This is a genomic window from Streptomyces telluris, assembly GCF_024519335.1.
Classification (GTDB): Bacteria; Actinomycetota; Actinomycetes; order Streptomycetales; family Streptomycetaceae; genus Streptomyces; species Streptomyces telluris.
The window spans coordinates 173,015-230,685 of record NZ_JANIID010000004.1; the positions used below are offsets into that span (position 1 = coordinate 173,015).

At 73.2% G+C, this 57,671-nt stretch carries 46 protein-coding genes and 3 pseudogenes (2 of these 49 running past the window's edge); 32 read left to right on the forward strand and 17 right to left on the reverse strand.

All coding sequences use genetic code 11. From position 1 onward, the window contains the following. From NQU55_RS06910 to NQU55_RS06930, 6 genes and pseudogenes are all read right to left on the reverse strand, one after another. Positions 1–471 carry the 5' portion of a 1,2-dihydroxy-3-keto-5-methylthiopentene dioxygenase gene (locus tag NQU55_RS06910; protein WP_168095299.1) on the reverse strand. Its footprint begins 114 nt before the window's first position, so only the first 471 of its 585 coding nucleotides appear in the window; the start codon lies at positions 469–471; its stop codon lies off the left edge, out of view. 93 nt (positions 472–564) lie between these two features. Next, on the reverse strand, positions 565–1,164 hold the full coding sequence (locus NQU55_RS06915; RefSeq protein WP_168095298.1) for a methionine ABC transporter permease: 600 nt from the start codon (positions 1,162–1,164) through the stop codon (positions 565–567). Between the two features lie 187 nt (positions 1,165–1,351). Continuing rightward, positions 1,352–1,597: pseudogene (locus NQU55_RS06920) on the reverse strand (methionine ABC transporter ATP-binding protein); the annotation flags it as partial. A 54-nt stretch (positions 1,598–1,651) separates the two neighbouring features. Further along, positions 1,652–2,192, reverse strand: a pseudogene (locus NQU55_RS37060) (MetQ/NlpA family ABC transporter substrate-binding protein); the annotation flags it as partial. Then, positions 2,149–2,937 carry a 2OG-Fe dioxygenase family protein gene (locus tag NQU55_RS06925; RefSeq protein ID WP_256790039.1) on the reverse strand — a complete coding sequence of 263 codons (789 nt, stop codon included), beginning with the start codon at positions 2,935–2,937 and terminating at the stop codon, positions 2,149–2,151. The pseudogene NQU55_RS37060 and the gene NQU55_RS06925, both read right to left, overlap by 44 nt. Before the next feature lie 167 nt (positions 2,938–3,104). Beyond that, positions 3,105–4,091, reverse strand: a complete 987-nt coding sequence (locus tag NQU55_RS06930) for a beta-ketoacyl-ACP synthase 3 (RefSeq protein WP_240976653.1) — start codon at positions 4,089–4,091, stop codon at positions 3,105–3,107. Positions 4,092–4,409: 318 nt separating this feature from the next. Between NQU55_RS06930 and NQU55_RS06935 the strand changes: the two genes are divergently transcribed. From NQU55_RS06935 to NQU55_RS07000, 14 genes are all read left to right on the forward strand, one after another. After that, the gene (locus NQU55_RS06935; RefSeq protein ID WP_206329691.1) at positions 4,410–5,219 is read left to right on the forward strand and encodes a thioesterase family protein; all 810 of its coding nucleotides are present in this window, start codon (positions 4,410–4,412) and stop codon (positions 5,217–5,219) included. A 103-nt stretch (positions 5,220–5,322) separates the two neighbouring features. Beyond that, positions 5,323–7,104: a fatty acyl-AMP ligase gene (locus NQU55_RS06940; protein WP_256790043.1), complete on the forward strand. Its 1,782-nt coding sequence runs from the start codon at positions 5,323–5,325 to the stop codon at positions 7,102–7,104. A gap of 12 nt (positions 7,105–7,116) precedes the next feature. Beyond that, positions 7,117–8,082: an acyl-CoA desaturase gene (locus NQU55_RS06945; RefSeq protein ID WP_168094482.1), complete on the forward strand. Its 966-nt coding sequence runs from the start codon at positions 7,117–7,119 to the stop codon at positions 8,080–8,082. Between the two features lie 11 nt (positions 8,083–8,093). Next, positions 8,094–9,041 (forward strand): acyl-CoA desaturase, encoded by a 948-nt coding sequence (locus NQU55_RS06950; protein WP_256790044.1) that lies wholly within the window; start codon positions 8,094–8,096, stop codon positions 9,039–9,041. 106 nt (positions 9,042–9,147) lie between these two features. Then, a complete protein-coding gene (locus NQU55_RS06955) occupies positions 9,148–9,447 on the forward strand; it encodes an acyl carrier protein (RefSeq protein WP_168094481.1) in 300 nt (99 codons plus the stop codon). 14 nt (positions 9,448–9,461) lie between these two features. After that, positions 9,462–10,565, forward strand: coding sequence for a fatty acid desaturase (locus NQU55_RS06960; RefSeq protein ID WP_168094480.1), 1,104 nt, complete (start codon positions 9,462–9,464; stop codon positions 10,563–10,565). After that, positions 10,562–11,425: an alpha/beta fold hydrolase gene (locus tag NQU55_RS06965; protein WP_168094479.1), complete on the forward strand. Its 864-nt coding sequence runs from the start codon at positions 10,562–10,564 to the stop codon at positions 11,423–11,425. Before NQU55_RS06960 ends, NQU55_RS06965 begins: the two co-directional genes overlap by 4 nt. Further along, entirely contained in the window at positions 11,422–11,604 is a 183-nt protein-coding gene (locus tag NQU55_RS06970; protein WP_372504645.1) for a rubredoxin, read from the forward strand. The genes NQU55_RS06965 and NQU55_RS06970 overlap by 4 nt, the downstream gene beginning before the upstream one ends. Before the next feature lie 27 nt (positions 11,605–11,631). Beyond that, positions 11,632–12,858: a cytochrome P450 gene (locus NQU55_RS06975; protein ID WP_256790046.1), complete on the forward strand. Its 1,227-nt coding sequence runs from the start codon at positions 11,632–11,634 to the stop codon at positions 12,856–12,858. Positions 12,859–13,348: 490 nt separating this feature from the next. Beyond that, on the forward strand, positions 13,349–13,969 hold the full coding sequence (locus NQU55_RS06980; RefSeq protein WP_168094496.1) for a hypothetical protein: 621 nt from the start codon (positions 13,349–13,351) through the stop codon (positions 13,967–13,969). A gap of 216 nt (positions 13,970–14,185) precedes the next feature. After that, positions 14,186–15,589: an MFS transporter gene (locus tag NQU55_RS06985; protein WP_168094497.1), complete on the forward strand. Its 1,404-nt coding sequence runs from the start codon at positions 14,186–14,188 to the stop codon at positions 15,587–15,589. A gap of 532 nt (positions 15,590–16,121) precedes the next feature. Then, on the forward strand, positions 16,122–17,192 hold the full coding sequence (locus NQU55_RS06990; protein ID WP_206329698.1) for a hypothetical protein: 1,071 nt from the start codon (positions 16,122–16,124) through the stop codon (positions 17,190–17,192). Between the two features lie 448 nt (positions 17,193–17,640). Next, positions 17,641–18,711, forward strand: a complete 1,071-nt coding sequence (locus NQU55_RS06995) for a hypothetical protein (RefSeq protein ID WP_168094498.1) — start codon at positions 17,641–17,643, stop codon at positions 18,709–18,711. Between the two features lie 120 nt (positions 18,712–18,831). Continuing rightward, complete coding sequence (locus tag NQU55_RS07000) at positions 18,832–20,631, forward strand: S9 family peptidase (protein WP_168094499.1); 1,800 nt, start codon at positions 18,832–18,834, stop codon at positions 20,629–20,631. Positions 20,632–20,916: 285 nt separating this feature from the next. Here NQU55_RS07000 and NQU55_RS07005 read toward each other — a convergent pair whose 3' ends face one another. The 3 genes from NQU55_RS07005 to NQU55_RS07015 all read right to left on the reverse strand — a co-directional run bounded on the left by NQU55_RS07005 (position 20,917) and on the right by NQU55_RS07015 (position 22,759). Beyond that, positions 20,917–21,639 (reverse strand): RraA family protein, encoded by a 723-nt coding sequence (locus NQU55_RS07005; RefSeq protein ID WP_168094500.1) that lies wholly within the window; start codon positions 21,637–21,639, stop codon positions 20,917–20,919. 89 nt (positions 21,640–21,728) lie between these two features. Next, entirely contained in the window at positions 21,729–22,040 is a 312-nt protein-coding gene (locus NQU55_RS07010) for an AzlD domain-containing protein (RefSeq protein ID WP_168094501.1), read from the reverse strand. Further along, complete coding sequence (locus NQU55_RS07015; protein ID WP_256790050.1) at positions 22,037–22,759, reverse strand: AzlC family ABC transporter permease; 723 nt, start codon at positions 22,757–22,759, stop codon at positions 22,037–22,039. The genes NQU55_RS07010 and NQU55_RS07015 overlap by 4 nt, the downstream gene beginning before the upstream one ends. 121 nt (positions 22,760–22,880) lie before the next feature. On the opposite strand from NQU55_RS07015, the gene NQU55_RS07020 reads away from it, so the two are divergent. From NQU55_RS07020 to NQU55_RS07050, 7 genes are all read left to right on the forward strand, one after another. Next, positions 22,881–23,411 (forward strand): CGNR zinc finger domain-containing protein, encoded by a 531-nt coding sequence (locus NQU55_RS07020; protein WP_168095649.1) that lies wholly within the window; start codon positions 22,881–22,883, stop codon positions 23,409–23,411. 112 nt (positions 23,412–23,523) lie between these two features. Beyond that, positions 23,524–24,522 carry an ABC-2 membrane transporter-related protein gene (locus tag NQU55_RS07025; protein WP_168095650.1) on the forward strand — a complete coding sequence of 333 codons (999 nt, stop codon included), beginning with the start codon at positions 23,524–23,526 and terminating at the stop codon, positions 24,520–24,522. 48 nt (positions 24,523–24,570) lie between these two features. After that, complete coding sequence (locus NQU55_RS07030; protein WP_168095651.1) at positions 24,571–24,957, forward strand: GntR family transcriptional regulator; 387 nt, start codon at positions 24,571–24,573, stop codon at positions 24,955–24,957. A 76-nt stretch (positions 24,958–25,033) separates the two neighbouring features. Next, the gene (locus NQU55_RS07035) at positions 25,034–26,233 is read left to right on the forward strand and encodes a hypothetical protein (RefSeq protein WP_168095652.1); all 1,200 of its coding nucleotides are present in this window, start codon (positions 25,034–25,036) and stop codon (positions 26,231–26,233) included. A 249-nt stretch (positions 26,234–26,482) separates the two neighbouring features. Beyond that, a complete protein-coding gene (locus NQU55_RS07040) occupies positions 26,483–27,088 on the forward strand; it encodes an RNA polymerase sigma factor (RefSeq protein WP_168095653.1) in 606 nt (201 codons plus the stop codon). 123 nt (positions 27,089–27,211) lie between these two features. Then, a complete protein-coding gene (locus tag NQU55_RS07045) occupies positions 27,212–27,760 on the forward strand; it encodes a cupin domain-containing protein (protein WP_179083461.1) in 549 nt (182 codons plus the stop codon). Continuing rightward, positions 27,757–28,908: a serine hydrolase domain-containing protein gene (locus NQU55_RS07050; protein WP_256790055.1), complete on the forward strand. Its 1,152-nt coding sequence runs from the start codon at positions 27,757–27,759 to the stop codon at positions 28,906–28,908. The genes NQU55_RS07045 and NQU55_RS07050 overlap by 4 nt, the downstream gene beginning before the upstream one ends. A gap of 47 nt (positions 28,909–28,955) precedes the next feature. Here NQU55_RS07050 and NQU55_RS07055 read toward each other — a convergent pair whose 3' ends face one another. Further along, the gene (locus NQU55_RS07055) at positions 28,956–29,765 is read right to left on the reverse strand and encodes an ABC transporter ATP-binding protein (protein ID WP_058042681.1); all 810 of its coding nucleotides are present in this window, start codon (positions 29,763–29,765) and stop codon (positions 28,956–28,958) included. A gap of 176 nt (positions 29,766–29,941) precedes the next feature. Here NQU55_RS07055 and NQU55_RS07060 point away from each other — a divergent pair, with 176 nt between their 5' ends. Next, on the forward strand, positions 29,942–30,943 hold the full coding sequence (locus NQU55_RS07060) for an ABC transporter substrate-binding protein (RefSeq protein ID WP_168090964.1): 1,002 nt from the start codon (positions 29,942–29,944) through the stop codon (positions 30,941–30,943). 86 nt (positions 30,944–31,029) lie between these two features. Here the strand turns inward: NQU55_RS07060 and NQU55_RS07065 are convergent, their stop codons facing one another. Continuing rightward, positions 31,030–32,163 (reverse strand): M20 family metallopeptidase, encoded by a 1,134-nt coding sequence (locus NQU55_RS07065; protein ID WP_168090965.1) that lies wholly within the window; start codon positions 32,161–32,163, stop codon positions 31,030–31,032. A gap of 142 nt (positions 32,164–32,305) precedes the next feature. Between NQU55_RS07065 and NQU55_RS07070 the strand changes: the two genes are divergently transcribed. Genes NQU55_RS07070 through NQU55_RS07080 form a run of 3 tightly spaced genes read left to right on the forward strand, consistent with a single transcriptional unit; the run spans position 32,306 to position 41,149 of the window. After that, positions 32,306–39,508, forward strand: coding sequence for a non-ribosomal peptide synthetase (locus tag NQU55_RS07070; protein WP_168090966.1), 7,203 nt, complete (start codon positions 32,306–32,308; stop codon positions 39,506–39,508). A gap of 4 nt (positions 39,509–39,512) precedes the next feature. Beyond that, entirely contained in the window at positions 39,513–39,725 is a 213-nt protein-coding gene (locus NQU55_RS07075; RefSeq protein WP_168090967.1) for an MbtH family protein, read from the forward strand. Next, positions 39,722–41,149, forward strand: a complete 1,428-nt coding sequence (locus NQU55_RS07080) for a DHA2 family efflux MFS transporter permease subunit (protein ID WP_256790057.1) — start codon at positions 39,722–39,724, stop codon at positions 41,147–41,149. Before NQU55_RS07075 ends, NQU55_RS07080 begins: the two co-directional genes overlap by 4 nt. 96 nt (positions 41,150–41,245) lie before the next feature. Here the strand turns inward: NQU55_RS07080 and fes are convergent, their stop codons facing one another. The 3 genes from fes to NQU55_RS07095 form a co-directional block, all read right to left on the reverse strand. Further along, positions 41,246–42,478: an enterochelin esterase gene (fes, locus tag NQU55_RS07085; RefSeq protein ID WP_168095009.1), complete on the reverse strand. Its 1,233-nt coding sequence runs from the start codon at positions 42,476–42,478 to the stop codon at positions 41,246–41,248. 117 nt (positions 42,479–42,595) lie between these two features. Next, entirely contained in the window at positions 42,596–44,791 is a 2,196-nt protein-coding gene (gene fhuB / locus NQU55_RS07090; RefSeq protein WP_168095010.1) for a Fe(3+)-hydroxamate ABC transporter permease FhuB, read from the reverse strand. A 14-nt stretch (positions 44,792–44,805) separates the two neighbouring features. Then, a complete protein-coding gene (locus NQU55_RS07095; RefSeq protein WP_168095011.1) occupies positions 44,806–45,414 on the reverse strand; it encodes a histidine phosphatase family protein in 609 nt (202 codons plus the stop codon). Positions 45,415–45,698: 284 nt separating this feature from the next. Between NQU55_RS07095 and NQU55_RS07100 the strand changes: the two genes are divergently transcribed. From NQU55_RS07100 to NQU55_RS07130, 7 genes are all read left to right on the forward strand, one after another. Then, entirely contained in the window at positions 45,699–45,923 is a 225-nt protein-coding gene (locus NQU55_RS07100; RefSeq protein ID WP_058042688.1) for a CbtB domain-containing protein, read from the forward strand. Positions 45,924–45,944: 21 nt separating this feature from the next. Next, positions 45,945–46,709 carry a CbtA family protein gene (locus tag NQU55_RS07105; RefSeq protein WP_168095012.1) on the forward strand — a complete coding sequence of 255 codons (765 nt, stop codon included), beginning with the start codon at positions 45,945–45,947 and terminating at the stop codon, positions 46,707–46,709. Positions 46,710–46,948: 239 nt separating this feature from the next. After that, on the forward strand, positions 46,949–47,893 hold the full coding sequence (locus NQU55_RS07110) for a D-alanyl-D-alanine carboxypeptidase family protein (RefSeq protein WP_168095013.1): 945 nt from the start codon (positions 46,949–46,951) through the stop codon (positions 47,891–47,893). A 514-nt stretch (positions 47,894–48,407) separates the two neighbouring features. Beyond that, positions 48,408–50,522 (forward strand): ABC transporter ATP-binding protein, encoded by a 2,115-nt coding sequence (locus NQU55_RS07115; RefSeq protein ID WP_256790062.1) that lies wholly within the window; start codon positions 48,408–48,410, stop codon positions 50,520–50,522. 657 nt (positions 50,523–51,179) lie between these two features. Further along, positions 51,180–51,830: a DUF4360 domain-containing protein gene (locus tag NQU55_RS07120; RefSeq protein ID WP_168095038.1), complete on the forward strand. Its 651-nt coding sequence runs from the start codon at positions 51,180–51,182 to the stop codon at positions 51,828–51,830. A 352-nt stretch (positions 51,831–52,182) separates the two neighbouring features. Further along, complete coding sequence (locus NQU55_RS07125; protein WP_240976787.1) at positions 52,183–52,716, forward strand: ATP-binding protein; 534 nt, start codon at positions 52,183–52,185, stop codon at positions 52,714–52,716. A 223-nt stretch (positions 52,717–52,939) separates the two neighbouring features. Then, a complete protein-coding gene (locus tag NQU55_RS07130) occupies positions 52,940–55,045 on the forward strand; it encodes a SpoIIE family protein phosphatase (RefSeq protein WP_168095039.1) in 2,106 nt (701 codons plus the stop codon). A 56-nt stretch (positions 55,046–55,101) separates the two neighbouring features. Here NQU55_RS07130 and NQU55_RS07135 read toward each other — a convergent pair whose 3' ends face one another. The 3 genes and pseudogenes from NQU55_RS07135 to NQU55_RS07145 all read right to left on the reverse strand — a co-directional run. Beyond that, positions 55,102–55,575 (reverse strand): hypothetical protein, encoded by a 474-nt coding sequence (locus NQU55_RS07135; RefSeq protein WP_256790064.1) that lies wholly within the window; start codon positions 55,573–55,575, stop codon positions 55,102–55,104. A 142-nt stretch (positions 55,576–55,717) separates the two neighbouring features. Next, complete coding sequence (gene rbsK, locus NQU55_RS07140; protein ID WP_256790122.1) at positions 55,718–56,623, reverse strand: ribokinase; 906 nt, start codon at positions 56,621–56,623, stop codon at positions 55,718–55,720. Positions 56,624–56,663: 40 nt separating this feature from the next. Further along, positions 56,664–57,671 (reverse strand): annotated as a pseudogene (locus tag NQU55_RS07145) (ABC transporter permease/substrate-binding protein); it runs 899 nt beyond the window's last position.

Sequence of the window (57,671 nt, forward strand, 5' to 3'; positions counted from 1 at the left end):
GAAGGACGGCACCGTCCCCATGTCGAACCAGTGCCGGGTGCCCCGCGGCACCCCCAGCAGGTCGCCCCGCTCGCAGCGCACCGCGTGCACCAGGCCGTCCACGTGCAGGTAGAACACCCCGGCCCCGGCGACGAAGAAGCGGATCTCGTCGTCATCGTCGTGCGTGTGCTCGGCGAGGAACTTCTCCCGCGCGGCGGCGGCCTTCGCCGGCCGGCCGGGGGAGCCGTCGGGGTGGAGCGCGACCACGTCGACCGCGGCGAAGCCCTCCTCGGCCGTGAGCCGGCCGACCTCGGGGGCGTACGCGGCGAGCACGGCCTCGGCGGACGCGCCGGCCGGCACGCCGCCGCGCACGGGCCACCGCTCGAAGCGCACGCCCGCCGGGGCCAGCGCCGCCGCGATCCGGGCGGTCTCGCCCGTGCGCAGGAGGAGGGTCTGCGGGCCGGACTCCGGCCAGGTGGTCAGCAGCGTCATCGCAACTCCAGGGTCCGGACGGCCGGGAGGAACTGCCCGTCCGGATCGTAGTCCGCCGCGGCGGGGCGCCCAAGGTGGCACGCCCCGCCCGCCTCACCGGCGCAGCACCTTGCGGGCCGGCAGATTGCCGAGCAGCTGGGCCAGTTGCACCAGGACGACGAGGACCGCGACCGCCACCACCATCACCGAGGTGTCGAAGCGCAGATAGCCGTACGTCATGGCGAGGTTGCCCACTCCGCCGCCGCCCACCGTCCCCGCCACGGCCGAGAAGCCGATGAGGGCGACGAGCATGAACGTGAAGCCCAGGATCAGCGGCCTCAGGGCCTCCGGCACGAGCACGGTGAGGATGATCCGCACGGGGCTCGCGCCCATGGCCCGCGCCGCCTCGACGACGCCGGGTTCGACGGAGAGCAGGTTGCTCTCGACGATCCGGGCGACCCCGAACGTGGCCACCACCACCATGGGGAAGACCGCCGCGTCCGTGCCGATCATCGTGCCCACGACGCTGCGCGTCACGGGGGAGAGGGCCACGATGGCGATGATGAACGGCACCGGCCGCACCACGTTGATCAGTGCGTTGAGGACGGCGAAGACGGCGCGGTTCTGCAGGACGCCGCCCTTGCGCGTCGCGTACAGGGCCAGCCCGACGACCATGCCGAGCACGGCGGAGAGCGCCAGGGTGACGAGCACCATGTAGACGGTCTGGCCGGTGGCGTCGACGACCTTGCCCCCGGGACAGCTCGTGGCCGCCGGCCGCGTCGCCGGTCCCGGGGACGGTGACCAGCCGCCCGCCGTGTCGGGCGCGCAGCCGTTCCAGCGTGGGCCCGTCGGGGCGGTCGTGCAGGGCGGAGCGGACGAACGCCTCGGTGGTGGGGTGCCGCGGCCGTGAGAAGACCTCGTAGACGCCGCCGCTCTCGACGACCTTGCCGCCGGCCATGACGGCGACCCGGTCGCACAGGGAGCGGACCACGTCCATCTCGTGGGTGATCAGCACGATGGTGACGCTCAGTTCGCGGTTGACCCGATCCAGGAGGGCCAGCACCTCCTGAGTGGTCTGCGGGTCCAGCGCGGAAGTGGCCTCGTCGCACAGCAGCACGCCGGGCGCGGTGGCCAGGGCCCGCGCGATGACGTTGACGTACGGCCGGGCGGCCGCGCTCTCGGGGGCGTCGTGGAAGACCGCCTGACTCACCTTGTAGCCCGCCTGCTCGGCGACCCCGGCGTTGATGACGGCGGCGGCGGTGTCCTTGAGGCTGCGCGGGGTCTGCTGGGCGTCGACCGGAGTGATCTTCAGGTGGCGCGGGTTGGCGGTGACGTCCTCGGTTGGAGGGGTCGTTGGGGATGGCAATACGTGCGCCGTCGGGTATTTCCTCCGTCTTCTTGTGCTCGAGCGAGTACAGGCCCATGGGTGCCACGGAGGTGGAGGTGACCGGCACGATGTCGGTGCGGTTCTGCGCGTTGAACCGACTGAGGAACGCCAGATGCCGGAAGGCGTTGAGCTCGATGCCGCCGTCGGCGAGGGCCTTGTTGGGCAGCTGGTAGTCGTCGAAGGGGACGATCTTGACGTCGATGCCCTCCTTCTTCGGCGGCGAGGACGTCCCATTCCGGATCGGCTCCGCTGACCCCGATCCGCACCTGATCGCCGGCGGCCGCGTCGGACAGGTCGCAGGCGGACAGGACTCACCCGGGCAACGAGCCCGCCCCGTCTCCGGGGGCGTCGTCACCGCCTCCGGGGAAGAAGTCCACCAGCAGCATGTCCCGCACTCCGCGGGACGCGCCCGGCGCGGGCCGGACGGGCGAGACGCCGTGCAGCAGCCGCCGGTCGTCGAGCACGATCGTCTCCAGCGGGGCGGTGAGCAGGGCCCGGTGGACCGGGCGGCCGCGCAGGTCGTACAGGGCGGACTCCGCGCCGCTCACGTCCTCGCGCCGGATCAGCACCTGGGCCACGTAGCAGTGCCCGTCCTGGTGGACGCCCTCCGGGGCGGGGTGGCCCTCGGTGCGGGTCGTGGCCGTGACGCGTATCTGGTGGACCCCGCAGGTGTCCATGCCGGCGCGCGGGCCGGGCAGATGGCGGCGCAGGGTGTGGACGACCGTCCGCAGCACCTCGCCGCCGGCGACGGCGGCGGAGAGCGGGGCGAACAGGCGCTGCACCCCGCCGTGGACCTTGTTGACGGACTTGTCCTGGAAGAACGCGGTGTGCGGCAGCCGCTCCAGCCGGCCGGGCCGGATCCGGAAGAGCCCGTAGCGGCGGAAGCGGTACGGGACGTCGGTGCCGAGGTGGGTGTCGGGCGGCAGGTCGTCCCACGATCCCGTGAACTCCTCGACGGCGCCCGCCCCGGCCCCGCCCAGGGCGGCCGCGAGCACCTCCGGGCCGAAGTGCACGAAGGGCGGGCCTCCGGGTGCCGCCGGAGCGCCGGCTGGCGTGCGGGTCAGGCGGGGGGCCGGTGCGCCCGGCGGGCTGGAGGTCATGGCGGTGTCCTGCCTTCGTACGGGAAGCGCTTGGTCTCGACAGTAGGCCGATTGCCGGTTCCGCTGGCCGGAATGCATCGTTCGGCCGCGCGACCGGAAGTGTGTTCCCGTAGGCAGGTGTTGGTGTCGCCGGTGCCGGCGCCTTGCGGAAGCAGCCGGTCCGGTACTCAGGGCAGGCGGACCACCTGGGCGCCCCATGTGAGGCCCGCGCCGAAGCCCAGGAGCAGGGCGAGCCCGCCGCTGCCCACGGACCCCAGCTCCTTCAGGCGTGCCAGGGCGAGCGGGACCGAGGCGGCGGAGGTGTTGCCGCTGTGCACCACGTCGCGGGCCACGGTGACGTGCCCGGGCAGGTCCAGCCGCTGGGTGACGGTCTCGATCATGCGCAGGTTCGCCTGGTGCGGTACGAAGGCGTCGAGGTCGCCGGCGCCGATCCCGGCCGCTTCGAGGGCCGCCCGGGCGACCGCCGGCATCTCCTCGATGGCCCAGCGGAAGACCTCGGGGCCCGCCATCTTCATGGTGGGCCACTCCCTTCCCGGGTCGTCCCGGAACGCGTCCCAGGCGGCGTCGTGCGCGATGAGCCCCGCACGGCTGCCGTCCGAGCCCCAGACGACAGGGCCGATCCCCTCCTCGTCCTGCGGTCCGACCACCACCGCCCCCGCCCCGTCCGCGAAGAGGATCGCCGCCGACGGGTCGTCCGGTGCGACGATGTCCGTCATCCGGTCGGAGCCGATGACCGCCACGTACTGCGCCGACCCGTCGCGGACCATGGCCGAGGCGAGCGCCAGGGCGTAACAGAATCCCGCGCAGGCGGCGTTGAGATCAAAAGCGGCGGCGCGGATTCCGAGCCGGTCGGCGATCTCCGCGGAACCGCCCGGGCTCTGCTGCAGATACGACATGGAGGCCAGGATGACCGCGCCCAGCTTTCCGGGCGCGATTCCCGCGTCGGCCGCGGCCTTCCGCGCGGCTTCCACCGCCATATCGGTCACCGATTCGCCCGGGCCGGCATATCGGCGCTCGACGATGCCGGTACGGCGCTCTATCCACTCGGCGGTCCGGCCGGTGCGGGCCGCGACTTCCGCATTGCCCACGACCCGGTGCGGGCGGTACGCGCCGATGCCCAGAATTCCTACGCCGTTCACCGCAGTTCGCTGCATCAATGCGCGCATACAGGCCCCCCCAAGCCACCTCTGATGTGTCGGCGGCGAGACTATCCCCGGGTGGGTTGGAGGACGCAACCCACTGCAGCGCAGAGTGTGCGTGTTGAACGTCACGCCGGTCCGAGGATTCACTTCGGTCGTGATGCGGGTCACAAAATTTATTGCTTGCTTGGTGACGCACCGCCCTTCTACGGTCACTCGTGTGATCCAACTCGGAACAGCGAATGGCTTGTTGCCAAGGACCGAGCACCACCACAGAATTCCGCCCCTCTCCCGCATCGCCGCCGCCCGGCCGGCGGCCGGAACGGAGGGGCCATGACCAGTACCGCTTCACCGCTTTCCCCGGTGGCGCTCCTCGACCGGTCCTCCGGCGAAGGGATCGCCGCCGGAAGTCATCTGCACGGCTTCGGCGGCTTTCACGGCGGCCTGACGCTCGCGCTGCTGGCTTCGGCGATGCAGGATGCCGCAGGGGAGGTGGCACCCGGCCTCCGGCTGCAGAGCGCAACGGCGCGTTTCCTGCGGCCGATCGGCGACGACTTCCGCCTGGAGACTTCGTTGCTGCGCGCCGGGCGCACACTCACCACGCTCGGTGGCCGTGCGGTCACCGAAAAGGGTGTTCACGTAGAAGGATCGGCCGTCTTCGGGCATCCGCAGCCGGCCGACTGGCAGTCGTTCGCTCCGGCAATTCCGGATGCGCCGCCTCCGGAAGAGTGCGACGTGTTCGTCATCCCGCCCGAGTTCGTCGCCATTTCCACCTACCTGGAGATCCGCCCGGTCGGGCCCAACCGTCCCTATGCGGGCGGTGCCGAGCCCGAACTCATCGCGTGGATCAGGATCCTGGAGGACGAGCGTCCGCCGGACGCATTGCGTTTTGTGTTCCTGATGGATTCACTGGCTCCGTCGTACGCGGCGGTGCTCTCGACGCTAGCGTTGGTGCCCACGGTCGAACTCACGGTCCGGCCGGGCGCGCATCTCGCGCAGGCGTCGTCGCCGTGGATCCTGCTGCGTGCACGGACCCGCTCCGCGACCGCCGAGGGCTGGGTCGACGAGGAAATCGATGCCTGGGGCAGGGACGGGGCCCACCTGGGTTCCGCGCAACAGCTCCGCATCGTCCGTACCGGCTGACGAGGGCGACAGCCGAGGGTACGGCGCACACCATTTTCCGCGGGCCGCGCACCGGTGACACCGGTGCGGCCCGCGCACAGAACTGAAACTTCACGGGGGCGTTGTGGACCACATAGCGGGGCGGGCCCGTACCTCATCGGACGGGCTGCCCGGCATCCTCCAGCAGCGGGCCGCCGGGCCCCGGCGCACGGCCTTTCGCTTTCTCGCCGACGGCACCAGCGACGAGGCCGTCGACTGGACCTACCACGACGTGTACGAACACGCCGGCCGCATCGCCGCGGACCTGCTGGAGCGCGAACTCACCGGGCGCCGCGTGGTGCTGGCACTGGATCCCGGACTGCACTACATCGCCGCGCTCTTCGGGATATTCCGGGCCGGCGCCACCGCGGTGCCATCCTTCCCGCCCACCGGGAAACGCGCAGTGGCCCGCTTCGCCTCGATCGTCGTGGACAGCACGCCCGATGTGATCATTGCGGACCGCCGGCTGGAGGGCCGCACGGCCCAATTCGCCGCGGAACTCCCCGATACGGTGCGACCGCCGGAATGGCTGTTCGTCGACGACGCGTACTTCGACGGGCCGGCACCGGCGACCGCCGTGCCCGACGCCGTTTCCGATCCGGCGCTGCTGCAGTACACCTCGGGCTCCACCGGCGACCCCAAGGGAATCGTGCTCACCCACGAGAACCTGGTCAGCAACTGCCGCGCCCTGGAACACAACATGGGATACGAAGCCGACCGCGTCGGCTGCACCTGGCTGCCGCCCTACCACGACATGGGCCTGATGGGCACGATCATGCTCGCGGTGCACGGCGGCTGGCCCCTGGTGCTCATGTCGCCGGCGCACTTCGTCCAGCAGCCGTACCGCTGGCTGAAGGCGATCACCGACCACAAGGTCACCATTTCCGTCGGGCCCAACTTCGCTTTCGACATGTGCACTTCGAGTATCACCGATGACGAGCTGGAAACCCTCGACCTCGGCACACTGCGCCAGGTCTTCTGCGGATCAGAGCCCGTATCCAGGGTAACCCTCGACAAGTTCCGCGAGCGATTCGGGCCCCGGGGCTACGACGAGACGTCCCTCATTCCCTGCTACGGCCTGGCCGAGGCGACGCTCTACGTGTCGGGAAAGCCCACCGGAACCCCCTTGCGGACCGAACGGCTCGACAAGGAAGCCCTCGAGAACGGCGTCGTGCGCCGGGCCGGGGGAGAGGGGAAGGACGCGGAGCCCGGCCGGGTCGCGCACGTCGTCAGCTGCGGCACCGTCGCCGACGGGCACGAGGTGACCGTGGTGGACCCCGACACCCTGCTGCCGGTCCCGGCCGGCCGGGTGGGGGAGATCTGGGTGAACGGCCCCAACGTGGCCCACGGTTACCTCGGCCGCCCCGAGCTCACCGCCGCGACCTTCGCGGCGCGCACGGCGGACGGCGGCGAGGGGACCCACCTGCGCACCGGCGACCTCGGATTCCTCCTCGACGGGGAGCTGTTCATCACCGGACGCCTCAAGGACCTCGTCGTCATCGCCGGCCGCAACCTCTACCCGCAGGACATCGAGCTCAGCGTCCGCCAGGCGCACGAGAAGGTGCGCGGCTGCGCGGCCTTCTCCGTCCCCGGCGAGCAGGGCGAGGAACTGGTGGTCGCCGCCGAGTACCGCGGCACCGCACGCCAGCTGGCCGCGGAGGGGGCGGCCGTGCTGGACGCGGTGATCGCGGCGGTGACGGCCGACCACGGAGTCCGGCCCGCCGCCGTCCACTTCGGACCGGTCGGCGCGATCCCCATGACCACCAGCGGCAAGGTCCGCCGCGACGCGACCCGGAAGGCCTACGTCCGGGGGACGCTGAAGAAGCTGGCCCTGGCCGCCGACGACATGCCGCAGGCCGTGCGGTGACGGGAGCCCACCATGACGATTTCGCCTGAGTCACCCGGGGCCGCCGCGGCCGGTGCCCCGCGCGCGTCCCGCCCGGGCGCGGCCCCGCAGGCCGCGGGCGGCGACACCGACGCCTCGGCCCGCCGGCTGGCCTACCTCACGGTCGGCGTGCCCACCCTGGGCTTCGCCGGCGCGGTGGTCTTCGCCTGGAACTACGGATTCACCGGGGTCGACCTCGGCCTGCTCATCGGGATGTACCTGCTGACCTCCCTGGGCGTGGAGGGCGGCTTCCACCGCTTCTTCTCGCACCTGTCCTTCGCGGCCAAGCCGGGGGTGACCGCCTTCTGGGGCATCGCCGGCAGCATGGCCGCCCAGGGCCCGGTCGTCTTCTGGGTGGCGACCCACCGCCAGCACCACGCGTTCACCGACCGCGACGGCGACCCGCACTCGCCCCGTCCGCTGCAGGACGGGCGCAGGTTCCCCCGGCTGCGCGGCCTGTGGCACGGCCACGTCGGCTGGCTGTTCACCGTCCGCCGGCAGAACTGGAGCAAGTACGTCCCCGACCTGATGAAGAACCGGCTCGTGATGAAGATCAACGAGTACTACTTCGTCTGGGTCCTGGCCGGACTCGCCCTGCCCGCGCTGCTGGGCTGGGCGCTCACCGGCGGCAGCCTCCGCGGTGCGGTCGGCGGGCTGCTCTGGGGCGGTCTCGCCCGCATCTTTCTCCTCGACCACGTGACCTGGAGCGTCAACTCGATCGGGCACACGCTGGGCAGCCGCCCCCACCGCACCCGGGACAACAGCCGCAACGTCGCGACGCTCGCGCCCTTCTCGGTCGGTGGCTCCTGGCACAACAACCACCACGCCCAGCCCGCCCTGGCCCACAACCGGCACACCTTCTGGCAGATCGACATCGCCGGCGGGTTCATCCGGCTGCTGGACGTCCTGGGCCTGGTCACCAACGTCCGCTACCCCAAACGCGCACGGTCAGAGAGATAAGGAGCGGCCCCGTGTCTTCCGCAACCGCCGACCCGCTCGCGTCGGCGATCGTCAAGCTCGACCCCGCAAGCCGCCGCATCAAGCGGTTCTCCGCGCTCACCACGATGACGCTGCCGCTGATCGGCACCGCCGTCGCCGCCTGGTTCCTGTGGACCGGCAACTACACCACCACCGACCTGGTCATGTTCGTCGTCATGTACTTCGTGCACATGGGCGGCATCACCATCGGCTTCCACCGCTACCTCTCGCACAAGGCGTTCAAGACCTCGCCCGCGTTCGAAGCGGTCATGATGATCACCGGGTCCATGGGGGCCCAGGGCCCGCTGATGTTCTGGGTCACCACGCACCGCCGCCACCACCGCTTCAGCGACCGCGAGGGCGACCCCCACTCGCCCAACCTGCACGGCTGGAGCCTCAAGGCGCGGCTGCGCGGACTCTGGTACGCGCACATGCCGTGGATGCTCAGCGACGAGACCTCCAAGTGGAGCGTCTTCGCCCCCGACGTCCTGCGCGACCGCCGGCTGATGTGGTACCACCGCACCTACCCGGCCTGGGTCCTCACCGGCCTGCTGATCCCGGCGGTCGTCGGCTTCGCCGTGGAGCAGACGCCGATGTCGCTGCTGACCGGCCTGGTCTTCGGCGGCTTCGCGCGCATCTTCGTGGCCAACCAGGCCGCCTGGTGCGTGGGCTCGATCTGCCACGCCATCGGCAGCCGCCCCTTCGACAACAAGGACCGCAGCGCCAACAACTGGCCCGTCGCCGCCTTCACCTTCGGCGAGGGACTGCAGAACAACCACCATGCCTTCCCCGGGTCCTACCGCCACGGCGTGACCTGGTGGGAGCCGGACCTGAGCGGCTGGATCCTCTTCGGCCTCGGCAAGGTCCGCGTCGTCTGGGACCTGAGGGAACCGGACAAGGCCACCATCGAGCGCAAGCGCGCCATGAAACAGGCCGCGTAGCCGTCCGCGCCCCCGCGGCAGTGCTTCACCCGCGGTCCACCCGCGGATCCGTCCCCGGATCCACCCGCAGTGCCTTTCACCCTCGCACCAGCAGGAGCGTAACCACATGTTCGGACGCAAGAAGGACGCCCAGCAGATCTCGGGCCCGCTCACGGAGGAGTCCCTGCGCCAGTGGCTCATCGAGCACCTGGCCAAGCGGATCGAGGCGGCGCCCTCCGACATCGACACCCAGAAGTCCTTCGAGGCCTACGGACTCGACTCGCGGGTCGCCGTCCAGGTCTCCGGCGCCCTGGAGAAGGTCGTCGAGCGCCGGCTCTCGCCCGGCCTGCTCTACGAGCACCAGACCATCGACGACCTGAGCAGCTATCTGGCCCAGGAACTCAGGCTGTCCCGCCGGACCGGCTGAAGGGAACCACGACGATGGGGGCATACAACTTTCCGTCCGCTCCGGACAAGGCGTTCGAGGACTTCAAGCGCAAGTCGGAGCAGATCGAGGGCGAACGGCTCGCGGGGGCCATCCCGAGGGAGTACTTCGAACCACAGGTGGGCCGCGGCCTGCTCGGCTTCGCCGTCAGCTGGGTGCTGTACATCGGTGCGCTCGTCGGCATCGCGTTCTCGCCCCACTGGCTGCTCTGGATCCCGCTGTGGATCGTCGCCGGCCTGGGCGGCTGGGGCCTGCACTGCATCGCGCACGACTGCGGGCACGGCTCCTTCTCCCGCTCGCGCAAGTTCAACTTCGCGATCGGGCACGTCTCGCTGCTGCCGCTGATCTACCCGTTCCACGCCTGGCGGCACGTGCACAACCTGCACCACAGCCACACCAACAACCTGGAGCTGGACACCGACTGGCGCCCGGTCCCGGCGGCGCTCTACGACCGGATGCCCTGGCACGAGAAGGTCATCTACCACGGGACGCGCACCTGGGCGTTCTGGGGCGGCACCATCAACTACTGGCGCGAGTCCGGCTTCCGGCCGAGCTACTTCCCCAAGCGGGAGGCGCGCCGTGACGTCCGCCGGTCGATGGTCTTCGTCCTGGCCGTCATGGTCGCCTACTTCGTCCCGCTGATCTGGTTCACGGGCTTCACGGGCTTCCTCGTCTACTTCGTCGCCCCGTGGCTCGCGACCCACGCCTGGTTCAGCGCGACGACGCTGATGCACCACAGCTCCAGCGACATCCCGTACCTGACCAACGAGCACTGGACGCGCAACGCCAGCCGCCTGCTGGTCACCACCGACTTCGTGTACCCGAAGTGGCTGCTGTTCCTCACGCACAACATCTCCATCCACACGGCCCACCACGTCGCCCCGGTCGTCCCCTTCTACAACCTGCAGAAGGCGCAGCGGGCCCTGAAGGACGCCTACCCAGGCATGGTCCGCGAGGAGCGCGTGAAGCTCCGCCAGCTGAGCACCATCATCCGGCGGCTGCACTTCTACGACACCGAGTCGGGCTTCTACACCGACTTCAACCGGACCACGATCGCCCCGGCGGACGCCAAGCCGGTGACGGTGAAGTCGCCGTCATGACGCCCCTCGTCCTCAGAAGACTCGCCCACGCGGCCGCCGGCGTCCTCGCGCCCGGACCCGGCGGCCGCTGGGCCACCGACGTCTTCAGCCGGACCCGGGCCATCGGCACCCGGCCCGACAACGTCCTGCCGCTCGGCGCCCGCGGATTCGACATCCTCGGCAACCCCGACGTGCACGGCGGATACCTGTGGGGCGACGACGACCGTCCCACCGCGCTCCTCGTGCACGGCTGGGGGGCCGACAGCAGCAGCATGTACTCGCTGATCGGCCCGCTGCGGGAACTCGGCTACCGGGTGGCCGCGTTCGACGCGCCGGCCCACGGGGTCAACCGCGGCACGCAGGCCACCATGACGCAGTACACGGCGGCCGTCCGCGCCGCCCTGGACTCGCTCGGCGGGGCGAAGGTCGTCGTCGCCCACTCCCTGGGCTCCATCGCCGCCGTCGGCGCGGTGGCCCTGGAGGATCGGCCGGACGTCGACTGCATCGCCCTGGTCGCCCCGACCTGCACGCTGACCTCGGTGCTGGAGCGGTGGTCCAGGAGCGAGCTGATGCTCTCGCGCGCCGTCGTCGACCGCATCTACCGCGAACTGCACCGCCGCAACGGGGTGCCCGTCAGCCACTGGGACGTCGTCGGCCTCGGCCGTGAGCTCGACGTCCCGGTGCTGGCCCTGCACGACCCCGGGGACCCCGTGGTGCCGTACTGCGAAGCCGAGGCCATCGCCGCCGGCCTGCGCGACGTACGGCTCCAGCAGGCCCCGGGCCGTGGCCACATGGGGATCCTGATGTCCCCCGAAGCGAAAAGCGCCATCTCCGTGTTCGTCGCCGAACACGGAACGAGAACTGGAGAGACCATCCCGTGAGCGAAGACGTCGGGAAAAGGGCATGGATGTGCCTCGTCTGCGGCTGGGTCTACTACGAATCCCTGGGACTGCCCGAGGAGGGGATCGCGCCCGGCACGCCGTGGGAGGAGATCCCGGACGACTGGGAGTGCCCGGACTGCGGGACCACCAAGGCCGATTTCGTCATGGCACCGCTGTAGAACCGCTGTAGATCTAGGAGAAGTGACATGAGCACACCGGTGATGGACCCGGGCCGGGCGATGATGACGCTGCTGAGCCCGGCCGGGAAGCGGGACCCGTACCCGCTCTACGAGGCGCTGCGCTCCTACGGGCCGCTGCTGCCGCTCGGCCCCGGCCAGCTGGTGGTCACCGGGCACGCCGAGTGCGCCCGGGCACTGCGCGAGCCCGGGCTCCTGTCGACCGACGGGGCCGTGCAGGACACGATGATGCCCGGCTGGCGGGAGCACTCCTCCTGGGTGTGGCTCACCAAGAACATGCTCTTCAGCAACAACCCCGACCACGACCGCTACCGGCGGTTCTTCAGCGTCGGCTTCACGCCGCGCCGCATCGCCGCGCTGCAGCCGGCGGTGGAGCGGCTGATCGGCGGGCTGGTGGACCGCCTGGGCACGCTCGGCGAAGGAGGCGCCCCGGTCGACTTCATGGCCGAGTTCGCCTTCCGCGTGCCGATGGCGATCATGGGCGAGCTGCTGGGCATACCCGAGGAGGAGCAGGCGGGGTTCCGGGGCCACATCGGCGCCATCACCACCGCCCTGGAGCCCATCCAGGACCTCGCCCAGCTCCGGCCCGGCGACGCCGCCATGGAGGAACTGGCCGTCTACTTCGGCGACCTGGTCGCCAAGCGGCGGGCACAGCCCGGCGACGACCTCGTCAGCGAGATGGTCCGCCAGCTCGACACGACGGGCGGCATCAGCGAGGAGGAGCTCGTCGCCAACTTCATGCTGCTGCTGGTCGCCGGCACCGAAGCGCCGATGGACCTCATCGGCAACGCGCTGCGCCTCGCCGTGGAGCACCCGGAGTACGCCGACGCCCTGCGTAAGGACGACTCCCTCGCACCGGGCTACGTGGAGGAGGTGCTGCGCTTCGACCCCGCGGCGCAGGCCCTCAACCGCATGGCCGTCAAGGACATCGACTTCTTCGGGGTCCCGCTGACCGCGGGCACGAAGGTCACGCTCCTGATCGCCGCGGGCAACCGCGATCCGCGGCAGTACGCCGACCCCGGCACGTTCAACCCGTACCGCAAGGGCAACCACGCCCTGACCCTCAGCGGCGGCGCGCACTTCTGCCTCGGCGCGGGCCTCGCCCGCATGCAGGCGGAGATCGCCCTCCCGGCGGTCCTGCGCCGCTTCCCGGCGATCGCTCTGGCGAGCGAGCCGACGTTCCGCGACCAGCTGGTCCAGCGGGGCTTCGCGACGCTTCCGGTGACGCTGGGCTGAACGCCGCGACGCCGGGCCGGCGGTGCCGTACTCACCTCAGGTGGGCCCGGCACCGCCGGTTGCGTTTGCCGGTGGCCGAGCACCGCGGCGGCGGCTTCACGGGTGCGGGGCACCAGAATTCGGTGGGGTCCGTACCGGCTTTCGTGCCCCGCACACTCCCTCCGCCGCCGCGGTGTGCAACCACGACGGCGGATTCCGGCGGTGCCGTGCCCGCCTCAGGCGGGACCGGCACCGCCGGTTGCGTCGTTGGTGGTTGAGCGCCGCGGCGGCGGGATCGAAGGTGCGGAACACCAGGGCTCGGTACGGGCTCGGTGCCGACCCTCGTGCCCTGGCACATTCCGTCCGCCGCAGCGGTGTGCAACCGCGACGGTGGAGCTCGGCGGTGCCGGGCGGGCGCCTCGGGTGGGCCGGCGGTGCCGGGCGGGTACCGGTCGTACCGGGGGCGGACCCTGCCGTCAGCCGGATGCGGGGCGCGGCGGATGATGGCTCGGTGAAGCAACAACCCGCGCGCTGCAACCTCTGGTCGCCCCCCACGTTCGTCACGGCGACCGGGGCACTCGTGGCGGAGGCGGCCCTCGCGATCGGCGTGTTCGTCCTCTGGTCGGTGGTGCAACCGGATGCCGCCCCGAGCCCCGGCGGTGCCGGTGATCCCTCCGAGGACGACAGCGGTGCCCTGGGCCTGATCGTCATCCCGTTCGTCCTGGCCGTCTGGACCCTCGTGGCGGCCGTCCTCGCCGCCGCGCTGGTCGTCCCCGCCGCCGGGCTCGCCCGGTGGGCGGGAAGCCGGACGGGCCGTGCCGGCGACCGCTGGTGGGTGCCCGTCACCGCGGCGTGCGTCGCCGCACCCGCGGTCCTGGTCGCGGTCCTCGTGTCGGGTCACGCCGGCGTCCTCGCCGAGCACCCGGTGACGTGCCTGTGGTGGTGGGCGGGGGTGACCGCCGCCGTCGTCCCCGCGGGTCTCCTCACCCTGGTCGCGGACGACCGCGCCGCTTCGGGACGCCCGCGCTGGCGGCTGCCGCTGTGGCTGCTGGGCGGCGGCTGCGGGGCACCGCTCGCCGCTCTCGTGCTCGTGACCGTGGTGGGGCTGCTCGTCTACGCCGTCACCGGCTGACGCCGCCCCGCCCCGCCCCGAACCCGTCCCGCACGCCCCGCCTCCACCCGCCACCCGGATCCGACACCCCATCAGTACGGCTGCACCAGGCCATTTCAGGCCGGTGCGGCCGTACTGCCGTATGGGCGCCGTGACGCCTACATCACACCGACACGCCCCGGGGGACGCTGTATGCTCACGTGAGTTGGAAAAGCCAACTCACTAGCGAGGAGAGCGATGACTCAGACTGCCGCCGGACAGGCGGGCAGCGTGACGAAGCCCGCCTTCGGCCCGGTGTTCGCCGTCGTTGTAGCCGGGGTTGCGATGTCCAACCTCGACATGTTCATCGTCAACGTCGCCCTGCCCGACATCGGCGCCCAGTTCTCCGGGTCCTCGCTGGCATCGCTGTCGTGGATCCTCAACGCCTACGCGGTGATCTTCGCCGCGCTGCTCGTCCCCGCCGGCAGCCTCGCCGACCGCACCAGCCCCCGGAACGCCTACCTGCTCGGCATCGCGGTCTTCACCGTCGCCTCCGCGCTGTGCGCCGTCGCGCCGGGCGTCTGGCTGCTGGTCGCGGCCCGCGTGGTGCAGGCCGTCGGCGCGGCCATGCTCATCCCCTCCTCGCTGGGCCTGCTGCTGGCCGCCGCGCCGCCGGAGAAGAGGATCCCCGCGGTCCGCGCCTGGACGGCCATCAGCGGCCTGGCCGCCGCCCTCGGCCCCGTCATCGGCGGCCTGCTCACCCAGCTCGACTGGCGCTGGGTCTTCCTCGTCAACCTGCCGATCGGCGTCTTCGCCCTCCTCCTCGGCGCCAAGGTCCTGCCGCGCATCGCGGCCCGCCCGGCCGCGGCCCGGCTGGACCTGCTCGGCGCGGCCCTGCTCACCCTGGGCATCGCGGTCCTGGCCCTGGGCCTGGTCAAGAGCGAGGACTGGGGCTGGACTTCGGGCAAGGTGCTCGGCTCGCTCCTGGTCGCCGTCCTCCTGCTGGCCGCCTTCGTCTACAGCTCCTCGCGCCACGCCTCGCCCATCCTCCCGCTGGGCCTGCTGAGGATCCCCGCCGTCGGGCCCTCGACCTTCGCGAACCTCCTGTTCGCCGTGTCGTTCGGCGCGATGCTGCTCTCGGCGGTGCTGTGGTGCCAGCAGGTGTGGCACTGGTCGCCGCTGAAGACCGGCCTCGCCATCGCGCCCGGACCGGTCCTCGTCCCCGCCTTCGCGATGGGCGTGGGCCCCGTCATCAAGAAGTTCGGCTCCGCGGCGGTCTCCGCGGTCGGCTGCGTGCTCTTCGGCGCCGGCATCGGCTGGTGGATCTACCGGCTCGACACCGCGCACGAGTACGCCGCGGGCCTGCTCCCGGGCATGCTGCTCACGGGCGTCGGCGTGGGCATGGTCGTCCCGACCCTCGTGGGCGCCGCCGTCTCCGCGCTGCCGCCGCAGAGCTTCTCCACGGGTTCGGCCGTCGTCACCATGGCCCGTCAGGTCGGCTCCGTGCTGGGCGTGGCCCTGCTGGTGGCCTTCATCGGCGCGCCCTCCGGCGCGGACGACGCCGTCACGGCCTTCGACCACGGATGGGCCTTCATCCTGGCCGCCACGGCCGCCGCGGCCCTCGCGTGCCTGTTCATCCCCCGCCCCAAGCCAGCCGCGTAATGCCCTGACGCTCACAGGACAGCGCGGCACACGAGCCGGGCGGTCCGCGCAGACACCCCCGACTGCGCGTGACCGCCCGGCATTTTTCTTCCCGAAATCCCCGATTCTGCGTCAGGAGTGATTCACATCACAGTGGGGCGGAGCGAGAAGTTCCGGCCTGTGACCGCCGGTTCTGCGGTCCGGGCCCCATGGATCATGGCCGGAACCGCGCGGCGGCAGGATTCCGGTTTGCCTCCGGGGCCGGAAGCCCCCTCCGGTTCCGGGCGGGTGAGGCGGTGTTGAGGTGAGGGGTGAAGCGGGCATACGGTCTGTTTCCCTGTGGTGAGGGCACCACCGGCCCCGGCTCGCATAGATTTATCTGCCGCGAGACGCCCATAGATCCGGGCAAGGGTGGCCAGCCGCCCAAAACGGTCAGTCTCCGAGCTCAAACCGGCATATGTTCCGGCCATTGCCCCCCGGCATATTGCGCGGGGTTCGCCGGGTGCTGTTTTCTTGCGTCCAGATAATCAGCCACCTGGGGGTATCGCCGATTATGGCAATCAAGATCAACCCGGCGCGATTCAGTCAGTTCGGCCCGGCCGAGGGAAGCATCTTCTGCCTGATCACCAATCAGGAGATGGTGCAGGAATTCGAGATCGTCAGGGATGCCCCCTACGCGGAGTACCGGACGATCATTTTGAAGCCGGGCGACGACTTCGAGAAGATGCTCGCCGATGAAACGGTTCCGCAGAATTCCCATTCGCTGGTCATCTCGCCCTACCGGTTCTTCGAGTCCCCTTCCGAGGAGGCGCTCGGCCCGCGCCGCAAGCTGATGGGCATGGCGTGCAACTCGACGCCCACGGACCTGAGCATCATCCGCCACTTCATCGGGGTCATCGAGCGCACCTCGGCCCAGGAGCAGGCGGAGTTCAGCGACCGCTTCTTCGAACTCGCCGAAACCACCGACCACTTGGTGTACGTCGACGAACGGCATGGCACCCGCGCCGTCCTGGACCACCTCGCCGACGACCTGGTCTGGAATCAGCAGGCCGGCCCCCTTGAATGGGGCGAGCAGCAGATCGTACCCTCGGGTGAGATCAGCGTCCTGCCGATGCAGATCGTCGAGTTCGACGAATCGCTGCACCTCCCGCTCGAAGGCAGCATCGCGTTCCGCGGCTTCCCCATCCTGCACAACGGAACGCCCTCCTTCCTCCGCAAGGACCAGGCCCGCCTGCAGGGCAAGCTGGCCGGGCTGGAGCACGAGGCGGTCGTGGCCGACGTGCACAAGGGAGCGATCACCTCGCTCCGGCCGTTCCGGCCCGCCGGCGCCCCGGTCGCCGAGGTCTTCGAGGCGATGTTCGAGATCGACTCCCGCTACACCCTGGTCTGGGAGATCGGTCACGCCCTCAACACCAGCCTGGACATCGTCCGGGGCAACCACGCGATGAACGAGGTCTACGGCGGCGACCGGGGCTGCCTGCACTGGGGGCTGGGGCTCACCCCCTTCACCCAGTACCACCTCGACATCATCTCGCCCGACACCACCGTCTACACCGAGAGCGGTGAAGTGGTGCTCGGCAACAAAGGCGGCGCCCCGAGCGTCCGCATCGCACCGGCCGCCTGATCGGCCGGCCGCGGACGCGGCGGGAGCGCGAAATCCTCAAGGACGGGAGGTGATTCCCCATGAAGAAGACCATCAAGGTTCGCAAGAACAGCAACTACCTCGGGACCCTGCTGGGCTAATCGCCCGGTGACCCGGCCGGATCCGAGCCAATGGAGGGTGGTGAGTTCCCGTGAAGAAGACCATCAAGGTCCGTAAGAACAGCAACTACCTGGGGACCCTGCTGGGCTGATTGCCCCGCAGCCCATCCGAAAACAATGGCCATTGGCGGGAGGTGAGTTCCCATGAAGAAGACCATCAAGGTTCGCAAGAACAGCAACTACCTCGGGACCCTGCTGGGCTGAACCCGGGTGACGGGCTGAATTGAACAGCCCTGGCGCGAGGCGGGTCGAGGTGCTGACTCGACCCGCCTCGCCGACACGCAACACGCATATCTGGGAGTGGTGTCGCGATGATTATTGTCCGCCCCGAGGCCTACCGCCAGTATCCGGTCGGCCGTACACACTTCGTACTGGTCCTGGAAAAGGCGCTCGCCGACTTCTTCCGTCTCGAGGGCGGCAGCCGTTACGAGCAGTGCGCCACCGTGACCGCCGGCCCCGGCCGCACCCTGGGCGACATCCTGCGCACCGAGGTGCCGGACAACAGCGACGTCCTCGTGATCGCCACCGCCGACGCCCTGCTGACCGCTCCGTCCGCCGACATCGGCCCCGGCCGCACGGTCGCCGTCGTCCGCGCCGGGCAGGGCCCGCTCGCCCTCGACCAGGCCGGCACCGTGCTGACGGCCCTGGAGAAGGCCGACCCCGACGAGGTCCAGGCCCGCGCCGACAAGCTCACCGGCGCCCTCGCCGGCTCCGGCGGCCTGCAGATCGAGGAAGCGCTGACCGGCTCCGTCGCCCGGCTCACCTACGACCGGCCGACCTGGTCGCGGACCGACGGCGGCCTCTTCCAGCCCGGCGCCGTCCGCACCGCACCCACCGGCCGGCTGCGGCTCGCCGCCGACCTCACCGGCACCGCGCTCTCCGGCCAGCTCACCGTCAAGGGCTGGCCCGTCGTCCGGGCCCGCAGCGCGAGCGCCGACCGCCGCCACGAGATCTACGAGCAGCTGACCGGCCTCTCGCACTACCCGCTCGTGCTGACCGTGGAGAACGGCGCGGTCACCGACCTCAAGGCCGCCGCCACGGGTTCCGGCACGGCCGCGGCCGAGCTCGAGCGCCTCTTCGCCGAGCACCCCGACCACGCGCTGGTCTCCGGGGTCGAGTTCGGCCTGAGCACCGGGACGCAGCCGCTGCCCTTCAACACCGAGGCCAACTCCGCGGCCACCGGCAAGGCCACGGTCTCCGCCCACGTCGTCCTGGGCGCCCTGCCGCAGACCCCGTACCAGCTGACGCTGTCCTGCTCCACCAGCACGGTCACGGCCCTCGGCGGCACCGAAGCGCTCGCCGGAGCCGGCACGGAGACCGGCGAGGCACGGCCGAGGCGCCGGATGAACCGGGTCACCTCGGCGAGCTGCGGCTGCCACTGACGCACACGTCCCGCCAGGCGCCCTGCCGCCGGCCCCGCCCGCCGGCCGCCCCGGCCCACCGCCGGCGGCCGGCCGCGACGGGGGCGCACACCTCAGGGAGCCACGGGAGGAACCCCCTCGATGACCACGACCGCCCCCCGCCGGCACCTCGCCGACGGGCCCGTGTGGGAACGGCGCTTCCGCGCCCCCCGCCACACCCTGCCGGCCTGGGCCAAGAGCGCGCCCGACCGCTGCGTGTTCGTCAGCGACCTCTCGGGCATCGCCCAGGTCTACGCCTGGGACCGCGCGGCCGGCACCCTCCGCCGCGTCACCGACCGCCTGTCCGGCACCCAGCAGTGCGCCGTCGAGGCATCCGGGGAGGCCGTGTGGTGGTTCGACGACGGCGCGGGCGACGAGTACGGCCGGTGGATGCGCCAGCCCTTCACCGGCGGGCCCGACACCCCGGCCGTCCCGTCCGCCGGGCTGTACTGGCCCTCGGGCCTGGCCGTCGGCCTCGACGGGCACTCCCTGCTCGGCTGCTCCACCGAGGACGGCACGGAGGTCCACCTCGTCCTGCCGGGCGGCGCCGCCCGGCGGCTCTACCGGCACGACGAACCGGCCTACGCCGTCGACCTCTCCCGCTCGCTGGACCTGGCCGTCATCGCGCACAGCGAGCGCGGCGACCTGTGGGACCTGGGCGTGCGCGTCCTCGCCACGGACGACGGCGCGACCGTGGCGGACCTCGCCGACGAGGAGGGCGGCGGCCTGGAGGCCGTGGGCTTCTCGCCCGTACGGGGCGACGCGCGCCTGCTGCTGCAGCACCAGCGCGACGACCGCTGGGAACCGGTCCTCTTCGACCCGCGCACCGGCGAGCGCACCGAGCTGCGCCTCGGCCTGCCCGGCGACGTGTCGGTGCAGTGGTTCCAGGACGCCCGCTCGCTGCTGGTCGTCCACGACCACGAGGCCCGCTCCACGCTCCACCGCTACGACCTCGGCAGCGGGCGCCTGGAGCGCATCGGCACCCCGCCCGGGGTCATCGCCCACGCCCGGACCCGGCCCGGCGGCGACGCCTGGCTGCTGTGGTCGAGCTCCGCGCGGCCCCCGGAGTTCCGCGGCCTGCGGGAGGACCCGCGGCTGCCCCTCCCGGACGCCCCGCCGCCCCCGGCGGCCGAGGCCCGGGACCTGTGGGTGGACGGCCCCGGCGGCCGGGTCCACGCCCTGCTGAACACGCCCGCGGGGCCCGGTCCGCACCCCGCGGTCTTCCTGCTGCACGGCGGCCCCGACGAGCAGGACGAGGACGCCTTCGACCCCGCCGTCGCGGCCTGGACCGACCACGGGTTCGCCGTCGTGCGCGTCAACTACCGCGGCTCGACCGGCTACGGGCGCGAGTGGACCGAGGCGCTGCGGCGCCGCGTGGGCCTCACCGAGCTGGAGGACGTGGCCGCGGTCCGGCGGTGGACGGTCGACCACGGCGTCGCCGACCCGGACCGGCTCGTCGTGGCGGGCTGGTCGTGGGGCGGCTACCTCACGCTGCTCGCGCTCGGCACACAGCCGGGGGAGTGGGCGCTGGGTCTCGCCGGCGCGCCGGTCGCCGACTGCGCCGCGGCCCACCACGGCGCGATGGAGGAGATCAAGGCGCTCGACCGCAGCCTCTTCGGCGGCTCGCCCGACGAGGTGCCCGAGCGCTACCGGGAGTCCTCGCCGCTGACGTACGTCGACGCCGTCCGCGCGCCGGTGCTCATCATGGCCGGCGCCAACGACGCCCGCTGCCCCGTGGCGCAGGTCCGCGACTACGCGGAGCGGCTCGCGCGCCGCGGCGTCGCCCACGGCCTGCACGTCCACGACGGGGGCCACAGCGTGACGGACGTGGACGAGCGGGTGGCGATGTTCCGGCGGCAGCTGGAGTTCGCGCGGGCCCATCTTCCGCGGGCCGCCTCCTGAGCCGTCCTGCGGGCCGCCCCCGGCCGGGCCGGGGGCGCGGCGCAGCGGGCCCGGGTCCGGTCCCCGGCGGCGGGGGTCCACCGGGAACCGGGCCGGAGCCCGCTGTGCCTGTACCGACGTAGCCGCCATGAGGAGAAGAGGACCTCCTGTGAACCGATCTGCCGACGGACCGGCCGTGCTCACGTTCTCGCTCTGTCTCCGGGACGGGATTCCGGATCCCCACCCCTGGTCCCGCCGCCATCTGCTGCTGCGGCGGGACGTTCCCTCGTACGTCCCCTGCTCCTCCTACTCCAGCGCTCCGTCGACCTGGGCCAGATGGGAGCGGAACGCATAGCCCGGGTCGGTGCGCCGGCGCTCCAGGAAGCGGTCCCAGCCCAGCTGCTCGCGCAGGCTGACGCCCTCCAGGGCCCGTTCGGCCTGGGCGCGCTCGGCCCGGACGATCCGCTCGGCGACGGCGGCCACCTCGGCGTGGGCCGCCGCCGGGACGATCAGCACGCCGTCGGCGTCGGCCGTCACGCTGTCGCCGTCCCGGCCCGTGAACGGGGGGAGGGCGGGCGCCGGGGTCCGGCCGGGGCCGAGCCGCGGCGAGGCGGGGCAGGGGCCGAGGCTGAACACCGGCAGGCCGATGGCGGCGAGTTCGTCGCTGTCGCGGTGGCAGCCCCACACGACGATGCCCGCGAGGCCGGCCTGCCGGGCCTCGATCGCGACGAGGTCGCCCACGCAGGCCTCGTCCGTGCGGCCGGAGTTGTCGACGAGCAGGATGTCGCCCGGGGCCGCCGCGTCGATCCCGGTGAAGATCGAGACCACGCCCTCGGTGTGCTGCACGCGGCGCAGGGGGCCGGCGCAGCGCATGCCCGCGGCCACCGGTGCCAGCGGCAGGGGCGGCAGTGCGACGGCGGCGCCCAGGCGGATGCCCGCGTCCCACAGGGCCGTGGTGGGCGGGGTGCCGGCCGCCCGGGCCGGGGCTGCCGCGGCTGCCGTGAGGGGCGGGGCGTCCGTGTTCTCCATGGGTGCCTCCTTCCGGTCGGGGAGCGGGGGTCGGGGCGGGCGGCCGGGGGAGCCGCCGGGCCGGGTGCGGGCGCCGCCCGCGGGCCCGGTCAGCCGGTCACCAGCCGGGTCAGGGCCGTGGCCGCGGCCCCGAGCACCACGACGAGCAGGGTGGGCCACTTGCGCCAGACGCCGAAGGCCCCGACGACGAGCCCGACGGCGCGGGCGTCGATGACGAGCGACTTGCCCTGGCCGAACATCTGGGTGGCGATCAGCGCCGCCAGCAGGGTGGGGGCCATGAGCGTGACCACGCGCTGCATGGCCGCGGGCAGCTCCTCGCCGCCGAGCAGTACGGGGCCGGTCGCCTTGAGCGCCATGGAGACGGCGCCGACCAGGAGCACGGCGAGCCACAGTCCGGTCATTTCCTCAGTCCCAACAGGCAGGCGGCGGTGGCGGCGATGAGGGGCACGCCCGGCGAGGCGAAGGGCACCAGGGCCAGGGCGATGGCGACCCCGAGGGCCGAGGCCGCGAGCGCCTTGCGGCTGGTGATCTGGCCCTTGAGGAGGGCGATGAACAGCACGGGCGAGACGACGTCGAGCCCGAAGCGCTCGGGATCGCCGAGGTAGTGGGCGCCCAGCAGGCCGACCGCTGTGCCGCCGACCCAGGCGGCGTAGACCAGCACGCCCGCGCCGAGCAGCCGGCCGCGCGAATAGCGGCCGTTGCCCACGTGTCCGACGGCCCAGGACTCGTCCACCACCAGCTGGGCGGACAGGAAGCGCTTGAGGACGCCGCCGGTCATGGCCGGGGCCACGCTGATCCCGATGGGCAGGTAGCGGGAGTTGAGCAGGACGGCCGCGACGATCGCGGCGGCGACCCCGCCGCCGGTGCCGAGCACCGAGGCGGCGGCGAACTGCGCGGAGCCGGCGAAGGTGGTCAGCGACATCACCACCGGGGCGAGGACTCCCATGCCCGCCGCGCGGGCCACGACGCCGAAGGAGACCGCGAATCCGAAGACGGCCACGGCCAGGGGCACGGCGGCCCGCAGACCGTAGAGTGCCTCCTCCCGGAATCCGGGGGCGGGGGCGGGCGTTTCCTGCGGTGGCGCCGACTCCTCGGCGGGTAATGCCTCTTGCGAGTCCATCGACGTCCTCCGCGGACATGCGGGCAACAGGAAACAGTGCCGCCGCAGGTGATGCGGTGGCGACTACGAGCAGCAATAGTACGGAGTCATGGTGAGGTTTACTAGTTACTCAGACGGTTCGGTGACCCTGGCTGAGGACCTGGTCAATACCTACAACATCGTGCGTAATGTGGAGAAGATGCCCGATGTTGCGGCATTGTCCGCCCTGCTCGACGCCCACGGCATCCGGCCGCCCGCGGCCCCGACCGAGGCGGACCTAGCCGCCGTGCGGGAGCTCCGGCCCGTGCTGCGCGAGGTCTTCGCCGCCCCCGACGCGGCCACGGCCGTCGGCCTGCTCAACGCCGTGCTCGCCGGCCACGGCGCCGTGCCGCACTACACCGACCACGACGGGTCGTGGCACCTGCACGTCGCCGCCCCCGGCGCCCCCGTCGCCGACCAGTACGCGGTCAACGCCGCCATGGGGCTGCTCACCGTGGTCACCACGAGCGGCACGGAACGGCTCCACGTGTGCGTCGGGAACCGCTGCGCCGAGGTCTTCGTGGACACCTCCCGCAATCTGTCGCGGCGCTTCTGCTCCCCGCAGATCTGCGGCAACCGCGCGACCGCGGCCGCCCATCGGGCCCGCCGGAAGGCCGCGGGTGCGGCCACCTGATCCAGGAATTGCGCCTTTTATCCCTTTCTGTACCGGATGTTGACACCGTAGGGGTGTTCTATATGCTCATTCCACTAGCTGACTAGTTAATTAGGAACGAGGGGGTGGCGGCATGAGCACGGCGTCACAGGTGCCCGCCGGGGTGAAGGGCGGCGACGGCGGAGAGGGCAAGGAGCCGCCGCGCATCCTGCGCGGACTGCCGTGGCTGGTCTGGCGCCAGCACCGGGTGGCCTTCGTGACCTGCCTGCTGCTGACCGCGGCCGGCTGCGTGCACATGCTCTGGCAGCGCCACACGATGACCGGCTTCCTCGACCGCGCCCGGGCGACCGCCACGGTGGAGCTGACCGAAGTCTTCGACCAGAAGTACGGCGATCCCTTCCAGAACGCCACGTGGCTGATGTCGATGGTGCCCGTGGTCGCGGGCGTCTTCCTCGGCGCCCCGCTGATCGCCGGGGACCGCGAGCGCGGCACCGTGCAGCTCGTGACCACCCAGTCGGTGACCCGCGGCCGCTGGCTCGCCGTCAAGCTCGGCATGGCGGTACTGATCACCGCCGTGTGCTCCGCGGCGCTCTCGGCCGCCTTCACCTCCTGGTGGGAACCCGCGCACGACCTCGTCAACGCCGGTGACTGGCTCGGGGACAACGTCTTCGACAACACCGGCCCCGTGCCCGTGGCGCTGGCCCTGCTCCATCTCGCCGTGGGCGCCGCGGTCGGGCTGTTCGTCCGCCGCACCCTGCTCGCCATGGGGCTCACCCTCGGCTTCTCCTTCGCCTGGGGCATCCTCATGTACGGCCCCTTCAGGCTGGGCTTCGCGCAGCCGCGCGTGCTCGTCAACCCGGTCGAGGAGGGACAGCCCCAGCTGCCCGGGGGCGCCGTGCGCCACGACAACTGGACCGTCGACGCACAGGGCGGCCTCCACGGCTTCGGCACGTGCTTCAACGAGCGCACCCCCGCGGACTGCAGGGCCAAGGGCATCGTCGCCGAGCGCCTGGAATACTTCGGGTACGACCAGATGCCCGGCATGCAGTGGACCTACGCGGCGCTCGTGCTGGCCGCGGCCGTCGCCCTTCTCGCCCTCACCCTGTGGTGGGGCAGGCGGCGCCCGCTGTGAGCCGCGCCGGGTCGCAGCACGCAGGGACGGGATGAGGGGGGCCGCACCATGGTCGAGTTCAGAATCGACCGGCAGAGCGGGATGGCCGCCTATCTGCAGATCGTCCAGCAGGTCCAGGAGGCGCTGCGCCTCGGCATCCTCACCGTGGGGGACCAGCTGCCCACCGCGGCCCGCGTCGCCGCCGTCACCAAGCTGAACCCGAACACGACGCTCAAGGCCTACCGCGAGCTGGAGCACCTCGGGCTCGTGGAGGCCCGGCCGGGGGTCGGCACCTTCGTGAGCGCCTCCCCGGAACGGCCCCGCTCCCTCGCCGACTCACCGCTGCGCGGCGAGCTGGCGGACTGGATGAGCCGGGCCCGCCGGGAGGGCCTCGACTGGACGGACATCTCGGCGCTCATCACGGCCGCCCGAGCGGAGCACTACCCGGCCGTCTGACGGACCCGGCCCCCCCCGCACCAGTCCCACCGCGTACCCACGCCCGTACGCCTCCGACGAAATGGCATGACCGCTCATGACGGCTCTCGTACCCGACTCCTCCACCGCCGGTCCCGGCGCGATACCGGCCCCGCCGGAGCCGTCGGCACGGCAGCGAGGGAAACGTATCTTCCGGTTCCTGCTGCCCGCGTGCGCCGTCTACGCGGTCACCACCGTGCTCCACCTGCTGATCCTGTCCGCCATGAGCGACGCGGACGGCCCCGGACTGCGCGAGCGCCTGCTGGCCTGGGACGGCAACCTCTACGTGGGCATCGCCCAGGACGGCTACGCCCAGAGGTACTCCTACACCGACGACGGCAGCCTCACGGGCAACAACCTCGCGTTCTTCCCGCTGTTCCCGATGCTGATCCGCGCCGTCCACACCGTCACACGGCTCGACTGGGGCACCTCCGGCATCGTCACCGCCCACCTCGCGCTGCTCGCCGCACTGATCGTCGTGCACCGCCTGCTGACCCGGCTCCACGACGGGCGCACCGCCCTCTTCGCGATCGTGCTGCTCGCCGGGGCGCAGCCGATGGCGCTGTCCTTCCTCATGTCCTACAGCGAGTCGCTCTTCCTCGCCCTGGCCGCCGGCACGCTCCTGGCCGCGCACCGCAAGGCCTGGCTCACCGCCGGGACGCTGGCGCTGCTCACCGGCCTGACCCGGCCCGCCGCCGCGGCCGTCGCCGCGGCGCTCGCCGTCGCCGTCCTCCTGCACCTGCTGCGCGAACGCCGCGTCACCCCGCGGCCCTTGGCCGCCGTCGTCCTCGGCTGCCTCGGCACGCCGCTCTACCTGTGGTGGGTGGGGCGGCGCATCGGTGACCCGGACGCCTGGTTCCGCATCCAGGAGGCCGGCTGGGGCACCCACTGGGACAACGGGGCGGCCTTCCTCGACTTCCTCGGCGAGACGCTGCGCCGGGGCGAGGGCTGGGTCTCGGTGAGCACCGCCGTGATCCTGCTCGCCCTCACCTGCGCCACCGTGCTCACCTGGCACCGCGGCACCTGGCCGCCGCTGCTCGTCTACGGCACGGGCATCGTGGTCCTCACCCTGGCCCAGAGCAACTACTCGCACTCCAAGCTGCGGCTGCTCATACCCGCGGTCCTCTTCCTCGTCCCCGTGGCGCGTGCTTTGGCGGCTGCCCGCACCCGTACGGCGGTGACCGTGCTGTGCGCGGCCACGCTCTTCGGCTGCTGGTACGGCGCCTTCATGCTCACGGTGTGGAAGTACGCGATATGAGGGCGAGGGGCGCGCGGTTCACGGCTTGCGGGCGACCGCGGCGCGGCAGACGGCTTCCGCGGCCGTGGGCCGGCCCGTCCGCCCGCCGGGGAACCAGTCGTGGATGCGGGCCGAGTGGGGCCACCGGCCGGTAACCGCTCCGCTGCGGAGAGCCAGATTTTTTACGGGGTTGTGGCACGGCGGGGTCTGTTTTTCCGGTTCATTGGAAGAACGCAGAAGACGCAGGAGAACACGCGACGAGAGGCGCCCATGAGAGACAGCGGTCGGACGCCCGGGCCCGCCGGGACCACCCGCCCCTCCGAGCGCCGGATGGAGATCGCCTTCACGGCCTTCCGCGAACTGCACGAGCACAGGTGGGGCGCGTATGCCTACGTCCACACCGGCGACGCCGAAGCCGCCGCGCACATCACGGAGGCCGCCTTCGACCGGCTGTGCGCGCAGTGGCCGTACGCGCTGCGCCAGCCCTCCGCCGACTCCTACGCCTGGTCGCTGCTCAAGGAGCACGTGGCCGGCTGGCTGGCCCGGCACCGGCGCGGCACGGCGCTGCCGACGGCCGCCCTCCACTGCGCGGCGCACGCCCCGGAGCCCGAGCGCGGCCGGCGGTTCCGGATCCTGGAGAGCCGGACGGCGCTGTACGCGGCCATCGCCCGGCTGCCCGAGCGGCAGTGCGACGCGCTCGTGCTGAACCTGGTCATCGGCTACACCGTGGCCCAGGTCGCGGACCTGCTCGGCGTCGAGCGGGCGGCCGCGCGCTCGCTCATCGGCCACGCCAAGCGCAAGGTCGTCGCGGCGGTGTCGGCGGTGTCCGCGCTGGAAGTCCCTTCGGAGGCCGGGCATTCCGGCGGGGGGAAGTAGTGCTGCCCCCTGACCCGTACGAGTGAGAGCACGGATGCCGTCCGGTGCGAACGGGAATTCTCCGGAGTGCCGGACGACGTGGTTCCGCCACGACGTCGAACGCCGCCGGGAAGGACCGCCGCCATGACCCTGATTTCCGCCCAGGACGGTCTGGTCGTGCCGCCCGGCGGGGGGCGCACCCTCGTCACCCCCGCCCAGCAGGTGACCTTCAAGGTCACCGGGGAGCACTCGCGCGCGGCCTCCAGCTTCGAGGTCGTCGTCCCGCCCGGCTTCGACGTCGGCGCGCACCTGCACACCCGCAGCGAGGAGCTCTTCTACGTGCTGGAGGGCGAGCTGGACGTCCTCGCCTTCGAGCCGCTCGTGCGCACGCGGGACCACTGGCGGGAGTGGCGCTCGGCCGCCGGGCAGCGGTACGCCCGCGCCACGCCGGGCACGGTGATCCTGGTGCCGCCGGGCTGCCCGCACGCCTTCGCCAACCCCACGTCGGAGCCGGTGCGGATGTTCTTCCAGGCCTCGCCGCCGCCCGACCACGAGCGCTATTTCGAGGAGCTCTTCGAGATCCTCGAGGCGGGGCCGCCGGTCGACCAGGAGGCGATCGCCGCCCTGCGCGTGCGCTACGACATCGAGCAGCTCACGCCGCTGCGCACCGCGGGCCCCGCGGCGGGCTCGTGACGGACCTTCACGACGTCCTCGAACCGCACGTCCGCAGCGGTGCGGTGCCGGGGGCGGTGGCTCTGGTGGCCCGTGGGGGCCGGGTGGAGGCGGAGGCCCTCGGCTCGCTCGACGCCGACGGCACCGCCCCGATGACGAGGGACTCCGTCTTCCGTATCGCCTCGCTCACCAAGCCCGTCACCGCCGCGGCCGCCATGATGCTGGCCGAGGACGGCCGGATGGCCCTGGACGACCCGATCGGGCGGTGGCTGCCGGAGCTGGCGTCCCCGGTGGTGGTCCGCACGCCGGAGTCGGCCGTCGGCGACGTGGTCCCGGCCGCCCGGCCGGTCACCGTGGCGGATCTGCTCACCTTCCGTGCCGGCTACGGCTTCCCCGCCGACTTCTCGCTGCCGGCGGTCGCGGCGCTGTTCGAGGAGGTGCAGGGACACATCCTCGAACCCCGGGACAACCTCCCGCCGGACGAGTGGCTGGCGGCCCTGGCCCGGATCCCGATGCTGCACCAGCCGGGCGAGGCCTGGCTCTACCAGACCTGCTCGGACGTCCTGGGCGTGCTGATCGCCAGGGTCGCGGACCGTCCCCTGCCCGACTTCCTCGCCGAGCGGCTGTTCGAGCCGCTGGGCATGGCCGACACCGGCTTCGCGGTCCCGGCCGCCGCGCTCGGCCGGTTCACCAGCCTGTACCGGCCCGTTCCCGGCGGCGGCCTGGAGCTGGCCGATCCGCCCGACGGGCAGTGGAGCAGCACGCCTGCGTTCCCGGCCGGGGGCGGCGGGCTCGTCTCGACCGCCGACGACCTGCACGCCTTCGCCCGCATGCTCCTCGCCGGGGGCACGACGGACGGCGGGCGGCCGCTGCTGTCGCCCGCGGCGGTGCGGCAGATGACCACCGACCACCTGACGAGGGCACAGCGCGAGGGCGCCGGGCTGTTCCTGGAGGGCCAGGGGTGGGGTTACGGCGGCGCGGTCGACGTCGCGGCCGCCGACCCGTGGAACGTCCCGGGCCGCTACGGCTGGATCGGCGGCACCGGGACGGCAGCGCACCTCGTCCCCTCGACCGGCCTGGTGACCGTCCTGCTCACACAGGTGCAGATGACCGTGCCGGCTCCGCCCGGGGTGATGCGGGACTTCTGGCGGTACGCGGCCGGTTTCTGACCCGGCTTCCGCCGTGGCTTCGGCTGAGGGCTCTCTTACGGGTCCGTCTACGAGGCGGCTGCGACCGCGGCCGCGGCGACCGGCGCGCGCCGGGCCGGGACGACCACGGGGGAGCCGTCGGCGGGGGCCTCCAGGATGTCGGCCTCGATGCCGTACAGCTCGCGCACCAGGGCGGTGTCGACGACGTCGCGCGGTGCGCCGTGGGCGACGACGCGGCCGTCCTTCATGGCGACGACGGTGTCGGCGTAGCGGGCGGCGCTCGCGAGGTCGTGCAGGACCATGACGACCGTGCGGCCGGCGAGGGCCACCTCGCGGACGAGGTCGAGCACCTCGACGGCGTGGCCGATGTCCAGGGCGCTGGTCGGCTCGTCGAGGAGGACGATGGGCGTCTCCTGGGCGAGGACCATCGCGAGCCAGCAGCGCTGGCGCTGGCCGCCGGAGAGCTGATCGAGCCGGCGGCCGGCGAGCGCGGCGACGCCCGTGGCCCGCAGCGCCTCCTCGACGGCCCGCTCGTCGTCGCGCGACCACTGGCGGAACAGGCCCTGGTGCGGGTGGCGTCCGTAGCGCACGAGCCCGGCGACGGTGACCGCCTCGGGGGCCAGCGGCGACTGGGGGAGCAGGGCGATGCGGTGCGCGGCCTGACGCTGCTTCAGCTGCCAGATGTCGGCGTCGCCCGCGTACACCCGGCCGGACTCGGGCTGGTGGAGCCGGGCGACGGAGCGCAGCAGGGTGGACTTGCCGCAGCCGTTGGGACCGACGATCGCGACGACCCGGCCGGAGGGGATGGTGAGGTCGACTCCCGCCACGGCGCGGTGGCCGGGGTATCCGGCGATGAGCTGTTCGACGCGGAGCTCCACAGGCGGGCCTTTCCAGAAGATCGCCGGCTGATATGGACCCTCCCATGGGGAGAGCTTTAAGGTAAGGCTAACCTAATGTCGATTGCGGGCCGGTGCGAGGGGTTCCTCGTGCTGCCTGCCGTCCTTTTGCCATTCCTTTCCGTCCCCCGTCTTCACCCCACGCCCGGAGCCTTCTGATGACCACACCCACCCGCCTCCTCCCGTTCGCCCCGCGCCGTGCGGTGCAGGTGCTCGCCGCTGTGGGGACGGCCGCGCTGCTGGTCACCGGCTGTGGCTCGGACTCCGACAAGGGCTCGGACAAGAAGTCCGACAGCGCGGCCGAGTCGGGCGGCGGCACCCGCACCGTCAAGGACGCGACCGGCACCGCGGTGAAGGTCCCGGCCAACCCCAAGCGCATCGTGACGCTCACCCAGGAGGACCTGGACGCGGTGCTGGCGCTGGGCGTCAAGCCGGTCGGCATCACCAACGGCCAGGGCCTGAGCAAGCCGCCGGCCTACCTGGCCGACAAGGTCAAGGACATCAACGTCGTCGGCAACCTGCTGCAGCCGGTGATGGACAAGGTCGTCGCCGCCAAGCCCGACCTCATCCTGGCCGGTGACATGCAGGACGAGCAGATGCTCAAGCAGCTGCGCGAGATCACCCCCGCCACGCTGGTCACCATGGCCCCCACCGATGACTGGAAGCTCTCCTTCCGTGGCATCGGCAACGCCCTGAACAAGATGAACGAGACCAACAAGGTCATCGGCGACTACGAGGCCAAGGCCAAGAAGGCCGGCGAGGGCCTGGGCGACAACAAGGGCGCCGAGGTCAGCATCGTCCGCTGGAACCCGGACGGCCCCAGCTGGATGGAGAAGAAGCAGTTCGCCAGCGGCGTCGCCCTGGACATGGGCCTCAAGCGCCCCAAGGCGCAGGACAAGGACGGCAACGCCCACACCCCGGCGCTCAGCCTGGAGAAGATCAACGAGATCGACGGCGACTGGCTGTTCCTGTCGACCCTCACCTCCGACGGTGAGAAGGCGCTGAAGGACGTCCAGGAGAAGCCGGCGTACAAGGACCTCGGCGCGGTCAAGAAGAACCACGCCGTGACGGTGAACGGTTCGGTGTGGTCGACGCGCGGCGGCCCGATCGCCAGCACGGTCGTCGTGGACGACATCGTGAAGGCCCTGTCGGCGAAGTAGCCGCCTCGCCCCCGATCGCCGGACAGGCAGGCAACGGAGCCGTCCGGCGATCGGGGGGCCGGGTCCGGGGCGGAGCCCCGAAACGGTCAGGCGCGGCGCGCCGCCGCGAAGTCGGCCGCCGTCCAGGCCATCCCGACCGCCCCGTCGAGCAGCGCCTGCTCGCCGCGGGGCGACACGGCCGCGTCGGCGAACTCCGCCTCGTGCGGGCCGCAGGCCCCGCCGCTGATGTCGAGCACCGGGTGGATCGACGGCACGACGTGCGAGACGTTCCCCATGTCCGTGCAGGCGAAGGCGTCCCGCTGCAGCGGCTCGGGCCGGCCCAGCGCACGGGCGTTGTCCCGCCAGAGCGCGACGAGCCCCGCGTCGGTGCGGAAGTCCAGGTAGTCGGGCTCGGGGCGGGTCAGTTCGACCTCGCAGCCGGTGGCCAGGGCGCCCGCGCGGAAGCACGCCTCGACGCGCTCGCGCAGCTCCCGGAGGTCCTCGGCCGCGGAGGCCCGGATCTCGTACTCGGCCGTGGCGCGGTCGGGGATCAGGTTGGGCGCCGTGCCGGCGCCCGTGGTCACCCCGTGCACCTTCCACTGCGGCGGCAGTTGCTGGCGCAGCAGCCCGAGGGCGACCTGGGCGACGGTCAGCGCGTCGGCGGCGTTGCGGCCCTCGTGCGCGTTGAGGCTCGGGTGGGCGGCCTTGCCGGTGTAGGCGACGGAGAGCGTGCCGAGCGCGAACGAGCGGAACTCGGCGACCTCGAACGGGCACGGGTGCACCATCATCGCGGCGTCGACCCCGTCGAAGGCGCCCGCGTCGAGCATGAGCGCCTTGCCCGCGCCGCGCTCCTCCGCGGGCGTGCCCAGCACCCGTACCGTCAGCCCCAGTTCGTCCGCGTGGGGCGCGAGGGCGAGGGCCGCGCCGAGGCCGGCCGCGGCTATCAGGTTGTGGCCGCAGGCGTGCCCGAGGCCGGGCAGGGCGTCGTACTCGCAGACGAGGGCCACCGTGACCGGTCCCGAACCCGTCGTCGCGGAGAAGGCGGTGTCGAGGCCGTACGCGGGCGCCGTCACGTCGAAGCCGTGCCCGCGCAGGAATTCGGCGCACCAGCCGGCGGCACGGTGCTCGGCGAAGGCCGTCTCGGGGTGCGCGTGGATGCGCCTGCTGAGCGACAGGAGGTCGTCGCGGTGGGCGAGTACGCGCTCGCGCAGGGCTGTTCTGAGGCCGTCGGCCGCGGTCATGATCGGTGCTCCTGTTCGTTCCCCACCCTGTGGTGGGAGACTCTCACGGTGAGGCAAAAAATAGCTTAGGCTTACCTAAGCTGACATACCGGGGGGTACCGGTGTGGCCAGATCGCTGTCATACAACGGGAGTCCCCACACCATGCGTCACCACGAGGCCGAGACTTCTCCTGCCGCGCTGCCGCTGCTCGCGGCCCAGGCCGGAATCCTGTACGCGCAGGAACTCGCCCCTGACAACCCCGTCTACAACACGGGTGACTGCGTGGAGATCCGGGGCCCCCTGGACGAGGAGCTCTTCGCCCGGGCCCTGCGGCGCACCGCAGGCGAGGCGGAGACCCTCGCCCTGCTCGCCGTGCCGGCCGACCCCGCCGACGAGAACGCCGCCCCCGCCCAGCGCCTGGCCGGCGGACAGGAGCCCGCGCTCCACCGCATCGACCTGCGCACCGCCGGGGACCCCTGGGCCGAGGCCGAGGCATGGATGCGCGCCGACCTCGACCGCCCGGTCGACCTCACCCGCGGCCCCCTGGTCACCCAGGCGCTCTTCCGCATCGACGACGAACTGCACTGGTGGTACCAGCGCGTTCACCACTTCGCCGTCGACGCCTACGCCCTGACCCTCATCGGCCGCCGCGTCGCCGAGGTCTACACCGCGCTCGCCGCCGGCGAGGAGCCCGCCGCCGCGGACTTCGCGCCCCTGCGCGAACTCACCGACGAGGAAGCCGCCTACCGCGCGAGCGCCCAGCACGCCACCGACCGCGACCACTGGCTCGCCCACCTCGGCGACCGGCCCGAGCCCGCCTCCCTCTCCGCCCGCCCCTTCGCGCCCGCCACGACGGTCCTGCGCCGCACCGCCGTCCTCCCCGCAGGCACCCGCGCCCGCCTGGAGAAGGCGGCGGCCGCCGTCAAGGGCAGCACCTGGGCCGAGCTCGTCATGGCCGCCACCGCCGGCTACGTGCACCGCATATCCGGCGCCCAGGACGTCCTCCTGGGGCTGCCGCTGAAGAACCGGCGCAGCCGCGCCGCCCTGCGCACCCCCGCCATGACCGTCAACGTCATGCCGCTGCGCCTCGCCGTCCGCCCCTGGGACACCGGCGCCGAACTGGTGCGCCGCGTCGTCCTCGCCGTGCGCGCCGCCGGCCGGCACCAGCGCTACCGCCTGGAGGACCTGCGCCGCGACCTCGGCCTCACCGGCAGCGACCGGCCGCTCTTCGGCCCCATGGTCAACATCAAGCCCTTCGAGGACGGCGCCCTGGACTTCGCGGGCGCGCCCGGCACCGTCCGCAACCTCGCCGCGGGTCCCGTCGACGACCTCGCCGTCACCGTCACCCCCGGCCCCGGCGGCTCCCTCCTCCTCGGCCTCGACGCCAACCCCGGCCGCTACACCGACGCGGAACTCGCCGCCCACGAGGGGGCCTTCCTGCGCTACCTCGACGCGCTGACCGGCCTCCTCCTGGAGGACCCGGACCGGCCCGTCGGCACCCTCGACCTGCTCGACGCGGACGGAATCCGCCGCGCCACCGCCGGCCGCACCGAGCCGCCCGCCGAGCACACCCTGCCCGAGCTCTTCAGCGCGCAGGCCGCCCGCACCCCCGGCGCCACGGCCGTCCGCAGCGGCGGCGAGACCCTCACCTTCGCCGAACTCGAGGCCGCCGCCAACCGCCTGGCCCACGAGCTGACCGCCGCGGGCGTCACGGCGGAGATCCCCGTCGCCCTGGCCCTGCCCCGCAGCGCGTCGACCGTCGTCGCCCTGCTCGCCGTTCTCAAGGCGGGCGGCGTCTGCCAGCCCCTCGACCTCGGGCACCCCGCCCAGCGCATCACCGCCGTCCTCGACGACGCCCGGCCCGGCTGCCTCGTCGGCACCGCCGACGCCGTGCGCGGACTGCCCCCGCACGCCGTCCCCACCCTGCTCCTGGACGACCCGGAGACCCGCGCCCGCATCGACGCCCGCCCGGCGACCGCACCCGCCGCGCCCACGCTCCGTCAGGCCGCGTACATCATCCACACCTCCGGCTCCACCGGCCGCCCCAAGGGCGTCGTCGTCACCCACGCCTCGCTGGCCAACCTGCACGCCGGGCACGGCAGCGACCACATCGCCCCCGCCGTGGCCCGCACCGGCCGCGACCGCCTGCGCATCGGCCACAGCGCCTCCTTCGCCTTCGACGCCTCCTGGGACCCGCTGATCTGGCTCGTCCACGGCCACGAGCTGCACCTGCTGGACGACGCCGGCTACCGCGACCCCGCCGCCCTCGCCGGCTACGTCCACGACGAGCGCCTGGACTACCTCGACGTCACCCCCTCCTACGCCGAAGCCCTCCTCGCCGAAGGACTCCTGGACGAGGGCCGGCACCACCCGGCCGTCGTCGTGGTGGGCGGCGAGACCGTGCCCGACCCGCTCTGGCGGCGCCTGGCTGCCACCGAGGGCCTGGGCCCCGTCAACCTCTACGGCCCCACCGAGACCACCGTCGACGCCTACTACTGGCTGGCCGGCGAGGACGGCACCCCCCAGGGCAGACCCGTCCGCGGCTCCCGCGCCTACGTCCTCGACTCCTCCCTGCGCCCCGCGCCCGACGGCGTCACCGGCGAGCTCTACATCGCCGGGGCCTGCCTGGCCCGCGGCTACCTCGGCCGCCCCGACCTGACCGCCGAACGCTTCACCGCCGACCCCTTCGGCGCCCTCCACGGCGAGCCCGGCGCCGCCATGTACCGCACCGGCGACCTGGTGCGCCGCCGCCCCGACGGCACCCTCGAATTCCTCGGCCGCGCCGACGACCAGGTCAAGATCCGCGGCTTCCGCATCGAACTCGGCGAGATCCAGGCCGCGCTGGCCGCCCACCCCGCGGTCTCCCAGGCCGCCGTGATCGCCCGCGACACCGCCCACGGCAAGCGCCTGCTCGGCTACGCCGTCCCCGCCGGGGGCACGGCCGCGGAGTTCGACACCGAGGCCCTTCGCACCCACCTCGCCGGGCAGCTGCCCGCCCACATGGTGCCCACCGCGATCCTCGCCCTGGACGCCCTGCCCCGCACCGCCAACGACAAGCTCGACCACCGCGCCCTGCCCGACCCCGAGCCCACCGCCGGCCCGGCCGCCCGCGAGCCCCGCACCCCGCAGGAAGCCGCGCTCTGCGCCCTCTTCCAGGACGTCCTCGGCCTGGACGCCCCGCCGTCCCCCGACGCCGACTTCTTCGCCCTGGGCGGTCACTCCCTGCTGGCCGGCCGTATCGCCGCCCGGATCCGCGAGAGCGCGGGCGAGGGCTTCGGCCTCGCCGACGTCTTCCGCAACCCCACCCCCGCCGCCCTCGCCGCCCTCCTGGACACCGCCCCCGGCGCGCCGGCCGGTGAGCGCCCCGCCCTCGTGGCCGTGCCGCGCACGGAGCGGATGCCGCTCTCCCCGGCCCAGAAGCGGCTGTGGTTCATGCACCGGCTCGAAGGCCCCAGCCCCACGTACAACATCCCCCTGCTCCTCACCCTCACCGGCCCGCTCGACCAGGACGCACTGCGCCTGGCCCTGCGCGACCTCACCGAGCGTCACGAAACACTCCGGACCGTATACCCGGCCACTGACAACGAGCCCTACCAGCGGATCCTGACGGCCGACGAGGCGTACCCCGAGCTCCACACCGCCCCGCTGACGGCCGACGTCACCGCCGCCGTCCGGCACTGCTTCGACCTGGCCGCCGAACCCCCGCTGCGCGTCACCCTGTTCACGGGAGGGGGGACGGAGCACACCCTGCTCCTCCTCCTGCACCACATCGCCGGCGACGGCGCCTCCACCACGCCCCTCGCCCGCGACCTCGCCGCCGCCTACACGGCCCGCGCCGCGGGCCGGGCCCCCGAACTCGCGCCGCTGCCCGTCCAGTACGCCGACCACACCGCCTGGCAGCAGCGGCTCCTCGGCACCGCCGACGCCCCCACCGCGCTCGCCGACCGCCAGATGGAGCACTGGAAGCAGGCCCTCGCCGGCCTGCCCGACCAGCTCGAACTCCCCACCGACCGGCCGCGCCCGGCCGTCGCCTCCTACGCCGGCGACACCGTGCCCTTCCACCTCGGCGCGGACGCGCACGCCGCCGTCGAGGCGCTCGCCCGCACCACCGGCACCAGCGTCTTCATGGTCGTCCAGGCCGCCCTCGCGACCCTGCTGACCCGCTACGGCTGCGGCACCGACATCCCGCTCGGCACCCCCGTGGCCGGCCGCGACGACGACGCGACCGCGGGCCTCGTCGGCTTCTTCGTCAACACCCTCGTCCTGCGCGCGGACACCTCCGGCGACCCCGCCTTCCGCACGCTGCTGGAGCGCGTGCGCACCGCCACGCTCGGCGCCTACGAGCACGGCGACCTGCCCTTCGACCGGCTCGTCGAGGAGCTCAACCCGCCGCGCTCGCTGGCCCGGCACCCGCTGTTCCAGGTGATGCTCGCCTGGCAGTCCCTGCCCGACGCGGCGTTCGCCATGGGCCCGGGCCTGACCGCCGCGATGACGGCCACGCCGTCCGGCACCGCCAAGTTCGACCTCACCCTGAACGCGGGGGAGCAGCCCGGCGGCGGCATCGCCGGCTTCCTGGAGTTCCGCACCGACCTCTTCGACCGCGCCACCGCCGAGCGCCTGTCGGCCCACCTGACGCGCCTGCTGACCGCTGCCGCCGCCGACCCCGACACCCCCGTCGGCCTGCTGCCGATGCTCGGCGACGACGAGCGCCACCGCCTGCTCGTCGAGTGGAACACCGGCACCCCGGCCCCCGCGCCCTCGAAGCAGACCCTCGTGGAGCTCTACGAGGACGCCGCCCGCCGCCACCCCGGCCGCACCGCCGTCACGTGCGACGGCGCGTCGCTGGACTACGCCGGGCTGTCGGCCCGGGCCAACCGCCTCGCGCGGCTGCTCGCCGCGCGCGGCATCGGCCCCGGCTCCATCGTCGCGCTCGCCCTGCCGCGCTCCCTGGAGCTGGTCACCGGCCTGCTGGCCGTCGCCAAGGCCGGCGCCGCCTACCTCCCGATGGACCCCGACTACCCGGCCGACCGCCTGGCGTACATGCTCCAGGACGCCGCGCCCGCCGCCGTCGTCACCGACACCGCCACGGCGGCCCGCATCCCCGCGCACGACCTGCCCGTCGTCCTCGTCGACGGGGCCGAGGCCGAGGCGTACGGGGCCGCGGACCTCGCCCCGGAGGAGCGCGTCCGGCCCGTGCGCCCGGACGACGTCGCCTACGTCATCTACACCTCCGGCTCCACCGGCCGCCCCAAGGGCGTCCCCGTCACCCACCACAACGTCGTCCGGCTGTTCACCGCCACCGACCAGTGGTTCGGCTTCGACCACACCGACGTCTGGACGCTCTTCCACTCCTACGCCTTCGACTTCTCCGTGTGGGAGATGTGGGGCGCCCTGCTGCACGGCGGCCGCCTCGTCGTCGTGCCCCACCTCGTCAGCCGCGACCCGGCCGCCTTCCTGCGCCTGCTCGCCGCGGAGAGCGTCACCGTCCTCAACCAGACGCCGTCGGCCTTCTACCAGCTGATGGCGGCCGACAAGGAGAACCCCGGCAGCGACCTGGCCCTGCGCTACGTCGTCTTCGGCGGCGAGGCCCTCGAACTGGCCCGCCTCGCCGACTGGTACGAGCGCCACGCCGAGGACGCGCCCACGCTCGTCAACATGTACGGCATCACCGAGACGACCGTGCACGTCTCGTACATCGCCCTGGACCGGGTCAAGGCCGCGGCGGGCGCCTCCAGCACCATCGGCGTCAACATCCCCGACCTGCGCGTCTACGTCCTCGACCCGTACCTGCAGCCCGTGCCGCCCGGCGTCACCGGCGAGATGTACGTCGCCGGCGAGGGTCTGGCCCGCGGCTACCTCGGCCGGCACGCCCTCACGGCGGAACGTTTCGTCGCCGACCCCTACGCCGCCCTCTTCGGCGAGAGCGGCACCCGCATGTACCGCTCCGGCGACCTCGCCCGCCGCCGCCCCGACGGCAACCTCGACTACTTCGGCCGCGCCGACCACCAGGTCAAGATCCGCGGCTTCCGCATCGAGCTCGGCGAGATCGAGGGCGTCCTCGCCGACCACCCCGACGTCGCCGACGCCGCCGTCGTCGTCCGCGAGGACACCCCCGGCGACAAGCGCCTCGTCGCTTACGCCGTCCCGGCCCGCGACGTCACCCCCGCCGCGCTGCGCGAGCACGCCGCCGGCGAACTGCCCGTCCACATGGTGCCCTCGGCCGTCGTCCTCCTCGACCGGCTGCCGCTGACCGCCAACGGCAAGCTCGACCGCAAGGCCCTCCCGGCCCCCGACCTCGCCTCCGCCGTCACCGAGGGCCGCGCCCCCCGCGGGCCCCGCGAGGAACAGCTCTGCGCGATCTTCGCCGACGTCCTGGGCCTGCCCCGGGTCGGCGTCGACGACAACTTCTTCGACCTCGGCGGCCACTCGCTGCTCGCCGTGCGCCTCGCCGGACGCGTCAAGGACGCCCTCGGCGCCGACGTCGGCATCGGCACCATCTTCCAGGCGCCGACCGTCGCGGCCCTGGACGCCGCGCTCGACGCCTCGGAGCGGACCGACGCGCTGGACGTCCTGCTGCCGCTGCGCCCGGCCGCGCCCGGCGACAAGGCCCCGCTGTACTGCGTCCACCCCGCCGGCGGCCTCAGCTGGTGCTACGCGGGCCTGATCCGCCACCTGCCCGCCGACGTGCCGATCTACGGCATGCAGGCCCAGGGCGTCGGCCCGGCCACCGCCGCGCAGCCGCTGCCGCGGACCCTGGAGGAGCTCGCCGCGCACTACGTCGACCGGCTCCGCGAGGTGCAGCCCGAGGGCCCGTACCGCCTCCTGGGCTGGTCCACCGGCGGCATCATCGCCCAGGCCATGGCCACCCGTCTGCAGGACCTGGGCCAGGAGGTCGAGCTGCTGGCCATCCTCGACGCCTACCCCGCCGAGGGCTTCCGCGAGCTGCCCGTGCCCGACCAGGCCGAGGCGCTCGAAGCGCTCCTGGCCATGGGCGGCTACGGCCCGGACAGCCTGGAGGGCAAGCCCTTCGAACTCGCCCACGTCACCGACGTGCTGCGCCGCGAGGGCTCCCCGCTGGCCAGCCTCGACGACGCCACCATCGAGGCCCTCAACCGCACCTACCTCAACACCAACCACCTGGTGCGCGCCTTCGACCACCGGGTGTACGAGGGCGACGTGCTCTTCTTCCGGGCCACCGTCGACACCATCGACGACGAGCTCACCCCCGACACCTGGACCCCGTACGTGACCGGGCGCATCGACAACACGGACGTCGCCTGCTCGCACAAGGACATGACCCTGCCCGAACCGATCGCGCACATCGCGAGCGTGATCGCCGACCGTCTGCAGAACCTGGAGAACTGACCCCATGAGCGACGCACCCGCCAACCCCTTCGACGGCGACGGCCCCTGCGGGGACTTCTGCGTACTCGTCAACGCCGAGGGCCGGCACAGCCTCTGGCCGGGTTTCGCCGCCGTGCCGGACGGCTGGACCCTCGTCCACGGTCCCTGCGAGCGGCAGCAGGCCGTGGACTGGATCACCGAGAACTGGACCGACCTGGCCCCGGCGGCCCAGGGGTGAAGGGCATCAACCCGCGCGTCGCCGTCGTGATCGTGTACACGGCGGCGATGTGCATGAACGGCCTCGACTCCACCATCGTCAACCCGGCGCTGCTGACCATCGCCCGGGACTTCGGCGAACCCGTCTCCGCCGCCAACACCGTCGAGGTCGCCTTCCTGGTGGCGCTCGCCGTCGCCCTGCCGGTCGCCGGCTGGCTCGGCGACCGCTTCGGCACCAAGAAGGTCTTCCTCGGCTCGCTGGCCGTCTTCACGGCGGCCTCGGCGGTCTGCGGCCTGGCCCAGGACCTGCCGACCCTGGTCCTCGCCCGCGTCGTGCAGGGCATCGCGGGCGGCCTGCTGACCCCGGTCGGCATGACGCTGCTCTTCCGCGCCTTCCCGCCGCACGAGCGGATGAAGCTGTCGAAGGTCCTCATCGTGCCGACCGCCCTGATGCCGGCCCTCGGGCCGCCGCTGGGCGGCTTCCTGACCGAGCACTTCTCCTGGCACTGGCTGTTCTTCGTCAACGTGCCGATCGGCGCGGCGGCGGTGCTGCTGGGCATGGTGGGGCTGCGCGAGGAGAAGGAGGAGGCGGAGGACGGCGCCGCCCCCTTCGACGTCCCCGGCTTCCTGCTGGCCACCCCCGCGCTCGGCCTGCTCACGTACGCGCTGGGCTTCGGCCCCGCGCACGGCTGGACCTCGCCGTCCGTCGCCGTGGCCGGCCCGCTCGGGCTCGTCCTGCTCGTGGCCGGGTGCGTCCACCTGCTCCGTGCGAAGTCCCCGCTGCTGGAGCTGCGGCTGCTCGCCGACAAGGTGTTCGCCTCGGCCACGGTGCTCGCCCTGGTCACCTCGGCCGGGCTGATGGGCGTCCTCTTCGCCTTCCCGCTGCTCTACCAGGCGGCGCTCGGGGCCTCGGCCCTGGACGCGGGCCTGAGCGTCTTCCCCGAGGCGCTCGGCCTGATGCTGGCCTCGCAGGTCGCCGACCGGCTGATGCCGAAGCTGGGCCCGCGGCTGCTCGCCGTGCCCGCCCTGGTCCTGGCCACCGGGGTGTTCGCCGCGCTGGCCGTGCCGGGCGTCGCGGAGAACGCCTGGGCGGTGCGGGCGCTGATGTTCTGTGTCGGCCTCGTGCTCGGCACGGCCGTGCTGACCGTCCAGATCGCCGGGTTCGCGGACGTCCCGCCCCCGGCCATGGGCCAGGCGATGGGCCTGTTCACCATCGTGCGCACGCTGGGCGGCGCGCTCGGCATCGCCGCGACGGCCGCGGTGATGGCGGCCTCCGGCGGCTCGCACGGGCAGGACACGGACCCCGGCCCGTACCGGGCGGCGATCCTGGTGACCGCGGGCCTGGTCGCCCTCGGCGCGCTCGTCGCGCTGCGGATGCCCAAGGACGCCCCCGCGCCGCCGCCGTTCGACGACGAGCCGCACGAGGAGCAGGCCGTGGCGGCCTGACGCACCACCCGGATACGGCCGCGGGCCGGGACCGGCGTACGAGAGTACGCCGGTCCCGGCCCGCAGTGCGTCGTGTGCGCGCCGGTTGTCCGGCCGTCAGCCCCGGTCGCCCAGCAGGGCGGCCAGCCCTCCGGCGAGCCCCCCGCGCCAGCAGGCGTAGTCGTGGCCCCCGTTGAACTCGCCGTAGGCGACGTCGTAGCCCCGGGCCTCCAGCACGTTGCGCAGGTGGCGGTTCTGGGGGAGGAGCATCCACTCCTGCAGGCCCACCTCCACGCGGAGGCGGACGGGCAGCTTCTCGCTGACCGCGAACTGCCGGGTCAGCCACTCGCTGCCGCCGTCGAACTCCGTCCCGTCCGGCCACCAGAAGGACCCGGACTGGGAGAGGGCGTTGCCGAACCGCTCCGGCCGCCGGAACGCCGCGAACGCGGCCGTCAGCCCGCCCGCGCTCTGCCCCGCCACGACCGTGCGCGCCGGGTCGTCCGTGGCGCCGTGGGTCCGCGCGGCCCACGGCAGCAGGACGTCCGCCAGCCAGTCGACGAACCCCTCGCTGCAGCTGAGGTCCTCCATGCGGCGGGCGCGGCCCATGGTGTCCACCATCAGCGTGACCGCAGGCGGCATGCGCCCGTCCGCGTACAGGTTGTCCAAGGTGGTGCCGAAGTCCAGGACCGGCCCCCACATCTCGCCGTCCAGCAGCACGACGACGGGGTACGGGCCGCCGTCCGCCCGGTGCCCGGCGGGCAGGTGGACGTGCACGCGCCGCCCGTCGACCACGGCGTCGGCCCGCGCGCCGCGCGCCGTCCCCGGCCGGGGGGCGGCCCACTCCTGGGCCGGGGCGTCCGGGAGCGCCATCACCGACGACGGGTTCCGCCCGTCGCGCGAGGGCAGCTCCGGGAGCGCGCTGAGCGGGTCGGGCACGGCCGAGTCCAGGACGTGCAGCCAGGCGTTGCGGTCCGCGCGCAGCGTCTCCTCGCGCGGGCCGTGCGCCACGAAGAACTGGTACGAGGCCCGGTGGTCGGCCCGCAGCCGGTGGCTGATGGCCCAGACGTCCGTGCCCTCGACCTTGTCCATGAGGTGCGGCGCGAGGTCGCCCGCGTGCCGGTCCTTGTCGGTGACGGTGTGCAGGAGGGCGAGCACGTCGGAGGCGGGCCGGCCGGGCTCGTCACGCCGGAGGAAGGTGACGAGCCGCCAGGCGGGGTCGCCTTCGGGGTCGGGCTCGACGAGGGGCGTGCCCCGGGTGGCGGCGTGCCGCCAGAAGGTGCCGAGGGCGTCGGGTATGCCGTGGCGCACGGCGGCGGCGAGCTCGCGGAGGAGGGGACTCTGCAATGGCATGGGGCTCCCTGTTTCAGCCCGGCCGGCGATTGAGGCCGAGCGCGTTCAGCGCGATAGGGGGTCCGGGGGCGAAGCCCCCGGTTCGGGTAGGGGCGGGTAGGGGAAAGCCCCCCGGTACTACACCCGCGTCGCGGCCGACCGCCCCAGCAGCACCCACAGCAGGAACGGTCCGCCGAGAACGGTGCTGACGATCCCGACGGGAATCTCCGCCCCGTCGAGCGCGACCCGCCCCACGGTGTCCGCCAGGACGACGAGCGTGGCCCCGACCAGCATGGAGCCCACGACAGGCACCCGCAGCGGCCCGGCCAGCCGCCCCGCGATCACGGGCGAGGCGAGGGCGATGAAGCCGACCGGCCCGCAGATGCCCACCGCCAGGCCGGCGAGGCCGACCGCCAGCAGCATGCACACCAGCCGCACCCGGCCCGGCGCGACGCCGAGCGAGGCGGCGGTGGAGTCGTCGAACCGCAGCACGTTGAGGTGGCGGGCGACGACCAGGGCGATCGGCACGAGGACGGCCAGGCCGATGAGGACGGGCACGGCCACGGAGTAGCTGCGGCCGTTGAGGCTGCCGGACGTCCACACGTACAGCGAGCTGGCCGAGTTCAGGGAGCGCCGGGAGAGGACGACCTGGGTGATCGCCGAGGCGAGCGCGGACATGGCGAGGCCCACGACGAGGACGCGGTACCCGCGCTGGCCCAGGCCGCCGGAGACGGCGGTCACGACGAGCACGGCGGCGAGCGCGCCGAGCGGGCCCGCCCACCACGCGCCGAACGTGCCGCTGAGGGTGGCGGAGAGCAGGACGGCGGCGGTGGCGCCGTCGTTGACGCCGAGCAGCTCGGGCGTGGCGAGCCGGTTGCGGGCGAGGGTCTGCGTGAGGCAGCCGGCGAGGCCGAGGGCCGCGCCCGCGGCGAGCCCGGCCACGATCCGGCCGAGCCGGAACTTCTGCACGAGCAGGACGTCGAACCGGTCGCCCGATCCGAAGACGGCGTTGAACGTACGGCTCAGGCTCATCTCGCTCTGCCCGGCGTACGCGGAGAGGACGACCGCGCCGACGAGCAGGGCGGCGAGGGCGAAGGCGGCGACGGCGGCCCGGCGCGGCACGAGCAGCGACAGGGAGCCGCTGCGGACGACGAGGGTTTCGGCGCCGGCGTCCTCTCCCTTGCGGGGACGGGGCAGCCTGGCCGCGACGCCGCGCCCGCCCTTCGGGCTCTCCTCCGCTGCGGGGTCGGTCATGCCCATCGAGGCCATCCGCCGGGAGCGGACGATGGCGATGAGCACGGGGGCGCCGAAGAGGGCGATGATGACGGAGACGGGTGCCTCGAACGGCCGGGAGACCACGCGGGCGAGGACGTCGGAGCCGGTGAGCACGCCCGCGCCGATGAGGCCGGCGAGCACGATCTGGGCGGTCAGGCGCGGTCCCGTGACGGCCCGTGCGAGGAACCCGGCGAGCAGGCCGAGGAAGGAGATGGGCCCGACGAGGGCCACGGACGCGGCGGTGAGCAGGGTGACGGCCACGGCCACGACGACGCGGATGACGCCGGGCCGGTGGCCCAGCCCCTTGGCGAGGTCGTCGCCGAGCGCGAGTGCGGACAGCGGGCGGGCGATCAGCAGCGCGACGACGAATCCGGCGGCGAGGACGGGCACCAGGCTGCCGAGCTTCGTGAAGCCCTCGACGCCCGCGAGCGAGCCCAGGACCCAGAAGCGGAAGCGGTCGTAGGTCTCGGCGGAGTTGACGATGAGCACGCTGGTGATGCCGCCGAAGGTGGCTCCGAGCGCGGAGCCGGCGAGCACCAGCCGCATCGGGGAACCGCCGCCGCGGCGGCTCGCGATGAGCAGCACCAGCGCGCTGGCCAGGACGGCGCCGCCGAAGGCCCACAGGAGGTAGCCGTAGCCGCTGCTCACGCCGAGGAAGGCGATGCCGACGACGACGCCGAGCGAGGCACCGGCGTTCACGCCCAGCAGGCCGGTCTCGGCCAGGGGGTTGCGGGTGACGGCCTGCAGCAGGCAGCCCGCGGTGCCGAGCGCGGCGCCGACGGCCAGTGCGGTCAGCGTCCGGGGCAGCCGCAGGTCGCCGACGACCAGCGAGAGCCGGGAGCTGTCGCGGGCCCCGTTCCGCCCGAGGACGTAGTCCAGTACGTCCCCGGCCCCGACCTCGCCCGCCCCGACGCACAGGGAGAGGGCGGACAGCAGGAGGACCCCGGCCACGAGGAGGGCCGAGGCGGTCAGGACGGCCCGGTTGCCGTGCACACGCCCCGCCGGGGCCTGTTGGCCGGCGGGCTGCACCTCCGGGGGGCCCACTTGCGACACAGTCATAAGGTAAGGCTAGCCTAAGGAGTTTGTGTTTCCGCAGGCGAGGCGGTGTCCGTCGTCCCCTGCGGCAGCGGAACGCCGCAGCGCAGGTTCCACCGGCCCCCGCGCCCCGACAGTTCCGTCACCGACAGGGGCAGCACGTCGAGGCGCCAGAACGTCTGCGGCGGCAGGGCCAGGGCGTGGACCAGCGCCGCGCGGACCACCGCCGGAGCGGCGACGGCCAGCACCCTGCCGTCCGCCAGGCCGTCGAGCCACGCGCCGACCCGGGTGACGAGGTCCCGCACCGACTCGCCGCCGTGCGGCGCCGCGTCCGGGTCCGTCAGCCAGGCGGCCAGCGCCTGCGGTTCGTCCGCGCCGACCTCGGCGAGCGGGCGGCCGCGCCAGCGGCCCGGGTCGAGGTCGCGCAGCGCCGGCTCGGTGCGGGCCGCTGCCAGACCGAGCGCCGCCGCGCTCCCGGCGCAGCGGGCCGACGGCGCGGTCAGCACCTGCCCGGCGGCCGGCAGCGAACCGGCCGCCGCCCTCGTACGGCGCAGACCCGCCGCGCCCAGCGGTCCGTCGTCGCCGAACCGGGCCTCGTGGGAAGGGGTGTCGGCGGCGGGTGAGATCAGCATCACACGGACGGTCACGGTGGTCCTCGTCCCCCTCTGTCAACGGGTGGCGTCTGCCGCGAATCAGCAGATCACGGGCGTCGCCGGAGGCGCGCGCCGGGGTGAGCATCCGCACGCCGTAGCGCAGGTCACCCGCGCGCGGTACGGTCGCGTGGCAATGACGACGGTGTGACGGAAGCCCGGTGAGATCCCGGCACGGTCGCGCCACTGTGTACCCGGCGGAGCCCCGCAGGGAAGTCAGACCCCGCACTGTCGTCCTAGGCCCCAATGATCGGGACGCGTGTTCCCCAGGAGGTTCTGCCATGGCACAGTCCGCCGCCCCCGCCGCCGGTTCGTCCGCGATACCCGCGGTCGCCCCCATCTCGCTCAAGCAGATCGCCCCGTGGGCGCTCTTCGTCGGCATCCTCATGCTGGTCCTGCTCTACTTCGTCGGCGCCGAGCAGGGCGCCACCTCCCTCATCGCCGGCGAGAACGTCCACGAGTGGGTCCACGACGGGCGCCACCTGCTCGGCTTCCCCTGCCACTGACGAGCCACCAGGGGAACCACCGTGAACTCGATCTCCGTCAGAGCCCTGCTCGTCCGCGGCATGCTCGCGGGCCTCGCGGCCGGCGTCCTGGCCCTCGCCGTCGCCTACTTCCTCGGCGAGCCCCACGTGGACTCCGCCATCGCCTTCGAGGAGGCCCACAGCCCCCACGACCACGGCGAGGGCGGTGAGGACCCGGTCAGCCGCACCATGCAGTCCACGGCCGGGCTGGCCACCGGCATCCTCGTCTACGGCGTCGCGATCGGCGGCATCGCCGCGCTGGTCTTCTGCGTCGCCCTGGGCCGCATCGGCCGCTTCGGCCCGCGGGCCACGGCCGCCCTGGTCTCGCTCGGCGCGCTCCTGGCCGTCTACGTGGTGCCGTTCCTGAAATACCCGGCCAACCCGCCCTCCGTCGGCGACCCCGACTCCCTCGACAAGCGCACCGCGCTGTTCTTCCTGATGATCGCGCTCAGCATTCTGCTGGCGGTCGGTGCGGTCATCCTCGGCAAGCGCCTCGCGCCCCGGCTGGGCAACTGGAACGCGACGGTCGCGGCGGGGGCGGCCTTCGTGGTCGCCGTCGGCCTGGCCTACGCCTTCCTGCCCTCGGTCAACGAACTGCCCGACGACTTCCCGGCGGGCCTGCTGTGGAAGTTCCGCCTCTCGGCCCTGGCCGTGCAGCTCCTGCTGTGGACCGGCTTCGGCCTCGTCTTCGGTCACCTGGCCGAACGGCTCCTGGCCCCGCGGGCCGGGGCGCCGGACAAGGCGCGGACGGCGGCGCAGGCGGGCTGATCCCCCGCCGGCGCCCCCGCCGCATCCTCGCGAGAAGAGCCCGCCCGGGCCACCGGGCGGGCTCTTCGCCTGTTCCCTCCGGAGCCGTTCCCCCCCGAACCCTCCCCGTGCCGTCCCGCACGTCCCGTCAGCCTCTTAAGTCCCGCTCACCCGTTAGTGGTTCGGATTTCTTTCCGCACACGGGCTGGTGCGACGATGCCGCTCGCCCCGACCACCGACAGCCTGGGAATGGAGCCTTGATGCAGCGACGTGGGGGAGAGCAGGACCACCGCCGGGGAACGTGGGGAGCGCCACTGGCGGCGACGGTGACGGCGACGGCCGCGGCCCTCGCCGCCGCCCTCCCGGCACCGGCCGCGCACGCCGCGCACGGCCCGTCGGTCGACGCGAAGGGCGCCTACCTGATGGACACCGCCTCCGCGCGCCCGCTGTGGGCCAAGGGCGCGACCGTCAAGCGGCCCATGGCCAGCACCACCAAGATCATGACCGCGGTGGTGGTCCTGGACACCCCGGGGGTGAACCTGGAGCGGCAGATCGAGATCAAGCAGTCCTACCGCGACTACGTCCAGCGGACCGGCGCGAGCACGGCGGACCTCCGCACCGGTGACAAGCTCACGGCGCGTCAGCTCCTCTACGCGCTGATGCTCCCCTCCGGCTGCGACGCCGCCTACGCCCTCGCCGACGCCTTCGGCACGGGAGCCGACGAGGCGGCCCGCACGAAGTCGTTCGTCTCCAAGATGAACGCCAAGGCCCGGCAGCTGAAGCTGCGCGGCACCAACTACGACTCCTTCGACGGCATCTCCTCCGCGGGCAGGAACTACTCCACCCCCCGGGACCTGGCCGAGCTCTCCCGGCACGCCCTGCGCAGCGCCACCTTCCGCACCGTCGTCTCCGCGCTGAACACCCAGCAGAAGGCGAAGAACGTCAACCGGCTGTACACCTGGTACAACACCAACAAGCTGCTCGGCTCGTACCGGGGCGTGACGGGGATCAAGACCGGGACGACCACGGCGTCCGGGCCCTGCCTGGTGTTCGCCGCGCGGCAGGGCGGGCGGAGCGTCGTCGGCGTCATCCTCGACGACCCCGCGAAGCGCTACCCGGACGCCGCCGAGATGCTCGACTACGCCTTCAACAAGCGCACGCCCCTGAAGCTGCGCCGGCTTCCCTCCGCGGCGCACGAGGACTGACCGCACGCCGCCGCTCCGCACGTCCTGCGGGCCGCCCCGCGCGACCGAGCCCGGACCCCGGCCAGGGGTCCGGGCTCGCGTTGTACCAACTCCCGGGAACCGGCGGTCACTTATACCTGAACGAGTGAACAGTCTGCAGGGAACTGCGGGTTGGCGAACTTTCCCGCGGGCCGGGGCGGCTAGAGTCCTCCTGTCCGGAAACGGGCACCGGAAGGCCGCGGAAACCCCGACGGCGTCGGACAGGTCACCGTCCGCCGGGGTCCCGTCCACCACCCTCAGTCCGACTTCCCGGCACGTCGCCGCGTACCGCAGCCGCGGCGTGCTCCTCGGCCATGCCCTTGGCACGGATCGGTTCACCGACGCGTCTCGCCGCCAAGCACCAGCGCCCTCCTGCCCGCACCCGCCGGCCAGCCCCACCGTCCTCAGGAGGCTTCATGTCCCGCCCCGCGTCCCCCGCGGCGTCTCCCCCCACGTCCGTGACCGGCCCGCGAGCCTACCGCCTGCCGGAGGAGCGGTGACGCCCTTCGCGCGGCGCCCGCCGCGCCCGATCCCCGTGTCGGAGAGCGAAGTCCTGCTGTTCGGCGGCGCCTTGCGGCACGACAAGGCCTTCGTCAACCATGAACGGCCGCTGCTGCGGCTGTCGTTCTGGTCGATGGCCCGTCAGCTTCCGGCCATGGTCGCCACCGTCACCCGGGCCGCCTGGCGCGAGGACCGCCCGGCGCTGCTCGTGCTCGTCGGCGCCGAGCTGGGCCAGGGGCTCACGCGCGCCTTCGGGCTGGTCGCCGCCAACCGCGCGCTGACCGCCCTCTTCACCGCCGGGCCCACTACCGAGCGGCTGCGCGAGGCCCTGCCCGCGCTGCTGGCGGTCACCTCGGTCGCCGCCGCCGCCGCGCTGCTCTCGGCGGTCTCCGTGGCGGCCGCCGGGCAGCTGGAGCCGAAGGTGGAGCGGGTGTGCACCGCGCGCTTCTACCGCGGCGCGGTCCGCGTGGAGCTCGCGGTCCTGGAGGACAAGGACTTCCACCGCCTGCTCGACGCGGGCCGGTTCGGCACCGACTCGGTCCGGTTGATGATCGGCTCGTCCGTCACCGTCGTCAACGCCGTCGTGGGGCTGGCGGCCTCCGCCGGGGTGCTCGCCCTGCTGCACCCGTCCCTGGTGCCCATGCTGCTGCTCGTGGCCGCCCCCAAGGGCTGGGGCGCGGTCGTCACCGCCCGCCGGCAGTACGCCTCCCGGCACGCCTGGATCGAGCACCGGCGCGCCATCTCCGTCATCACCTCCACGCTCACCGGCCTCGACACCGCCGCCGAGATCCGGGTGCACGGCGCGGGCCGCATGCTCGTCGGCGCCTACGACGACATGGCCGCCACGGTGGAGAAGGAGCAGCAGCGCCTGGCCCGCGCCGAGGCGGTCACGCGCACCGCCGCGTCCGCGCTCTCGGGGACGGCCGCGCTCGTCGTCTACGGGGCGCTGTGGCTGCTGCTCGCCTCGGGCGGCATGCCGCTGGCCGTCGCCGGCACCGCGGTGATCGCCGTGCGGGCCGCCGGCGCGAGCCTCACCGCGCTGGTGACCCAGGTCAACCGGCTCTACGAGGAGGCCATGTACCTCAGCGACCTGGAGCGCGCCTGCGTGGAGGCGGAGCGGCACGCGATCCCCGAGGGCGGCACGCCGATGGCGCCCGGGGTGAAGGAGATCCGGCTGGAGAAGGTCACCTTCGTCTATCCCGGGGCTCCGGCGCCCGCGCTCAGCGAGGTCAGCCTGACCGTCCCGCCGGGCAAGGTCGTCGCGCTGGTCGGTGCGAACGGCTCCGGCAAGACCACCCTGTCCAAGCTCGTCGCCGGGCTGTACCTGCCGACCTCCGGGCAGCTGTACTGGAACGGGGTCGAGATCCGTGACGCCGACCGCGACCTGCTCTTCGACCAGGTCGCCGTGTTGTCCCAGGACTTCCCCCGCTGGCCCATGACCGCCCGCGCCAACATCCACATCGGCCGGCCGGGGACGCCGCCGGACCAGGACCGGATCGAGCGGGCGGCCGCCGAGTCCGGCGCCACCGGCGTCGTCGACTCGCTGCCGCACCAGTGGGACAGCCTCGTGGTCAAGGGATTCGAGCGCGGCACCCAGATCTCCGGCGGCCAGTGGCAGCGCCTGGGCAGCGCCCGCGCGCGCTACCGCCGCGCGCCCCTGCTGATCGTCGACGAGCCGACATCGGCCCTCGACCCCAAGGCGGAGGCGGAGGCGTTCCAGTCGCTGCGGTCGCTGACCGACGGCGGCACGACCGTCCTGCTGATCACCCACCGGCTCGCCGCGACCGCGACCGCCGACCTCATCTACGTCCTCGACAACGGCCGGGTGGTGGGGGAGGGGACGCACGAGGAGCTGATGGCCGTCGACGGCGGCCTGTACCGGTCGATGTACGAGCTCCAGGCCGCCCAGTACGGATTCGGTGCGCCCCAGGCCGCCTCCGCCGGCCAGGCTCCGGCCTCCGCCCGGACCGAGGCTTCCGCATCCGCTCCCGCGTCCACTCCCGCTCCCGCGTCCACTCCCGCTCCCGCTTCCGCCCATGCCTCCGCCCACGCCGCCTCCGACCCCGCCCCGCGCAAGAGTTCGCCGCATGCACAGCCCGCCCAGACCTGAGGACAGGGCGGTGTCCGCTCCGCCTGCTCCGCACGCGCCCCCGCCGGACCCGTTGAGTCCGCTGGCGAGCACCTTGCGCGATGTCCTGGGGTGCCTGGGTGTGATCACGGCCGCGGTTCTCATCTCCATCCTGTGTGTCCATCTCGGCCAGGCCTTTCCGGGACTGGCCGCCAAGTGAGTAGAGGAACGCCGTAACCGCCCCCGGGGTTACGGGCCGGAGCCGTATCGAATTCCAGGACGGCTTGCGGGGCTGCCGATTTCTGTGTGGATCACGCCGCCTCCTGTGTTTAGCGGGAGGCGGCTGCCGGGAAAAACGGGGTGAATTCACGGTTCCGGGTAAGTGCCGGATGCGGCCCATTTCACTGTATTGAGCAAGTGTCTACAGGCGTCCGGGGGTTGTGGCTTCCCGCCCACCCCGGTCACCTGGGCCTCCGTTCGGACGGGAAAACCGGGGAACGGTTGTCCGACGAGGAGTCTGGCGGACTCGGGTGGCGCCTCCTACCATTCGAACGCTCCCCGTCCCCAGGGGTCGTTCGGACGCGGGGCGTGGCATGTCCATGCCCTAGTGATCCGCGCTCTCACCCATTCCGGTCCGGCGTCCTCCGGGTCCCGGCCCGAAATGCAGCCGCTCATTCGAGGACAACCGATTGGAGAGCCATGCCCGGCGCCCTTATCGCAGGAGCCGCGCTCGCGGCACTGTTCGCCTCGCCGATATCCACGTACGACGCCTCGGTCATCGTCAACCCGCCACCGGACAAGATCGTGATCGAGATCGCCACGGTCAACGGCTCTGGCTGCCCCGCGGGGACGGCCGCGGTGGCCGTCTCGCCCGACAACACGGCCTTCACGGTCACCTACAGCGACTACCTCGCCCAGGTCGGCGTGGGGTCCAAGCCGACCGACTTCCGCAAGAACTGCCAGCTCAACCTGATCGTGCACGTACCGCAGGGCTTCACCTACGCCATCGCCAGCGCGGACTACCGCGGCTACGCGAAGCTGGAGCCCGGGGCGACCGGCACCCAGAAGGCCTCGTACTACTTCCAGGGGTCCTCCACGACCACGCCGAGCTCCCACGTCTTCCGCGGCGCCTACGCGGACAACTGGCAGGCCACCGACCGCGTCGACGTGGCCGCACTGGTCTGGGCCCCCTGCGGCGAGAAGCGCAACTTCAACATCAACACCGAGCTGCGGGTCAACGCGGGCTCCTCCGACCCGTCCAAGACCAACAGCTTCATGACCATGGACTCCACCGACGGTGACATCAACACCATCTACCACCTGGCCTGGAAGGAGTGCCCGAGGAAGTAGCGGCCCGTCCGCCACGAGGGTGCAGGGGCCGGCGGGGCCGCGGAACGACGCGGGCCCGCCGGCCGGTCCGTACCCCTCGCCGGTCCACCGGGCCACAGCGTGAATTTATGCCGTACGCACCCGCCCCCACCTGCGGTGATCGCGCTCCGCAGGGAACCCGTGACCAACGGGGTATAGACCTGTGGCGAAAAGCAGGCGACTGTGGGGGGAACCACACAGCGAAGTCCCACGGCCCGCACAGCTTCCCAGGACCGTTACGGCGCCACGGACGAGCTCCCGTCCAGCGCCCTTCGCGCTCACCGGATTGCACTTGAGCCACATGTTTGCAACCAGTCGCGACACCGCGAGTCCCTTGCATTCGGCTGACGCCGTCATCAGCGCCACCGACCCGGCCGCCCTCCGGGCACCCTCCCCGCGGAAGCTCCCCGGTCCCTGGGGCCACCAGATCCCCCTGTGCATGCACAGCCCGCTCTCCCGGCGGCAGCCCCACCTGCTCGCGTCACCCCACGCCACGCACGCCGTCTCCCTTCCGGCGACGGAGCGCTCGGCCGCGGCCGCGCGCCGGTTCTGCCGGCAGCTGCTGTCCGAGTGGGGCCTGGAGGAGCTGGCCGGCGACACCTCCCTGCTGCTCTCGGAGCTCGTCACCAACGCCGTCCTGCACGTCCCGGAGACGCGCGAGGGCATCCGGCTCGTGCTGAGCCGGGGCCAGCGCCACCTCGTCGCCCAGGTCACCGACGCCGGCGGGCACCTGCCGCGCTGCAACGAGGCCGGGCCCGACAGCGAGAACGGGCGCGGGATATGGCTCGTCGAGCAGATCGCCGCCCAGTGGGGCCACCACGCCTCCGGCAACGGCAAGACCGTCTGGTTCACCCTCCGCCTCCCCTAGCGCCCCCGGCCCGGGAGGCGGCTCCCGTACCGCCCCCGTACCGCCACTGGTCCGGACCTGTGAACCCGCAGCCGGCGCGCCCCGCCCCCGCGGGCTGCGCACCCACCGGTTTCGGAGAGACCATGGAAGTCGTTGCGGCAACACGGCGGCGCAAGGACGGGTGAGCCGGTCCGGCCGGCACGGGGCCGCCGCACCACCCCCGGCGGGCGGAAGGAGGTCCTCGATGGGCGCGACCGATGCGTTCCGGGCCCGGCCCGTCCAGCCCGCCGGCCGTCCCTCCCTCGTCCCCGGGGGCCTGCTGGACGTCCTGGGCGTGGCAGCCGGAGTGCTGGACCGCGAGGGCCGGATCGTGCTGTGGAGCCCGCAGGCCGAGCAGCTCTTCGGCTGGAGCGCGGCCGAGGCCCTCGGGCAGTACGCGGCCCGGCTGCTGGTCGCCGAGGACGACGTCGGCGCGGTGCTGGAGCTGTTCGCGGAGGTCATGCGCGAGGGGGAGACGTTCGCCGTGGTCTTCCCCGCGCGGCACAAGGACGGCGGCACCCGGCTGGTCGAGTTCCGCAATGTGCGCCTGGAGGACCGGCACGGCGACTTCTTCGCCCTCGGCATCGCCACGGACCGGGAGGTCCTGCGCGGGGTCGAGCGGGACCTCGCCCTGTCCCTGCGGCTCGTCGAGCAGTCCCCGATCGGCCTCGCCGTCTTCGACACCGGGCTGCGGTACGTCCTGGTCAACCCCGCCCTGGAGCGGATCCAGGGCCTGCCCGCCGCCGCGTGCGTGGGCCGCACCGTCCGCGAGGCCCTGCCCCACGCGGACGCCGGCGCGATCGAGGGCGCCATGCGCCGGGTCCTGGCGACCGGCACCCCGCTGCTGGACGAGCTCAGGGTCGGCCGGGCCGGCGGGTCCGCCACCGACGAGGAGGCCCAGCTCGTCTCCTGCTACCGGCTGGAGGACCCGGGCGGCAGCGTCCTGGGCGTCGCCACCTCCGCCGTGGACGTCACCGACCGCCACCGGGCCAACAAGGAGGACCGCCGCCGCACCGCCCTGATCGCCGACGCCTCCGTGCTGATCGGCACCACGCTCGAACTGGAGCAGACCGCGCGCGAGCTCGCCGACGTCGTGGTGCCCGGGCTGGCCGACGTGGCCGCCGTGGACATCCTCGACACCGTCGTCGACGGCGACCGCACCGCCGTCCCGGACGGGCGACCCGCCGTCTTCCGGGCACTGGCCGTCGCCGCGGCGGGCGGGGCGGCGTCCTCGGCCGCCGCGGACGCCGTACGGGCGGCCGACCCGCCCGGGCAGATCGCCAAGTACGACCCCGACCGGCTGGTCGCGCGCTGCGTGCGCACCGGCCACCCCGTCAGGGTGGCGCACGTGCGCGCCGAGGACCTGCCGGGCATCGCCCGCGACGACGAGGCGGCCCGGCTGCTCGCCCGCGCCGGCCTGCACTCCTACATGGCGGTGCCGCTCATCGCCCGCGGCGAGGTGCTCGGCGCCCTCGACCTCAAGCGCCTGACCGACCCGCGCCCCTTCGACGAGGCCGACGCCGCCCTCGCCGCCGAACTCGCCGCCCGCGCCGCCGTCTCCATCGACAACGCCCGCTGGTACCAGCGCGAGCGCGCCACCGCCCTCACGCTGCAGCGCTCCCTGCTGCCCCAGCGGCCCCCGGACCCCGCGGGCCTGGAGATCGCCTACCGCTACCAGCCCGCCGGCACCGCCAGCAGGGTCGGCGGCGACTGGTTCGACGTCGTCCCGCAGGACGGGGACAAGAGCGCCCTGGTCGTCGGCGACGTGATGGGCAGCGGCATCAACGCCGCGGCCGCCATGGGCCAGCTGCGCACCGCCGCCCGCACCCTCGCCCAGCTCGGCCTCGACCCCGCCCGGGTGCTGCGCCACCTCGACCACACCGCCAGTGGTCTGGACCAGATGATCGCCACGTGTCTGTACACCGTGTACGACCCGCAGGGCGGCACCTGCTGCGTGGCCAACGCCGGCCACCTCCCGCCCGTCGTCCTGCGCCCCGGCCGCCCCCCGGCCCTCGTCGACCTCCCCGCCGGCGCCCCGCTGGGCGTCGGCGGCATCCCCTTCGAGAACACGGCCGTCGACCTCAAGCCCGGCGACCGCCTCGTCCTCTACACCGACGGCCTGGTGGAGACCCGCGACGAGTCCATCGACACCCGCCTCGAAGCCCTCCTGACCGTCCTGGCCGACGCCCCCGAAGGCCTGGAGGAGACCTGCGACCTCCTCCTGACGTCCCTGCGCTCAGGCGACGACCAGGACGACGTGGCCCTCCTCATCGCCCGCGCCGCCCCGGCGGACCCCGGCGCAGCGGGTTGAGGTCCGGGGCGGCCGGCGGGCGCCGTTCAGGGCCTTGCCGAGGCCTGCCGACGCGGTCAGCGCAGCTGGACGCGGTAGAGGGTGCGGCGGTTCTCGATGGTGAGGCGGACCTCGCCCTTGGCTCCCGCGTACGCTCCCGTGCCGCCGACCACGGCCGCGTCGGCGCGGTGCGGGCCGCGGCCGAAGCGGTTCTCCATGGATTCCAGGACCAGGGTTCCGTCGTTGCCGCGCAGCACGTAGCGGCACTGGGCCACCACGCCCTCGTAGCGCAGGAGCACCACCGTGCAGACGGCGCTGCCGTCGCCGGCGGGCTCGCCGGACGGGCCCTGCAGGTCGGCGTAGACGGACCAGGTGTCGCCCTCCTTGGGGTGCTCGGGCGGGCTGCCGGTGCGGTGGACGGCGGTCCACGCGAGGGCCTTCTCCCCGGCGGCCGCGGCGGGCTGGGGGGACGGCAGGGCGACGGCGACGGCAGTGGCCGCCACGGCGGCAACGGCGGCCACGGCGGCGGCTTGGCGGCGCATCAGGCGCATCGGGCACCTCCGGCTCGTACGGACGGGTCGGGCACCCACGTACCCGATCCTGGTGCGTTCACCCCACCCCGTGCATGGCGCCCGCACAATTCCCGTCACGAAGGCTTCACCCTTCGCATGTTCGGATTCAGGTGAACCATCCCTATTCAGGGGGCAGTTCGTCCAGGGTCGGGTACGAGGGCTGGGCGCCTGGCCGGGTCACGGCCGCCGCGCCGACGCGCACCGCGAAGCGGGCCGCCTCGGGCAGCGGCGCCCCGGCCGCCAGCCGGGCCGCGAGCGCGCCGGTGAAGGCGTCGCCCGCGCCCGTGGTGTCCACGGCCTCGGCCTTGACGCCGGGCACCGCCACCGCTTCCGCGGCCCCCGCCTCCAGCACCAGGGCCCCCTCGGCGCCGAGGGTGACCACGACCGAACGGGCGCCCTGGTCGCGCAGGGAGCGGGCCCACGCCTCCGGCGTGCCGTCCACGAGCTGCGTCAGGTGCCGGGCCTCGTGCTCGTTGACGACCAGCGGGTCGGCCGCCGTGAGGAGTTCGGGGTCCAGCCGGTCCGGGGCGGGCGAGGGGTTGACCACGACCCGCGTGCCGGCTTCGCGCGCGGTCTCGGCGGCGGCCCGGACGGTGGCCGGGGGGATCTCCAGCTGGAGCGAGACGACCGCCGACGCGGCGATCACCTCCCGGGCGGCCTCGACCTCCTCGGGGAGGAGGTGCGCGTTCGCGCCCGGCGAGACGACGATGCTGTTGTCGCCGTCCGGCCCGACGACGATCATCGCCGTGCCCGTCCGGGCGCCCTCCTCGACCAGGACGTGCCGCAGCTCCGTGCCGGCTTCGCGCTGCCCCGCCAGCAGCAGCTCGCCGAACGCGTCGTCACCGACCTTGGCCAGGAGGGCCGTCCGCGCGCCGAGGCGGGCCGCGGCGGCGGCCTGGTTGGCGCCCTTGCCGCCCGCCGACTCGACCAGATCCGCGCCCAGGACCGTCTCGCCCGCCCCGGGCCGGCGGTCCACCCGCACCGTCAGGTCCGCGTTGGCCGACCCCACGACCAGTACGTCGTACATCCGCTCGATCCGTTCGCTCTGTGTGTCACCCATCGAAGTGTCACCCATCGAATTCCGCCGCGTTCTTCCTGTCGACCAGCACCACCGGCACCTTGACCCGTGCCGGCAGCTTCTCACCCTTCGAGGCCCTCACCGCCCAGTCCACGGCCTGCCGCCCCAGCAGTTTCGGCTGCTGGGCGACGGTCGCGGTCAGCGTGCCCGCGCGCACGGCGGCGATCCCGTCCGGGGTGCCGTCGAACGCGACGATCTTCACGCCCTTGCCCGCCGCGGAGCCCAGCGCCTTGGCGGCGCCGAGGGCCATCTCGTCGTTCGCGGCGAAGACCCCGGTGACGTCCCGGTGCGCCTGGAGCATGTTCGCCATGACGTCCATGCCCTTGGTGCGGTCGAAGTCGGCGGGCTGGCGGGCCACGACCTCGATGCCGGGGTAGGCCCTGATGCCCTCCTCGAACCCCTTGCCGCGCTCGCGCGCCGCCGACGTCCCCGGCTGACCCTCCAGGAAGGCCACCTTCCCCTTGCCGCCGAGGGATTCGGCGAGCGTCCGCGCCGCCAGCCGTCCGCCCGCGACGTTGTCGGAGGCGATCGTCGAGCCGACCCGGCCGCCGTTCACCCCGCGGTCGATGGAGATCACCGGCACCTTCGCGCGGTTGGCCACGCCCACCGCCGGGACGGCCGCGTCGGAGTCCACGGGGTTGATGACGGCGGCCTTGACGTTCTGGCTGGTGAACGTCTCCATCTGGTTGATCTGCTGGGTGGGGTCGTTCTGCGCGTCCGTGATGTTGATCTTCAGCCCGCGGGCCTTCGCCTCCGCCTGTGCGCCCTCCTTGATGCCGACGAAGAACGGGTTGTTCATCGTGGACAGGGCGAGCCCGAGGTCGGTGCCGCCGCCGCGGTCGCAGCCGGACAGGGCCAGGGCCGCCGTGAGCGCCGCAGCCGCGGCCGCGGCCGCCGTCGCCGCGCGCCTCCGCCCCCTCACCGGGCGCTCCGGCGGCGCAGCGTGTCGAGCAGCACGGCCAGGGCGATGACGAGGCCGGTGGCGACCTGCTGCCAG

Excerpts from the sequence above, each read along its gene's own strand:
- NQU55_RS06915 (WP_168095298.1), bottom strand. The coding sequence starts at position 1,164 with ATGGTGCTCGTCACCCTGGCGCTCTCCGCCGTGCTCGGCATGGTCGTC.
- NQU55_RS06925 (WP_256790039.1), bottom strand. The coding sequence starts at position 2,937 with ATGACCTCCAGCCCGCCGGGCGCACCGGCCCCCCGCCTGACCCGCACG.
- NQU55_RS06930 (WP_240976653.1), bottom strand. The coding sequence starts at position 4,091 with ATGCAGCGAACTGCGGTGAACGGCGTAGGAATTCTGGGCATCGGCGCG.
- NQU55_RS06935 (WP_206329691.1), top strand. The coding sequence starts at position 4,410 with ATGACCAGTACCGCTTCACCGCTTTCCCCGGTGGCGCTCCTCGACCGG.
- NQU55_RS06945 (WP_168094482.1), top strand. The coding sequence starts at position 7,117 with ATGACGATTTCGCCTGAGTCACCCGGGGCCGCCGCGGCCGGTGCCCCG.
- NQU55_RS06955 (WP_168094481.1), top strand. The coding sequence starts at position 9,148 with ATGTTCGGACGCAAGAAGGACGCCCAGCAGATCTCGGGCCCGCTCACG.
- NQU55_RS06960 (WP_168094480.1), top strand. The coding sequence starts at position 9,462 with ATGGGGGCATACAACTTTCCGTCCGCTCCGGACAAGGCGTTCGAGGAC.
- NQU55_RS06965 (WP_168094479.1), top strand. The coding sequence starts at position 10,562 with ATGACGCCCCTCGTCCTCAGAAGACTCGCCCACGCGGCCGCCGGCGTC.
- NQU55_RS06975 (WP_256790046.1), top strand. The coding sequence starts at position 11,632 with ATGAGCACACCGGTGATGGACCCGGGCCGGGCGATGATGACGCTGCTG.
- NQU55_RS06985 (WP_168094497.1), top strand. The coding sequence starts at position 14,186 with ATGACTCAGACTGCCGCCGGACAGGCGGGCAGCGTGACGAAGCCCGCC.
- NQU55_RS06990 (WP_206329698.1), top strand. The coding sequence starts at position 16,122 with ATGGCAATCAAGATCAACCCGGCGCGATTCAGTCAGTTCGGCCCGGCC.
- NQU55_RS06995 (WP_168094498.1), top strand. The coding sequence starts at position 17,641 with ATGATTATTGTCCGCCCCGAGGCCTACCGCCAGTATCCGGTCGGCCGT.
- NQU55_RS07000 (WP_168094499.1), top strand. The coding sequence starts at position 18,832 with ATGACCACGACCGCCCCCCGCCGGCACCTCGCCGACGGGCCCGTGTGG.
- NQU55_RS07005 (WP_168094500.1), bottom strand. The coding sequence starts at position 21,639 with ATGGAGAACACGGACGCCCCGCCCCTCACGGCAGCCGCGGCAGCCCCG.
- NQU55_RS07010 (WP_168094501.1), bottom strand. The coding sequence starts at position 22,040 with ATGACCGGACTGTGGCTCGCCGTGCTCCTGGTCGGCGCCGTCTCCATG.
- NQU55_RS07015 (WP_256790050.1), bottom strand. The coding sequence starts at position 22,759 with ATGGACTCGCAAGAGGCATTACCCGCCGAGGAGTCGGCGCCACCGCAG.
- NQU55_RS07025 (WP_168095650.1), top strand. The coding sequence starts at position 23,524 with ATGAGCACGGCGTCACAGGTGCCCGCCGGGGTGAAGGGCGGCGACGGC.
- NQU55_RS07030 (WP_168095651.1), top strand. The coding sequence starts at position 24,571 with ATGGTCGAGTTCAGAATCGACCGGCAGAGCGGGATGGCCGCCTATCTG.
- NQU55_RS07035 (WP_168095652.1), top strand. The coding sequence starts at position 25,034 with ATGACGGCTCTCGTACCCGACTCCTCCACCGCCGGTCCCGGCGCGATA.
- NQU55_RS07040 (WP_168095653.1), top strand. The coding sequence starts at position 26,483 with ATGAGAGACAGCGGTCGGACGCCCGGGCCCGCCGGGACCACCCGCCCC.
- NQU55_RS07045 (WP_179083461.1), top strand. The coding sequence starts at position 27,212 with ATGACCCTGATTTCCGCCCAGGACGGTCTGGTCGTGCCGCCCGGCGGG.
- NQU55_RS07060 (WP_168090964.1), top strand. The coding sequence starts at position 29,942 with ATGACCACACCCACCCGCCTCCTCCCGTTCGCCCCGCGCCGTGCGGTG.
- NQU55_RS07065 (WP_168090965.1), bottom strand. The coding sequence starts at position 32,163 with ATGACCGCGGCCGACGGCCTCAGAACAGCCCTGCGCGAGCGCGTACTC.
- NQU55_RS07070 (WP_168090966.1), top strand. The coding sequence starts at position 32,306 with ATGCGTCACCACGAGGCCGAGACTTCTCCTGCCGCGCTGCCGCTGCTC.
- NQU55_RS07075 (WP_168090967.1), top strand. The coding sequence starts at position 39,513 with ATGAGCGACGCACCCGCCAACCCCTTCGACGGCGACGGCCCCTGCGGG.
- fes (WP_168095009.1), bottom strand. The coding sequence starts at position 42,478 with ATGCCATTGCAGAGTCCCCTCCTCCGCGAGCTCGCCGCCGCCGTGCGC.
- fhuB (WP_168095010.1), bottom strand. The coding sequence starts at position 44,791 with ATGACTGTGTCGCAAGTGGGCCCCCCGGAGGTGCAGCCCGCCGGCCAA.
- NQU55_RS07100 (WP_058042688.1), top strand. The coding sequence starts at position 45,699 with ATGGCACAGTCCGCCGCCCCCGCCGCCGGTTCGTCCGCGATACCCGCG.
- NQU55_RS07110 (WP_168095013.1), top strand. The coding sequence starts at position 46,949 with ATGCAGCGACGTGGGGGAGAGCAGGACCACCGCCGGGGAACGTGGGGA.
- NQU55_RS07120 (WP_168095038.1), top strand. The coding sequence starts at position 51,180 with ATGCCCGGCGCCCTTATCGCAGGAGCCGCGCTCGCGGCACTGTTCGCC.
- NQU55_RS07130 (WP_168095039.1), top strand. The coding sequence starts at position 52,940 with ATGGGCGCGACCGATGCGTTCCGGGCCCGGCCCGTCCAGCCCGCCGGC.
- NQU55_RS07135 (WP_256790064.1), bottom strand. The coding sequence starts at position 55,575 with ATGCGCCTGATGCGCCGCCAAGCCGCCGCCGTGGCCGCCGTTGCCGCC.
- rbsK (WP_256790122.1), bottom strand. The coding sequence starts at position 56,623 with ATGTACGACGTACTGGTCGTGGGGTCGGCCAACGCGGACCTGACGGTG.